Source organism: Streptomyces sp. NPDC004031, from assembly GCF_053604375.1.
The window spans coordinates 1-48555 of the sequence record NZ_JBSGHL010000067.1; the positions used below are offsets into that span (position 1 = coordinate 1).

Genomic DNA, 48555 nt, shown 5'->3' on the forward strand with positions numbered 1-48555 from the left:
GTGGTGGGTTGGGGGGTGATGCCGTCGAGGGTGGTGAGGATGTGGTCGTGGAGTTGGTCGATCTGGGGGCCGTGGGAGGCGTAGTCCACGTCGATCGTGCGGGTGCGCGCGCCGCGTTCGTCCGCTGCGGTCAGCACGGTGGCGACCTGGTCGGGCGGGCCCGAGATTACGGTGGAGCGCGGGCCGTTGTGGGCGGCGACCACCACGTCCACCACGGCGGTGCCCAACTCGTCGAGCAGGTCCTGCACTTCCTGTGCGCTGAAGGTGATCGAGGCCATGGCGCCTTGTCCGGACAGGGCGCGTAGGGCTTGGGAGCGGAGGGCGACGACGCGGGCGGCGTCGTTGAGGGTGAGGGCTCCGGCGACGGTGGCGGCGGCGATCTCGCCTTGTGAGTGGCCGATGACGGCGGCGGGGTGGATGCCGTGGGCCTGCCATTCGGCGGCCAGCGCCACCATGACGGCCCAGAGAGTGGGTTGGATGACGTCGACGCGGTCGGGGTCGGCGGGTGAGGTGCCCCGCAGGACCTCGGTGAGCGACCAGTCGACGTAAGGGGCGAGGGCCTGCTCGCACTCGGTGATGCGGGCGGCGAAGACGGGTGAGCCGTCCAGGAGGTCCACGCCCATGCCGGGCCACTGCGAGCCCTGGCCCGGGAAGACGAACACCGGACCCGCGCCGAGCGGCACCACCTTCCCGGTGACGACCGCGGGGTCAGGCTCGTCCGCGGCCAGCTTCTCCAGGCCCGCCAGCAGCGCCGCGGGGTCCTCGGCGACGACGACCGCGCGGTGGTCGAACGCCGTACGCGTCGTCGCCAGCGACCGGCCCACCCGCGCCACGTCGTCCACGGGGAAGCGGGCGGCGAGGTTCGCGGCCTGGGCGCGCAGGGCCTCCGGGGTGCGGGCGGACAACACCCAGGGAATCGTCCCCTCGCTCGCGGCGGGCGCGGACTCCGGTTCCCCGTCGCCCTGTTCGAGGACGATGTGCGCGTTGGTGCCGGAGATGCCGAAGGAGGAGACGGCGGCGCGGCGGGGGCGTCCGGTGTCGGGCCAGTCGACGGCCTCGGCGAGGAGTTCGACGCCGCCGGACCACTCGACGTGCGGGGTCGGCGCGTCGATGTGCAGGCTCGCGGGGAGCCGCCCGTGTCGCATGGCCATGACCATCTTGATGACCCCGGCGACACCCGCGGCGGCCTGCGTGTGGCCGATGTTGGACTTGATCGACCCGAGCAGCAGCGGCCGTTCGCGCTCCTGCCCGTAGGTGGCGTGCAGCGCCTCCGCCTCGATCGGGTCGCCGAGCTTCGTGCCCGTGCCGTGCGCCTCAACCGCGTCCACCTCGGACGGGGAGAGCCCCGCGTTCGCCAGCGCCTGGCGGATGACGCGCTGCTGGGAAGGGCCGTTGGGGGCGGTCAGGCCGTTGCTGGCGCCGTCCTGGTTGACCGCCGAGCCGCGCAGCACCGCCAGCACGCGGTGGCCGTTGCGGCGGGCGTCCGACAGCCGCTCCAGGACCAGCAGACCCGCGCCCTCGCCCCAGCCCGTCCCGTCGGCCGCGGCGGCGAAGGGCTTGCAGCGGCCGTCGGGGGCGAGGCCGCGCTGCCGGGAGAACTCCACGAAGGTGTTCGGTGTCGCCATCACCGTCGCCCCGCCCGCGAGCGCGAGGTCGCACTCGCCCTCGCGCAGCGCCTGCGCGGCCAGGTGCATCGCCACCAGCGACGACGAGCACGCCGTGTCGACGGTGAGGGTCGGCCCTTCCAGGCCGAAGGTGTAGGCGAGCCGCCCCGAGGCCACGCTCGGCGTGCTGCCGGTCATGATCTGGCCCTCGTAGCCCGCCGGGATGCGGCCGAGGAAGCGCGCCCCGTAGTCGTCGTACATGATCCCGGTGACGACGGCGGTACGGCTGCCGCGCAGCGTCGAGGGGTCGATGCGGGCGTGCTCGAACGCCTGCCACGCCGTCTCCAGCAGCAGTCGCTGCTGCGGGTCAGTGGCGAGCGCCTCGCGCGGGCTGATGCCGAAGAACTCCGCGTCGAACAGCGCGGCTTCGCGCAGGAACCCGCCCTCGCGGGTGTAACTGCGGCCCGGCTGCTCGGGATCCGGGTCGTACAGCCCCGCCAGGTCCCAGCCGCGGTCGGTCGGGAAGGGGCCGGCCGCGTCCACCCCGTCGGCGACCAACTGCCACAGCGCGTCGGGGGAGTGGACGTCCCCGGGGTAGTGGCAGGCCATGCCGACGATGACGACGGGGTCGGTGTGCGTGCGGGTCGCGGGCGGGGCGGGAGCGGGCGCCGCCGACTCCGCGTCCGCGTCCGGGAGTTGGGCGAGCAGGTGGCGTACCAGGGCCTCGGGGGTCGGGTAGTCGAAGACGGCCGTCGCGGGCAGCCGCACGCCGGTCACGGCGGTCACCGCGTTGCGCAGCTCCAGCGCGGTCAGCGAGTCCAGGCCGAGGTGCTGGAAGGTCCGGCCCAACTCGACCGAGGCGGGGTCGGGATGGGCCAGGACGGTGGCGACCTGGTCGCGGACCAGCTCCGTCAGGATCCGCTCGCGCTCCGCCGCGGGCAGCCCCGTCAGCCGCTGCGCGGGAGCGGTCGGCGCCGCACCCGCGGTGGCGGCGGGCCCGGGGGTGCGGACGAGGCGGCGCAGCAGCGGCGGCAGCGGCCCCGCGGCGGCCTGTCCGCGCAGCACCGCGAGGTCGAAACGGGCCGGGACGAGCACGGGGTGCGGCTGCCCGAGCGCCGCGTCGAAGAGGGCGAGGCCCTGCTCCCGCGACATCGCGGCGGTGCCCGAGCGGGACATCCGGGCGAGGTCGGCGGTGCCCAGGTGCCCGGTCATGCCCGTCCCGTCCCCCCACAGGCCCCAGGCCAGGGCGGTCGCGGTGCCGCCTTCGGCGCGGACGTTCTCGGCGAGCGCGTTCAGGAAGGCGTTCGCCGCCCCGTAGTTGCCCTGCCCCGGACTGCCCAGGACCGACGCGGCGGAGGAGAAGAGGACGAAGGCCGCGAGGCCCGCGTCGCGGGTGAGCCGGAGGAGGTGCCAGGCCGCCTCCGCCTTGGGCGCCATGACGGCGTCCAGCCGCGCGGGCGTCAGCGCGCCCGCCACCCCGTCGTCGAGGACGCCCGCGGCGTGCACCACGGCGGTGAGCGGGTGCGCGTCCGGTACGCGCGCGAGCAGGGCGGCCAGCGCGGCGGGGTCGGTGACGTCGCACCGCTCCACCCGGACGTCGGCGGCCAGCCCGGCCGCGAAGTCGGCGATGCCCTCGGCGTCCGGCCCGCTCCGGCCCGCCAGCAGCAGGTGCCGGACGCCGTGGGTCTCGACCAGGTGCCGGGCGACCAGCCGCCCGAGCGCGCCCGTGCCGCCGGTGATCAGCACGGTGCCGTCGGGATCGGGCGCCGCGGGCGGCGCGTCCGCGTCGGACGGTGCGAGGACCAGCCGCGGGACGAGCAACCGGTCGCCGCGCACGGCGAGTTGGTTCTCGTCCCCTGCGGTCGCGGCCCTGAGCGCGTCCCAGGTCGCCTCGGTGCCGCCGTCCACGTCCGCGAGGACGATGCGCCCGGGGTGCTCGGCCTGCGCGGCCCGCAGCAGCCCCCAGACCGCGGCCCCCGCCGGGTCGGACGGCGCGTCCTGCGGCCCCGTACAGACCGCACCCGCGGTGAGGACCACCAGCCGGGACCCCGCGAACACGTCCTGCTCCAGCCACTCCTGGAGCACCGCGAGCACGCCGAGCACGGCCGCCCGCGCCCGCGCGGGCGCCTCCCCGCCGGGCTCCCCCGCGACGGAGAGCACGAGTATGTCGGGGGCCGCCTCCCCGGCGGCGAGCGCGGCCCGCAGGGCACCGAGACCGTGGTGCCGTGCGGGCGCCTCACCCGTGAGCCGGTCGGCGGGGTCCGTGCGGGGGCCGGCGGCGGGCAGGCCGTCGACCGGGCCGCCGGTGCGGGTGCGGGTGGAAGGGGGGCCGGCTTGCGCCGGGCTCGTGTCGGGCCCGCGCCCGGTTCCGGTCGGGCCCGTGTGCACCAGGCCGGTGGGGTCGGCCTGTGCCGGGTCCGCACCAGCTGGCGTGCGGTCGGGGCCCGTACCGTCCTCGGCGGGCGCCGTGGTGACCACCGCCCAGCGTGCGGCCGGGAGCGGTCCGGCGGCGGGGAGCGGCAGGGGCTCCCACTCCACGCGGTGCAGGGAGCGTTCCGCGGCCCCCGTCGCGGCGCGCCAGCGGTCGGCGGCCACGGTGCGCAGCGTCAGCGTGCCGACGGCGGCGACCTCCGCGCCGCTGTCGTCGCGCAGCCGCAGCGCCACGGTGTCCGGGCCCGTCGGGGTGATCCGGGCCAGGAGCCGGGAGCGGCCGCGGGCGGTGAGCCGGACGCCGTCGAAGGCGAAGGGCAGCCGGACGGTGCCGGGCGCGCCGCCCGCCTGGTGTGCGGCGGTGAACAGGTCGCCGATCGGGTGCAGGGCGGCGTCCAGCAGCGCGGGGTGCAGCGCGTAGCCCGCGGCCTCGGCGTGCTGCCCTTCGCCGAGGGCCAGCTCGGCGAAGATCTCGTCGCCCGCCCGCCAGGCCGCGCGCAGCCCGGTGAAGGCGGGACCGTAGCGGTAGCCCTCACCGGCGAGCCGCTCGTACAGCGCGGCGACGTCGAGGGCCTGCGCGTCCGGCGGCGGCCACTGTCCGGGCCACTCGGCGGCGGGCGGCGCGTCGCCCGCCGGGGCGAGGGTCGCCGTCGCGTGCTGCTGCCAGGGGCGGGCCGCCTCCGGGCTGCCGTCCTCGGGGGCGTCGTCCTCGGCGGGCCGGGAGTGGACGGTGAGCGCGCGCCGCCCGGACGTGTCCCCGGCGGCCACCGCCACCTGCACCTCCACCCCGCCCGTCGCGGGCATCAGCAGCGGTGCCTCCAGCGTCAGGTCCTCGACCTGCGGGCAGTCGGCCAGGGCGCCCGCGTGCAGGGCGAGTTCGACGAAGAGCGTGCCGGGCAGCGGCACATGGCCGACGATGGCGTGGTCGGCGAGCCAGGGCCGGTCGCGCAGCGCCAGCCGGCCCGTCAGCAGCAGTCCGCCGCCCGCCGGTTCGACGACGGCGCCGAGCAGCGGGTGTCCGCTGCGCTCCAGTCCCGCCGACCGCACATCGGCCTCCCGGCCCGTGGCGGACGGCCAGTAGCGGCGGCGGTCGAAGCGGTACGTCGGCAGGTCGGCGACCGCGCTCCCGGCGGGGAAGGCGGCGGAGAAGTCCACGCTCTCGCCGTCCGTGTGCAGCCTGGCCAGCGCGGTGAGCAGCGTCCGCGGCTCGTCGCGGCCCTCACGGAGCGCGCAGGCCAGCACCGCGGGCTCGCCCGGCGGCTCCTCCGCCGCCAGGCAGCCGCGGGCCATGGCGCCCAGCACCGGGTCGGGGCCCAGCTCCAGGAAGCGCGACACGCCCTCCGCGCGCAGCGCCCCGACCGCGTCCCGGAAGCGCACCGGCTGCCGCGCGTGCCGCACCCAGTAGTCCGGGTCGGACAGCTGCGCGGCGTCCGCGAGGGCGCCCGTGACGTCGGAGACGACGGCGATGCGCGGCGGCGCGTACGTCAACGAGGCCGCGATCTCCCGGAATTCGGCGAGCACGGGCTCGACGCGGGGCGAGTGGAACGCGTGCCCGACCCGCAGCCGCCGGGTGCGCGCCCCGCGTCCGCGCATCGTCTCCGCGATGTCCGTGACGGCCTCCTCGTCACCGGAGACCACCACCGCCCGGGGCCCGTTGACGGCCGCCAGCGACACCTCGTCCTCGCGCCCGGCCAGCAGTTCCGCGACATCCTCCTCGGCGGCCTCGACGGCGACCATCGCCCCGCCCGGGGGCAGCGCCTGCATCAGCCGCCCGCGGGCCGCGACCAGCCGCGCCGCGTCCGGCAGCGACAGCACACCCGCGACGTGCGCGGCCACCAGCCCGCCCACCGAATGCCCCACGACGTATCCGGGCACCACCCCGAAGGACTCCACCAGCCGGTGCAGCGCGACCTCGACCGCGAACAGTGCGGCCTGCGTGAACTCCGTACGGTCCAGGGTGGCGGCCTGCGCACCGCCGGGCGGCGCGAAGACCACCTCGCGCAGCGACCGCCCGAGCACCGGGTCCAGCACGGCGCAGGCCTCGTCGAAGGCCGTGGCGAACACCGGGTAGGCGGCGTGCAGTTCACGCCCCATGCCCGGACGCTGGCTGCCCTGCCCGGTGAAGAGGAACGCGCTGCCCGCCCGGCGGACCGCGCTCCCCGGCACGCACACCGCCGGATGCGCCCGGCCCTCGGCGAGATCCGCGAGCCGCGCCGCCAACTCGCCGCGGTCCGCGCCCAGGACGACCGCGCGGTGCTCCAGCAGCGACCTGCTGACGGCCAGCGCCCGCCCGATCGCGTCCACCGGCGCCTGCGGACGCGCCGCGGTGTACGCGCCGAGCGCCGCCGCCTGCGCCCGCAGGCTGCCCGCACTGCGCGCGGAGACCACCCACGGCACGGCGGGGCCCGTACCAGGGTTCGCCGCGTGCTCCGCGCCGGTGGAGGCGGCTGAGGTGCGGTGACCGGCACCCGCGGCCGTTCCGGCGGCGTCCGCGTCGGCGGCGGTCGAACCGGCCGCGTCCGTAAGGGAGTCGGCGGGCCCGGACCTGGCAGCTGCCTGCGCGGCGGCGCCGCCCGGTTGCCCCGCGTCGCTCGTGGCGGCGCCGACGGCGGAGCCGGTGTTCCCGCCGTCCGTCTCGGTCGGCGGCGTCGTGGGGGCGGAACCGGTCGTGCCCGTGACGGCTGCGGTCGTGACCCCGACGGGCGTCCCGGCGGACGGGCCGGGGGCCGCCCCCGGCCCGTCCGCCGGGACGGTCGGCTCCGCGGGCATGTCCTCCAGGATCAGGTGGGCGTTCGTGCCGCTGATGCCGAAGGACGACACCCCGGCCCTGCGGCGGCGGTCGCCCGCGGGCCAGGGGAGGGGCTCGGCCAGCAGCCGTACCGCGCCCGTGGTCCAGTCGACGACCGGGGTGGGGCGGTCGGCGTGGAGCAGCGCGGGCAGGGTCGCGTGCCGCATCGCCATGACCATCTTGATGACGCCCGCGACACCCGCCGCGCCCTGCGTGTGGCCGATGTTGGGCTTGATCGCGCCCAGCCGCAGCGGCCGGTCGGCGGGCCGGTCCTGCCCGTACGCCGCGAGCAGCGCCTGCGCCTCGATGGGGTCGCCGAGGGCGGTGCCGGTACCGTGCGCCTCGACCACGTCGACGTCGGCGGGCGTCAGCCGGGCGTTGTCCAGCGCCTGCCGGATGACGCGCTGCTGCGCGAGACCGTTGGGGGCGGTCAGGCCGTTGCTGGCGCCGTCCTGGTTGACGGCCGAGCCGCGCAGCACCGCGAGCACCCGGTGGCCGTTGCGCCGCGCGTCCGCCAGCCGCTCCAGGACCAGCAGGCCCGCGCCCTCGGCGAAGGCCGTGCCGTCGGCGCCCTCCGCGAAGGCCTTGCAGCGGCTGTCGGCGGCCAGGCCGCGCTGCCGCGCGAACTCGGTGAAGACGTACGGCGTCGTCATCACCGTCACGCCGCCCGCGAGGGCGAGGTCGCACTCCCCGCCGCGCAGCGCCTGCGCGGCCAGGTGCAGCGCCACCAGCGACGACGAGCACGCCGTGTCGATCGTGACGGCGGGCCCCTCCAGGCCGAGGGTGTACGCGATCCGGCCGGACAGCACGCTGGGCGCGTTGCCGGTCACGAGGTGGCCCTCGGCGGCGGGGTCCACGTGCGGGGTGCCGAAGCCCGGCAGGGCCGTGCCCGCGTACACACCGACGGGCGCGCCGCGCAGCGACACCGCGGGGATGCCCGCCCGCTCCAGCGCCTCCCAGGCGACCTCCAGCAGCAGCCGCTGCTGCGGGTCGATCGCCGCGGCCTCGCGCGGGCTGATGCCGAAGAACTCCGGGTCGAAGAGGGCCGCGTCGTGCAGGAAGCCGCCCTCGCGGGCGTAACTGGTGCCGGGGTGGGCGGGGTCGGGGTGGAAGAGCCGGTCGAGGTCCCAGCCGCGGTCGGCGGGGAAGGACGTCATCGCGTGCCGCCCGGAGGCGACCAACTCCCACAGGTCCTCGGGCGACTCGACGCCGCCGGGGTAGCGGCAGGCCATGGCGACGACGGCGACCGGCTCGTGCCGGGCGTCCTCCACCTCGCGCAGCCGTGCCCGGGTGTCGTGCAGATCGGCGGCGACCCGCTTGAGGTAGTCGACCAGTCGCTCGTGCGTGGCCTCAGTGGTCACGTCGTGTCACCGCACCTTCCGATGCCGGGAGTTGCCGGAGTTGCTGTGGTTGCCGGGAATGGCCGAGGTCGAGCCGGGGGCCGTGGTGCGGGGGTACGTCGCGGGCTGCGGCCCGTCGCCGCGCCGGACCCCGGGTGACCTCGGGTACGGGCACCGCGCGGCGGCCGTACCGGGGCGGCGTCCGGTGCGGGGCTTCGGGCAGCGGGGAATCGGGGCGCGGTGAATCCGGGCTCATGACAGGCCGAGTTCCTTGTCGATGAAGTCGAAGACCTGGTCGGTCGTCGCGTCGTGCAGCCGTTCCGCGGCCCGTGCGCCGTTCGCGCCCGCGCCGTTCGGGGCCGCCGCGTGCGCGGCCTTCCACCGCGCGAGCAGGGCCTCCAGCCGCCGGGTGACCTTGTCCGGGCCGCCGCCCTCCGTACCCGTTCCCGTACCGCTCGCCGGATCGCCGTCAGCGACCGCCTCCAGTGCCCTTTCGAGGTCGGTGAGGCTGCCGAGTACGGGCGCGTACGCGTCCCGCGGCCCGCCGGCGGGGGTGTCGTCCGGGGCGAGGAGGGTGCGCAGGTGCTCGGCGAGCGCCTCGGCGGCCGGGTGGTCGAAGACGACGGTCGCGGGCAGGCGCGCCCCGGTCGCGGCGGTGACGCGGTTGCGCAGTTCGACGGCGGTGAGCGAGTCGAAGCCCAGTTCCTTGAACGCCGCTTCCGCGGGCACCGCCGCCGGGTCGGAGTGCCCCAGCACCGTGGCCGCGTGCTGCCGCACGAGGTCGGTGAGCAGCCGCCGCTGCTCGCCCGCGGCGAGTCCGGCCAGCCGGGCGGGCCAGTCCACCGTCGCCTGCCCGGCCGAGGCGGCGGGCCGGGCGGCGGCGGCACCGGTACCGGCACCCGCCCGCGCGGTCGCGGCCAGCGCCCGCAGCGGCGGGGACAGCGCGGCGGCGGGCTGGGCGGCGAGCGCGGCGGTGTCGAGGCCGAGGGCCAGCAGGGCCGGGCCGCCGTGCGCGAGCGCGGCGTCGAAGAGGGCGTGGCCCTGCTCGGTGCTGTTGGGCGCGATGCCCTGCCGGGCGATGCGCGCCACGTCGGAGTCGGTGAGCCGCCCGGTGAGCCCGCTCGCGGTGGCCCACAGGCCCCACCCGACCGACACCGCGGGCAGGCCCGCGGCCTGCCGCCGTTCGGCGAGCGCGTCGCAGAAGGCGTTGGCGGCCGCGTAGTTGGCCTGTCCCGGGGTGCCGAGCACCGAGGCGAAGGAGGAGAAGAGGACGAACATGCCCAGCGGCAGCCCCTCGGTGAGCGCGTGCAGATGCGCCGCGCCCGCGGCCTTCGCGGCCCACACCTCGGCGAGCCGCGCCGGGTCCTGCGAGGCCAGCATCGCGTCGGACACCACGCCCGCCGCGTGCACGACCCCGGTGAGCGGGTGCGCCGGGCCGATGCCCGCGACGGCCTCCCGCAGCGCCGCCGGGTCGCCCGCGTCCGCCGCGGCCACCCGGACCCGGGCGCCGAGCGCGGTCAGCCGCTCCGTCAGCCCGGCGGCGCCGGGGGCCGCGGGCCCGGACCTGCCGAGCAGCAGCAAGTGCCGTACGCCGTGGGCCCGCACCAGGTGCTCGGCCACCAGGCCGCCCAGCGTGCCGGTGCCGCCGGTGACCAGCACGGTGCCGTCCGGGTCGAGCGGGGGCGGCACGTCCAGGACGAGCTTGCCGGTGTGCCGGGCCTCGGTCAGCTCGCGCAGCGCCTGCCGGATCCGGCCGAGCCGGTGCGCGGTGACGGGCGGCGGCGCGAGCGTGCCGGCCGCGAACAGCTCGCCCAGGTCGGCGAGCATGGCCGCGACGCACTCCGGACCGGCGTCCGCGACGAGGTCGAAGGCGCGGTATTCCACGCTGTGCTGGAGCGCGACCAGTTCCGGGTCGCGCAGGTCCGTCTTGCCCATCTCGACGAGCCGCCCGCCGGGCGAGAGCAGCCGCAGCGACGCGTCGGTCAGCTCGCCCGCGAGGCTGTTGAGCACGAGATCGACGCCCCGCCCGCCGGTCGCGGAGCCGAACGCCTCCTCGAAGCCCGCGTCCCGCGACGACGCCCGGTGCGCGGCGTCGATGCCCATCGCGTCGAGCACCCCGTGCTTGGCGGGGCTCGCCGTCGCGAAGACCTCCGCGCCCAGGTGCCGGGCGATACGGACGGCGGCCGTGCCGACGCCGCCGGTCGCGCTGTGGATCAGCACCCGCTCGCCCGCACCGAGCCCGCCCAGCTCCACCAGGCCGTACCACGCCGTGAGGTACGCCACCGGGCTCGCGGCCGCGGCACGGAAGTCCCATGTGGCGGGCACGGGCGCGAGCATCCGGGCGTCCGCGACGGCGACCGGGCCGAAAGCGTCGTCGAACAGCCCCATCACCCGGTCGCCCGGTGCCGCCGTCGTCACGTCCGGCGCGGTCTCCAGCACCACGCCCGCGCCCTCGATGCCCAGCGTCGCCGCGGGGTCGGGGTACATCCCGAGGGCGATCAGCGCGTCACGGAAGTTGAGGCCCGCGGCCCGTACCGCGACCCGCACCTGCCCCGCCGCGAGCGGCGCGGACGCGCGCGGGCTCGGCGCGGTCGTCACATCGTCGGGCCCGGTCCGGCCCGCCACCACCCGCCACCCGGGCACCCCGGCGGGAGCCGCCAACTCGGCGTCCGCAGCCGCCGGTTCGAGCCGCGGTACGAGGACGCGCCCGGCCCGTACGGCGATCTGCGGCTCACCCTCCCGCACCGCGGCGGCCAGCGCGTCCGGCAGCGGGGCACCGGAATCCGCCCCCGGCAGGTCGACGAGCAGGAAGCGGCCCGGGTGCTCCGTCTGCGCACTGCGCACGAGCCCCCACACGGCGGCTGCCGCCGGGTCCACCGGCTCGCCCCCGCCCTCCGCCGCGACGGCGCACCGCGTCACCCACCCCAGCCGGATCCCCTCGAACGCCTCACCCGCGAGCCACTCCTGAGCGAGCGCCAACGCGTCACCGGCGGCCCCCAGCCCCCGCCCGGCGTCGAAGGCGCCATCCCCTTCCACCCCGGCACGGACGACCTCGGGGACGGTCGCCCCCCGGCCCACCGCCAAAGCGCCGGGCCCGGCTTCCGCGGGTACCTCGGCACCGACGTGAGGGTCGGCCTCTCCCGAGTCCGTCGTCCGGAGCAGGGCGCCGCGCCCGGCGACGCGTTCGGCTCCCGAGGACGCCTCGGTCGCGGCGGTCCCGGCGTGTGGCCCTGCTTCCCCGGGTACCTCGGCCACATGGGCATGAGGGTCGGCCTCTCCCGAGTCCGTCGTCCGGAGCAAGGCGCCGGGCTCGGCGGCGCGTTCGGCTTCCGAGGACGCCTCGGGCGCGGCCTCTCCCGAGCCCGTCGCCTGGGTGCGGGCGGCGGGTTCGGCGTGGCGCCCGATGGCTCCTGCCGGGCCCGTCGCCTCGGCCTGGGCGGCGGAACCGGGGGGCCGTTCGGCCCCCGTGTCCACCCCCGCAAGGACGACGTCCGGGGTCGCCGCTCCTGAGCTGATCGCGCGGGCCAGGGCGGCGAGGTCGGTGTGGCGGTCGGCTCCGGGCAGGGTGGGGAGGGCGTCGCCCAGTACCGCGAGTCGCAGGGGGGCGGGGGGCGTGGTGGTGGGCAGCGGCGCCCACCGTAGGGCGAGCAGGCCGTCCGTGCCCGGTGTGCGGCTCGCGGCGCGCAGGTGCCCGGCGGCGGTCTCGCGCAGGGCGACCGCGTCCGCGCTCAGGACGGGCGCACCGGCGGCGTCGGCGATCAGCACCCGCAGCCCCTCCGGTCGCGGGGACAACCGCACTCGTACGCGCGTCGCGCCGTCCGCCCACAGCCGTACCCCGCTCCAGGCGAAGGGCAGCAGCACCGTGCCGTCGTCCACGGTGGAGCCGAGCAGTACCGGCTGCATCGCCGCGTCCAGCAGGGCGGGGTGGACGCCGAAGCCGCCCGCCTGCTCGGCCGCGCTCTCCGGCAGCGTCACTTCCGCGAGGGTGTCCGCCCCGTCGCGCCATGCCGCCCGCAGCCCGCGGAAGGCCTCGCCGTAGCCGTAACCGGCGGCGGCCGCCCGCTCGTAGAAATCCTCGGTCGCGACCGTTTCCGCGCCCGGCGGCGGCCAGGCTCCGTCCAGGCCCGGCGGCGCGGGTGTGTCCGCACGCGCCGCGAGCGTGCCTGTCACATGGCACGTCCAGTCCGCGGCGGTGCCAGGTCCGGCGCCGTCCGGCCGCGAGCAGACGCGTACGGACCGGCGTCCGTCGTCGTCCGGGCCGTCGACGAGGACCTGCACCAGCAGCCCGCCCGATTCGGGGAGCGCGACCGGCACCTGGAGCGCCAGCTCCTCGACGCCGCCGCAGCCCGCCTCGTCGGCGGCCCGCAGCAGCCACTCGACGAGCACCGCGCCCGGCACCAGGGGCAGGCCCGCGACCACGTGTCCGGCGAGCCACCCGGCGTGCGCGGCGGGTGCGAGGCGCCCGGCGAGCAGCAGCCCGCCGTCCGCGGTGGGCACGGACACCGGCAGCAGCGCGTGCCCGCCGCCGCCCCCGGCCGGGCCCGCTGCCGTGGTGGCGGGTGCGGCCGACGGCAGCCAGTAGCGCTCCCGCTGGAAGGCGTACGCGGGCAGCGGCACCGGGCGCGGGGCGCGTCCGGCGGAGGCGTACCAGGGTGCCCAGTCGACGGCGGCGCCCGCGGTGTGCGCCTCGGCCAGCGCCCGGCACAGCCGCTCGGGTCCGCCCTCGTCGCGGCGCAGCGTGCCGGTCGCGACGGCGGGGACGCCCGCCGCCTCGAAGCACTCCTGGAGGCCCGGCAGCAGTACGGGGTGCGGGCTGGCCTCGACGAACACCCGGTAGCCGTCCGCGAGCAGCGCTTGCAGGGTGTCCGCGAGGCGTACCGGCCGGCGCAGGTTGGTGAACCAGTAGTCCGCGTCGAGGCGGGAGCCGTCGGTGCGCGACGCGGTGACCGTCGAGTAGAAGGCGACGTCGCAGCCGACCCCGGCGACCCCGGCGAGGGCGTCCGCCAGCTCCTCCGCGATGCCGTCCACCTGCGGGCCGTGCGAGGCGTAGTCGACGTCGATCGCCCGCGCCCGCAGGCCTGCCGCGGTGGCCGCCGCGACCAGGTCGGCGACCTGCTGGGGCGGGCCCGACACCACCGTGGACGAGGGGCCGTTCTCCGCCGCCACGGCCACCTGCGGCGCGTGCTCGGCGGCCAGCTTCGCGGCTTCGAGCGCCCCGCAGCCCAGCGCGGCCATGGCGCCCTGTCCGGCGAGGGACCGCAGCGCCCGCGCGCGCAGCGCCACCACCCGCGCGCCGTCCTCCAGCGTCAGCGCGCCCGCGACGCAGGCCGCGGCGATCTCGCCCTGCGAATGGCCCACCACGGCGGCGGGCACCACGCCGTGCTCCGCCCAGACCGCCGCGAGCGACACCATCACCGCCCACAGCACGGGCTGGACCACGTCCACCCGCGACAGGTCCGCCGCGTCGTCCTCCCCGCGCAGCACCCCGGTCAGCGACCAGTCGACGTACGGGGCGAGGGCCCGCTCGCACGCGGCCACGCGGGCGGCGAACACCGGTGAGGCGGCGAGGAGTTCGACGCCCATGCCGAGCCACTGCGATCCCTGGCCGGGGAAGACCAGCACCGGGCCGGGGCCCGTGCTCCCGGCCGTGCCGCGGACGACCGCCGGGTCCGGGGCGCCCGCCGCGAGCGCGTCCAGGCCCGCGAGCAGCGCCGCGCGGTCGCCGCCCACGACGACCGCCCGGTGCTCGAACGCCGTGCGGCGCGTCGCGAGCGACCACCCGGTGTCGGCGGCGCCGTTCGCCGCGCCCTCGCCGTCCAGGAACGCCCGCAGCCGTGCGGCCTGCGCCCGCAGCGCCGCCTCCGTCCGGCCGGAGACCGGCCAGGGGACCACACCGGGCTCCGTCCCCGCCTCGGGCGTCCCCGCCTCGGGCTCCGAAGCGTCGTCCGGGCCCTGTTCGAGGATGAGGTGCGCGTTGGTGCCGGACACGCCGAACGCCGACACCGCCGCCCTGCGCGGCCGCCCCGTGTCGGGCCACGCGCGCGGGCCGGTCAGCAGCCGGACCGTGCCGCCGCTCCAGTCGACGTGGTCGGTGGGCTCGTCGAGATGCAGCGTGGGCGCCAGGGCGCCGTCACGCAGCGCCATGACGGTGTTGATGGTGCCCGCGACACCCGCGGAGGCGTGCGTGTGGCCGATGTTGGACTTGATCGAGCCGAGCCACAGCGGATGCCGCGCGGGCCGGTCCGCACCGTAGGTGGCGATGAGCGCCTCGGCCTCGATCGGGTCGCCCAGCCGGGTGCCCGTGCCGTGCGCCTCGACCATGTCCACGTCCGCGCCCGACAGGCCCGCGCTCTCCAGCGCCCGCCGGATCACGTCCTCCTGCGCCAGGCCGTTGGGGGCGGTGAGGCCGTTGCTCGCGCCGTCCTGGTTGACCGCGGAGCCGCGCAGCAGCGCCAGCACCTCGTGCCCGTTGCGCCGCGCGTCCGACAGCTGCTCCAGCACGAGCAGACCCGAGCCCTCGGAGAAGCCCGTGCCGTCCGCCGAGGCGGCGAAGGGCTTGCAGCGGGCGTCCGGCGACAGCGCGCGCTGGCGGCAGAACTCGGTGAACATCAGCGGCGTCGACAGCACCGTCACCCCGCCCGCCAGCGCGAGCGAGCACTCGCCCTGCCGCAGCGCCTGCCCGGCCAGGTGGATCGCCACCATCGACGACGAGCACGCGGTGTCCACGGTCACCGCCGGGCCCTCGAAACCGAAGGTGTAGGCGACGCGCCCGGAGATCACGCTCGTCAGGCTGCCCGTCGTGGCGAAGCCCTCGAAGCCCTCCGGGATCCGCGGCAGCCCCGAGACGTAGTCCTCGCTCGACACCCCCACGTACACCCCGGTACGGCCGCCGCGCAGCGTCGCCGGCACGATCCCGGCGTGCTCCAGCGCCTCCCACGCCAGCTCCAGGACGACCCGCTGCTGCGGGTCCATCGCCAGCGCCTCGCGCGGGCTGATGCCGAAGAAGCCCGCGTCGAAGCGGTCGACGTCGTCCAGGAAGCCGCCCTGCGAGACGTAACTCGTCGCGAAGTGGGCCGGGTCCGGGTGATAGAGGCCCTCCAGCTGCCAGCCCCGGTCGGTGGGGAAGTCGCCGATCGCGTCGCCGCCGGAGCGCACGAAGCGCCGCAGCTCCTCCGGCGAGCGCACCCCGCCGGGGAAGCGGCACGCCATGCCGACGACGGCCACCGGCTCGTGCCGGCCCCGCTCCAGCTCCTGGAGCCGGGTCCGGGCGTCGTGCAGCTCGGTCGTCACCCGGCGCAGGTACTCGACCAGTTGCGCTTCGCTGACCACGCGTCACCTGCCTTCAGCGGGAGGAGTGCGGACGGGAGTGCGGGTCGGCGACGGCGCCGAGCTCGTTGTCGATGAAGGCCAGCAGCTCGTCGGCGGTCGCCGACGCCAGCCGGTCCGCCGCGTCGGGCGGCGCGGGCTTGTCCTGCGGGGATTTCTCCTGGGGGGACTGCGCCTGCGTGGCCTTCTCCGGCGCGGGTGGCCGCGGGGCCAGCCGGTCCTCCAGCAGCCGCGCCAGCCGCTCCGGCGTCGGGTGCCGGAAGACGACCGCGGCCGGCAGCCGCAGCCCGCTGTCCGCCACCAGGCGGTCGCGCAGTTCGACGGAGGTCATCGAGTCGAACCCCAGCTCCTTGAAGGACACGTCGGCACGGATCGCCCCGGCGTCGGCCCGCCCGAGGACGGCCGCGGCATGCCCGCGCACCAGCCCCAGCACGGTGTGGTGCCGCTCCGCGGGCGCCAGCCCCGCGAGCCGCCCCGCCCAGCCGCTGCCGCCGTCCGGCTCCGGCGCCGCGGCGACCCGCCGCACCGGTACCGCCCCCGGCGTCCCCGCGGCCGGTGCCCGCAGTTCGGCCACCGCCTCCCGCAGGCTCCGCGCCGTACGCGGGCGGAGCAGCACCGAGGCGGCGTCGAGCAGCGGGGCGCCCGCCGGATCGGTCAGGGTGAGCCGGAACTCGCGCTCTTCGGGGCCGCTTTCGGCGCCGCCGAGCGGTGTGAGCCGGACCCGGGCGGCGCGGGCGCCCGTCGCGTGCAGCCGGACCGGCCCCCACGCGAAGGGCAGCCACAGCCGGTCGGCGGCCTCCGGCCCGTCCGCGAGGAACAGGCACTGCAACGCGGCGTCCAGCAGCACCGGGTGGAAGGCGAAGTCGTCGCCCTCGGCGGCGGCGACCGGTTCGGGCAGCACGACGTCCGCCGCGAGCCCGTCGCCGTCCCGCCACAGTGACCGGACCGCGCGCAGCGCGGACCCGTACCCGTACCCGCGCTCCTCGGCCCGCTCGTACCCGGCCCCGACGTCCACGGCCCGCGCACCGCGGGGCGGCCAGGGCACGGGGTGCTCCGTGGGGGCGGTCCGCGGGTCGTCGGCGGTGCCCGCGCCGGTCTGCGTCCCCAACCCGGCGGACGGCTCCTCCGCCGGGGGCGTCAGAGTGCCCTCGGCGTGGAGGGTCCAGCCGCCACCGCCGGTCCGGGCGGCGGGGCGGGAGGAGACGCGCAGTGTGCGGCGGCCCCCCGGATCGGGGGCCGTCACGGCGACCTGCGCGAGAACCTCGCCCTCCGGTCCCGCGGGCGCGAGGGGCGCGCGCAGCAGCAGCTCGTCCAGGGTGGCGGCGCCGCACCGGTCGGCGGCCAGCAGCGCCCACTCCACCAGGGCCGCGCCCGGTACGAGGGCGACGCCCGCGACCGTGTGACCCTCCAGCCACCCGGCGCCGCCGGGAGCGGCGGGCAGCAGGCCGCTCAGGACGAGCCCGCCGTCGGCGAGTTCGACCGCGGAGGTCAGCAGGGGGTGCCCGGCGGGCCGGCTGCCGGCTCCGGACCCGGGCGGGGTGCGGCGCCCCTCGTCCGGCGCGAGCCAGTACCGCTGCCGCTGGAAGGGGTACGTCGGCAGCCCGACCGTCCGCGCGGGGCGGCCCTCGCCGTCGCCGCCCCCGAACCAGCGGGTCCAGTCGACCGCGAGCCCCGCCGCGTAGGCGTCGCCGAGGGCGCGCGCCACCTGCCGCGGGCCGCCCTGCTCGCGGCGCAGCGTCGGGACGGTGGCGGCCGCCACGTCCGCCTCCTCGACGCAGTCGCGCAGCGCAGGCAGCAGCACCGGGTGCGGGCTGACCTCGATGAACACCCGGTGCCCCGCGGCCAGCAGGGATGCGACGGCCGCGGTGAAGCGCACCGGGCGGCGGAGGTTGGTGAACCAGTAGTCCGCGTCCAGCGCGTCCGTCGGCTGCGCCGCGCCGGTGACGGACGAGTAGAAGGCCGGCCCCGACGCGCCGGGGCGGAGCCCGGCGAGGTCGGCGCGGATCGTGTCCGCGAGCGCCTCGACCTGGGGGCCGTGCGAGGCGTAGTCGACGTCGATGGCGCGCGCCCGGCCGTCCGCCGCCTCGCACGCCGCCACGACGGCCGCGACCTGCTCCGGCGGCCCGGAGACGACCGTGGACGCGGGCCCGTTGTAGGCGGCCACGGTCACCCGGTCGGCGGTGGGCCCCAGGCCGGTGAGGAAGCGCTCGGCCTCCGTACCGCTCAGGGCCAGCGAGGCCATCGCGCCCTGCCCGGCGAGCGCGCGCAGCGCCCGCGACCGCAGCGCCACGACCCGGGCGCCGTCCCGCAGCGACAGGCCCCCGGCGACGCAGGCAGCGGCGATCTCGCCCTGCGAATGGCCGACGACGGCCGCGGGCCGTACCCCGTGGTGGGCCCACACGGCGGCGAGCGACACCATCACCGCCCACAGCACGGGCTGGATCACGTCCACCCGGGAGATGTCGGCCGCGCCCGGCGCCCCGCGCAGCACATCCGCGAGCGACCAGTCGGTGAAGTCGCCGAGCGCCCGCGCGCATTCGGCGACGCGGGCGGCGAACACGGGCGAGGTGTCGAGGAGTTCGACGGCCATGCCGAGCCACTGCGAGCCCTGGCCGGGGAAGACCATGACCGCGCCCTCCGCCGCGGACACCGGCTCGGCGTGGAGGCCTTCCGCCACCGCCCGCAGCCCCGCGAGCAGTTCCGCGTGGTCGGTGCCGCAGACCACCGCCCGGCAGCGGTCCGCCGAACGGGTCGCGACGAGCGACCAGCCGATGTCGGCGGGGGAGGGGGCCCTGTACCCGGGTGCGGTCAGGTGCGCGGCGAGGTTCGCGGCCTGCGCGCGCAGGGCCTCCGGGGTGCGGGCGGACAGCACCCAGGGGACGACCTCGCCCGCGTCGGCTTCGGGTGCGGACTCCGGTTCCGCGTCGCCCTGTTCGAGGACGAGGTGGGCGTTGGTGCCGGAGATGCCGAACGAGGAGACGGCGGCACGGCGCGGGCGGCCGGTGTCGGGCCACTCGACGGCCTCGGTGAGCAGCTCGACGCCCCCGGACCACTCGACGTGCGGAGTCGGTTCATCGACATGGAGACTGGCGGGCAGCCGTCCGTGCTCCATGGCCATGACCATCTTGATGACACCTGCTACGCCCGCGGCGGCCTGCGTGTGGCCGATGTTGGACTTGATCGAGCCCAGCAGCAGGGGCCGTTCCCGTTCCCGCCCGTAGGCGGCGTGCAGGGCCTCCGCCTCGATCGGGTCGCCGAGCGTCGTGCCCGTGCCGTGCGCCTCGACGGCGTCCACGTCCTCCGGACCGAGCCCCGCGTTCGCCAGCGCCTGGCGGATGACCCGCTGCTGGGAAGGGCCGTTGGGGGCGGCGATGCCGTTGCTGGCGCCGTCCTGGTTGACCGCGGAGCCGCGGACGAGGGCGAGGACGCGGTGGCCGTTGCGCCGCGCGTCCGACAGCCGCTCCAGCAGGACGAGGCCGACACCCTCGCTCCACCCCGTTCCGTCGGCCGCGGCGGCGAAGGGCTTGCAGCGGCCGTCCGGGGCGAGGCCGCCCTGCCGGGAGAACTCCAGGAACATCCCCGGCGTGGCCATCACCGTCGCGCCGCCCGCGAGCGCGAGGTCGCACTCGCCCTCACGCAGCGCCCGCGCGGCCAGATGGATGGCCACCAGCGACGACGAGCACGCGGTGTCGACGGTGAGGGCGGGGCCCTGGAGACCCAGCGCGTACGCCACCCGGCCCGACACGACGCTCGGCGTGCTGCCCGTGAGCAGGTGCCCGCCGAGGTCGGACGCGGCCTCGTACAGCCGCGGGCCGTAGTCGGCGGTGGTGGCGCCGACGAAGACACCCGTCGCGCTGCCCTTGAGCGAGCCCGGCGCGATACCGGCCCGCTCCAGCAGGCCCCACGACACCTCCAGCAGGACGCGCTGCTGCGGGTCCATGGCCAGCGCCTCGCGCGGGCTGATGCCGAAGAAGTCCGCGTCGAAGTCGCCCGCGTCCGCGAGGAAGCCGCCCCGGTTTGTGGCGCTGTCGCCGTCCGCGACGTCCCAGCCCCGGTCGGCGGGGAAGTCGCCCACCGCGTCGCCGGCCCCGTCCACCAGCCGCCACAGCGCCTCACCGGAGTCCGCGCCGCCCGGATAGCGGCAGTGCACGGCAACGATGGCGACGGCCTCCCCGGCCGCCGGGCGGCGCCCCGCGGGCTCCGCGTCCCGCAGACCGGCACGTCCGGAGTGCAGCCAGGCCGCCAGGGCGCGGGGCGTGGGGTGGTCGAAGGTCGCGGTGGCGGCGACCGTGCCGCCCGTGGCGGCGGTGAGCCGCTCGGCGAGCTCGGTCGCCGCGAGCGAGTCGAAACCCAGCTCGCGGAAGGTCAGTTCGGGGTCCACCCGCCCGGCCCCGTCGTACCCCAGCACGAGCGCGGCCTGCGCCCGCACGAGCTCCAGCACGTCACCGGCATTCCTGTCGTCCCCGCCGCCCTGCTCCGTCGGCGCGGGGAGCGTCCGGCCGGTCGAGCCCTCGCCGGCGCCGCCGCCGGGCGCGGAGGCGCTGCGGCCCGGCAGTCCGGCGTCCGCCGAAGGGGCCGTCCCGTCCGGACGGCTCGCCCCGCGCTCTTCGGACGCGCTCCCGGTCCGCGGGGCGCCCTGCGTGCGACTCGCGGCCGCGTCGTGCGCGCGCTCTCGGGACGCGTCTCCAGCCGGCGTTCCGTCCGGCGGCTTTCGGGCCGGGACGTGGTCGTCCGCGTGGCTCGTGCCCGCGTCGTGCGCGCGTTCTTCGGGCGTGTCCCCGGTCCGCGGGTTGTCCGGTGTGCGGCTTGTGCCCGTGGCGTCCGCGCGTTCTTCGGACGTGCCTCCGGTCCGCGGGGCGCCCTGCGTGCGACTCGCGCCCGCGTCGTGCGCGCGCTCTTCGGACGTGCCCCAGGTCCGCGGGCCGCCCGGCGCGCCGCCGTTCGCGTGGGCTTCGGCGGCGCCTGCGTCCGGTGCCGTGCCGTGGGCGTCAGCGTCCGTGCCCGCCCGGGGGGCGTCCCCGGGCGCCGAACGGCCGCCCGCCGTACGGCCCGTGCCCTCAACCGGTTCACCGGGTGGGGATGTGGTCGGTGCTGGCCCCGGCAGGCCGTCGGGCCAGTGGCGTTCGCGGTGGAACGCGTACGTCGGCAGGCTCGCCCGGCGGGGGGTGTGGGCGGCGAAGCAGGCCTGCCAGTCGATGTCGGCGCCGCGCACGTGGGCCTGGGCCATCGCCGTGGCGAACGTCTCCGTCTCGGGGCGGCCGCGGCGCTGGACCGCGAGGGCCGCGGGGGCGGGACCGTCGCCCGCGTGCGCGGCGGCGACCTCGCGCGCCATGCCGGTGAGGGAGGCGTCGGGGCCGAGTTCGAGGAAGGTGCTCACGCCCGCGTCGCACAGGTGCCGGACGCCGTCCGCGAAGAGGACGGTCCGGCGGGCGTGGTCGGCCCAGTAGTCGGGGGAGCGCAGCTGCTCGGCGGTGGCGAGCGTGCCCGTCACGTTGGAGACGACGGGGATCGCGGGCGGCGCGAAGTCCAGCCCGGCGGCGACCTCGCGCAACTCGTCGAGCACACCGTCCAGATGGGCGGAGTGGAAGGCGTGGCTGACCTTGAGCAGCGTGGCCTTGCGGCCGCGACCCCGCCAGGCGGCGGTGGCCTCGGCCACCGCGTCGCGGTCGCCGGAGACGACCACCGACGAGGGCGCGTTGACGGCCGCGAGGCCCACGCGCCCGCCGTGGCCGGTGAGGGCGTCGAGGGCCTCCTCGGGGGTGGCCTGCCACGCGGCCATCGCACCGTCCGCGGTGACGGACTGCATGAGCCGTCCGCGCGCGGCGACCAGCGCGCACGCGTCCGGCAGCGACAGCACCCCGGCGACGTGCGCCGCGGTGATCTCGCCGACCGAGTGGCCCAGCAGGTGGCCGGGCCGCAGGCCCCAGGACTCGACGAGGCGGAAGAGCGCGGTCTCGAAGGCGAAGAGCGCGGGCTGCGTGAATTCCGTCCGGTCCAGCAGGGTGCCGCCCGCGGGGTCCGCCGCGGCGGACGAGGCCATGACGTCCAGCAGCCGGACCCCGAGCAGCGGGTCCAGGGCGGCGCACACCTCGCGCAGCGCGTCGCCGAAGACGGGGTGGGCGGCGGACAGTTCGGTGCCCATGCCGGCGCGCTGGCTGCCCTGGCCGCTGAAGAGGAAGGCGACGCCGCCCGGGTGCGTACGGCCCGTCACGAGGCCCGTCGTCTCCTGCCCGGCGGCCAGCGCGTCCAGCCTGCCGAGGAGCGCGGCCTCGTCCGGGCCGAGCAGGACGGCCCGGTGCGGGAAGGCCGTCCGGATGGTGGCGAGCGCGTGGCCGACGTCCACCGGGTGCGTGCCGGGGTGGGCCGCGAGGTGCCGGCGCAGGGCGGCGGCCTGGCCGGGCAGCGCCTGCGGGGTGGCCGCCGACACGGCCCACGCGGTGACCGGCGGCATGCCGCGGACCTCCTTCGCGGGAGGCTCCGGGCGGGCGGGGGGCTCGGTGAGGACGACATGGCAGTTCGTGCCGCCCATCCCGAAGGAGCTGACCCCCGCCGTGAGGGGGCGCGCCTCGTCGGGCCAGGGCTCGTACCCGGTCTGCACCCGCAGGCCCAGCGCGTCCAGCGGGATCGCGGGGTTGGGCGCGGTGAAGTGCAGGCTCGGCGCCAGGTGGCGGTGACGGATGCTCAGTGCGGTCTTGAGCAGGCCCGCGATCCCCGCGGCGGCCTCCAGATGGCCCAGGTTGGTCTTCGCCGAGCCGACCCGCAGCGGCGCGTCGGCCGGGCGCCCGCCGAGCGCGGCGCCGAGCGCGGCGGCCTCGACGGGGTCGCCGACGGGTGTGCCGGTGCCGTGCAGTTCGACGTACTGCAGGTCGGCGGGCCGGACGGCGGCCCGCCGCCACGCCTCCCGCAGCACCTCCTGCTGCGCGCCGGGGTCGGGCCGGGTGAGACCGACGGTCGCGCCGTCGTTGTTGACGGCGCTGCCCGCGATGACGCAGATCACCGGGTCGCCGTCGGCGAGCGCGGCGGCCAGCGGTTTGAGCAGCACCATGCCGCCGCCCTCGCCGCGGACGAAACCGTCCGCGCGGGCGTCGAACGTCCGGCAGCGTCCGCCGGGCGCGAAGCCGCGGAACTGCCCCTCGGCCGCCCGCATGCTCTCCGGCGCGAGGATGAGGTTGACGCCGCCCGCGAGGGCGAGGTCGGCCTCCCCGCCGCGCAGGCTCTCGCACGCCAGGTGCACCGCGACCAGCCCCGAGGACTGCGCGGTGTCCACCGTCATGCTCGGGCCGCGCAGCCCCAGCCGGTGCGAGACGCGGTTGGCGATGATGCCGCGCTGGAGGCCCGCCATGGTGTGCCGGCCGCTGCCGCCGGGACCGCGCGTGCCACCGGGCCCGTCCGCGTCCCGGCCGCGCAGCAGCGCCGCGTAGTCGTCCCAGATCGCGCCGGTGTAGACGGCGGTGCGGCTGCCCGCGAGCGCGGCGGGGTCGAGGCCCGCGTCCTCCGCGGCCTCCCAGGCGAGTTCGAGCATCAGCCGCTGCTGCGGGTCCATCGCGACGGCCTCGCGCGGCGCTATGCCGAAGAAGGCGGCGTCGAAGGTGTCGACGCGGTCCAGCAGCCCCGCGGTCCAGGGCGCCGCCCCCGGCGGTACCGGCAGCCGGTGCTCCGGCACGGGCCCGACGGCGTCCCGGCCGTCGCGCAGCAGCGCCCAGAAGGCCTCGGGACCGGACGCGCCGGGCAGCCGGCAGGACATCCCCACGATCGCGACGGGCATCACGGGGGACGCCGTGGGAGGCGCGGCGGCGGGGAAGGCGGTGGATGTGGTGGAAGCGGTGGATGCGGTGGAAGCGGAAGGCGTCGGCGGTGCGAGGGCTGGGCGTGGACCGGCCATGAAACCCCCATACGCGAATCGCGGATTCACCTGTCATGCACGCAGGACATGCCCGGAACGCCATTCATTCTCGGAGCGGTCCCTAAAGATGATCTAACCGTCGCCGGGCGTCCGCGATTCGGACGTTTACCCGCCCCCGGTCAGGCAAAATGGACATCACTCGTGCAAGCCGGGCAACCGGGCATGAGATGTGCCGATCCCGCCGGCCGCCGGGGAGTGGCGGAAAGCTGCCGGTACGCACTCGCGCAGGTCCGCCCGTGCACCGCCGGTCCATGGCGCGGGCACGGAACTGCGCTCGTGGCGGGGGTGCCGGATGCCGGATAGGCCGGGGTGCGGCCTATTGGCTGTCGGTTGACCGACCCTCACACCGCCCCGCAAAGTGTAGCTATGATGCGGTGATGCTCCTTGCCACAAGCGAATGAATGGCCCTTCTCCCGCCCCGACCGGCGCGTGAGAGCTACCGCCAGGCGAAGTCCCGGCCGACTGGCCGGACTTGTGTCACCGGCTGGCGGATTCCCCTACGCTCGACAACAGGGTGATTCTCGGGTGTTAAAAAAACATATGGAAAACAGTATGTGTCCTTGCCCGGCCGGTGTATGTCCGCCGGCGGAAAGCGCGGTGCGATGAGGTACGAGATTCTCGGCCCGCTCCGTCTGGCCGAAGGGACGTCGACCCGGCTGGTCGGCGCCCGCAAGGTCGAGGTCCTGCTGGCGGCGCTGCTGGTGCGGGCCGGTGAGCCGGTGGGCGGCGACGACCTGGCGAAGGAGATCTGGGGCGCCCGCGCGCCCCGCCAGACCCAGGCCGCCCTGCACGTCTACGTGTCCCAGCTGCGCAAGGCGCTGCGGCCGCCCGGCGGCGGCGAGAGCCCCGTCGTGACCGCCCGTGGCGGCTACACGCTGCGGCTGGGCGGCGACGAACTGGACTTCGTCCTCTTCCAGGACCTGGTGCGCACCGGCCGCGCCGCCCAGCAGGACGGCCGGCTGCACGAGGCGTGCGAGGCGTACGAGGAGGGCCTCGGCCTGTGGCGCGGACCGGCCCTGGAGGAGCTGCGGGACGGCGCCATCGTCAACGGATTCGCGTGCTGGGCCGAGCAGGCCCGGCTGGAGTGCATGGAGCGCTACGTCGAGACCGGCCTGGAGCTGGGCCGGCACCGGGAATTCATCGGCTACCTCTACGCGCGGATAGAGGAACTTCCGCTGCACGAGTCCTTCTACCGTCGGCTCATGCTCGCGCTGTACCGTTCCGGGTGCAGAGCCGACGCCCTGGACGTCTACCGTTCGGCACGGACGGTACTCGTCGAGGAACTCGGACTCGAACCGTCCGCCGCACTCCAGCAATTGCACCACGCCGTGCTCGTCGACGCCCCGGAACTCGCGGCGCCCCGGTGAGTGCCCGCACGTACTGAACGTCCGTCAGGTAAAACGGTCCGGACTTTACGGGGGTAACATGCGGTACGAGATACTGGGTCCGCTCCGGGTGGACGACGAGCGGGGGAGTTCCCCGCTCGGCGCTCAGCGACTCGCGACCCTGCTGGCCGTCCTGCTCATCCGATCCGATCAGGTCGTCTCGGCGGAACAGATTTCCCGCGAACTGTGGGGCGAAACACCGCCGCACCGCACCACGGCCACGCTCTACGTCTGCATTTCCCGGCTCCGCAAGTTCCTGGACCGGCCGGGCCGGCGCAATCCCATCCTCACCCGGCCGGGCGGATACATGCTGTGCCGGGCCGCGAGCGAATGCGACGCCGACGTCTTCGAACGGCTGATGGCGGTGGGCCGCAAGGACGCCAGGTCCGGGCAACCGGAAGCCGCGGCGACGAGTTTCGACAGCGCCATGGAGCTGTGGCGCGGCGCCCCGCTCGCCAACGTACGGTCCGGGCCGCTCGTCACGGGTTTCCGCCGGCGGCTGGACGAGATGCGGATCGAGTGCTCCGAGATGTTCGCGCAGGCCCGGCTCGACCTCGGGCGCCACGAGGAGGTCATCGCCCCGCTGCGGTCGCTCGTCACCGAATTCCCGCTGCGGGAGACCTTCTACCGGCAGCTGATGCTCGCGCTCTACCGGTCCGACCGGAAGTCCGAGGCGCTGGGCATCTACGACTCGGCGTGCCGCGTCCTGGACCGGGAGACGGGACTGGAACCGGGCCGGGACCTGCGGCAGCTCCGGCACGCCGTGCTGGCCTCGCTCTGATGCCGGCCGCTTCCGCGTCGTCCCGTCGATTGGGTAGGTGAACGTGGTGCCAGCGGTTCCGGTCAGTGTCGTACTCGTCGACCACCATCCCGTCGTCCGCGCGGGCCTCTCGACCTGGTGCGCGGCCGCCGAGGGGCCCATCGAGGTCGTCGCCGAGGGCCCGGACGTGTCCGTCGCGCTGTACGGTCCGGGCCGTACGGCGGACGTCGTCGTCCTCGAACTCCTCCCGCGCGACGGCCGTCTCACCTGCGCCGAGCTGCACGAACTCGTCGCACAGCAGCGCCGGATCGTCGGTTACACCATGCGCAGCGGCCCGGAGGACGCGCTCGCCCGGATGGATCTGGGCTCCACCGCCGTGATCACGAGGGCGGCCGAGCAGCGGCACCTGGTGACCGCGATCCGGGCGGCCGCCGCCGGGGTCCGCTACGCCCCGCCGCGGCCCGTCCCCTCCCACGACCGCCCGACCGCGCGTCCCCTGCTGTCGGCGCGGGAACTGGAGGTGCTCGTGTCGTGGTTCCGCGCGGAGTCCAAGGGCGTGGTGGCCAAGGGCCTGGGCATCTCCGAACGCACCGTCAACACCTATCTGGACCGGGTGCGGATCAAGTACGCCAACGCGGGCCGCCCCGCGAGCACCAAGGCGAAACTCATGGCACGGGCCGTGCAGGACGGCCTGATCTCGCTCGACGAGTTGTGAGATCCGCACGATGCCCCGGTGCCCGGCCGCACCGGAGACTGTCAGGGAGCGACACCGCCGGGCGGTCCGGGCCCGGACGACACCGCAGGTCAGCACGAACGTGAAGGGAGCACCACTGTCATGACGTCAGCACCCCCGCCCAACGTCATCCTCCGCGGCGGCCCCGAGCAGTTCGCCCCGCCCTCGCACACCCGCTACGTGGACGACACGGACACGAAGCTGAAGCTCTTCGTCGGCAACGCCTGGGAGCACTACGAGCCCACCGAGGAGTTCATGGAGCACGACGGCAACAATCTGCGGGTCTTCGAATGGAGCCGCCGCACGTACGTCGCCGAGTGAACGACCGGCGCGGGCGAGGCCGCCGGGCGGACGGATCCCACGTGGAACCGTCGCCCGCCGGCTCGTAGCCGGGAGCGTCCTGGACCCGGCGCCAGGGCGCTGACCTGGCGGTTCTCATCCTCGCGCGGCCCGGCTGCCGCAGCTGTGGCGACCCTCATGCGATACCCCGAGGGGTATCCGTGTACCGTGGGATATACCCCGGGGGGTACATGCGCGGAAGGAAGCCTCTCTTGTTCTTCATCGAGACCATCGAACTCAAGGGCCTCGGCAACCGGCACTACCTGGCCGGCGGCCGCACGGCCGCCGTCGCGGTGGACCCGCCGCGCGACATCGACCAGGTGCTCGCGGCCGCCGCCCGGCGCGGCGTGCGCATCACGCACGTGGTCGAGACCCACCTGCACAACGACTACGTCACCGGGGGCCTGGAACTGGCACGTGTGACGGGCGCCACCTACCACGTGCCCGAGGGCGCGCGGGTCGCCTTCCACCGGGTCCCGGTGGCCGACGGCGACGCGATACCCGTCGACGCCGGGCTCGACCTGCGGGCCGTCGCCACCCCCGGGCACACCCCGCACCACACCGCGTACGTCCTGCACGAGGACGGCGCCCCGGTGGCCGCCTTCACCGGCGGCTCGCTGCTCATCGGCACGGTCGGCCGCCCCGACCTGGTGGAGCCGCGGCTCACCGAGGGCCTGGCCCGCGCCCAGCACGCGTCCGTACGGCGGCTCGCCGACGAACTGCCCGACGAGGCGTCCGTACTGCCCACCCACGGCTTCGGCAGCTTCTGCTCCTCCGCCCAGGCGGGCGGCGACGCGACCACCATCGGCCGCGAGAAGAGCGTCAACCCGGCGCTGACGACCGACGTGGAGTCCTTCGTCGCCGGGCTGCTCGCCGGACTGGACGACACCCCCGCCTACTACGTCCACATGGCCCCGGTGAACGCCGCCGGGCCCGCCCCCGTGGACCTGACCCCGCCCGGCGTGGCCGACGCGGGCGAGATCGCCGCCCGGCTCGCGGCGGGGGAGTGGGTCGTCGACCTGCGCAACCGCGTCGCCTTCGCCGCGGGCCACGTCGCCGGAACGTTCAACGTCGAGGCCGACGGCAAGCTCGCCACGTATCTCGCGTGGCTGATCCCGTGGGGCCGCCCGGTCACGCTGCTCGCCGAATCCCCCGGGCAGCTCGCGGACGCCCAGCGCGAACTGGTCCGGGTCGGCATCGACCGTCCCGCGGCCGCCGCGACCGGCACCCCGCAGGACTGGACCGAGGGCGCCCCCCTCGCCTCCTTCCCCCGCGCCACCTTCGCCGACCTGGCCGCACGCGGCACCGACGCAGTCGTCGTCCTCGACGTGCGGCGCGCCGCCGAGCGGGCGGCCGGCCACATCGCGGACTCCGTCCACATCCCGCTGCACGAGCTGCACGGACGGCTCGCCGAGATCCCCGCGGGCCCGGTGTGGGTCCACTGCGCGGGCGGCATGCGCGCCGCCATCGCCGCCTCCCTGCTGGACGCCGCGGGCCGCGCCGTGGTGGCCGTGGACGACACCTTCGACGCCGCGGTCGGCACGGGCCTGACCCTCACCGCGGGCTGACCGCGGGACGCCGCCCGACCGCGGCCGGGTCCCCGCACGCGGGGGAGTCCGGTCGGTCGTTCCGCGGGACCTGCGCGTCGCGACTCCGGCCGGGCCCCGGGGCCGACCCCGCCGCCGCGCCGCACACGCGGGGCGTCCGGGCCGGTGCGCCCGTCCCCCGCTGCTCTCCTCCCCCCACCCCCGATCCGCGAGGCTTGTGATGTTTTCCTTCCGCGGCGCCCCGCGCCGTGTCACCGCCGACGAGGCCCGCCGCCTCACCCTCGGCCCCGCCGCGAACGCCGTCCTGCTGGACGTGCGGGAGCAGGAGGAGTGGGAGGCCGGGCACGCGCCCGGTGCCGTCCACGCGGCGCTGTCCCGGCTGACGGCCGGGGCGGCCCTGCCGGGCGCCGCGCACGGGCGGCCGGTGGTCGTGATCTGCCGCAGCGGCCACCGCTCGCAGCAGGCCGCCCGGCTGCTCGCCGACCGCGGGGTGGACGCGGTGGACGTCAGAGGCGGCATGAAGGCGTGGGCCGCCGCCGGGTACGAGATCGCGGGTCCGCACGGGACGATCGGCACCGTCGCATGACGGACCTGGTGCTCGCGCTCACCTCCGGCGCGGTCGTCGGCCTGGCCCTCGGCGGGCTGGGCGGCGGCGGCAGTGTGCTGGCGGTGCCCGCCCTCATCTACCTGCTCGGCTTCAGTCCCGCCGACGCGACGACGGCGGCGCTCGTCATCGTCGCGCTCACGTCCGTCACGTCGCTCGCCGGGCACGCCCGGGAGGGCGACGTCGCCTGGCGGACCGGGCTGCTCTTCGCTGCCGCGGGCATCGTGCCCGCGGCGCTTGCCGGGGCGGCCGCGGGCCACCTGCCGCAGGCGGTGCTGACGGCGGCCTTCGCCGCCGTCGCGGTGGTCGCGGCACTGCGCATGCTGCGCCCCGCGCCGCCCGCGCGCCCCGGGCCCGTGCATCCCGCGCGGGCGGGCGCCGCGGGCGCCGGGCTCGGCGCGGTGACCGGCTTCCTCGGTGTCGGCGGGGGCTTCCTCGCCGTGCCGGTGCTGGTCGGCGTGCTGAAGGTGCCGATGCGGCGGGCGGTCGGCACCAGCCTGCTGGTGATCACCGTCAACTCGGTCGCCGCGCTCGCCGCCCGCTCCGGCAGCGGCTCGTCCCTGGACTGGACGGCCGTCGCCCCCTTCACCGCCGCCGCGGTGCTGGGCGCGTGGGACGGCAGGCGGCTCGCGCGCCGGGCGACCGGCGGCACGCTCCAGCGGCTCTTCGCCTGGGCGCTGCTCGCGGTCGCCGCGCTGATGCTCGTCGATGCCCTCGTGTGACCCGCGGCGCGACCACCACGGTGTCCCGGCCCGGCGACAGAAAGCTACCGACCGGTAGAAGGCTTCACATTCCCGTATGACTCCCGCAACAGAACCCGTTTTCGGGGCACTCTTGACCCTTTAGGATGCATGCACTATGGCTACGACCACCTCCCTCGACGCCCGCCAGGCCCGTACCCGGCTGGACGACCTCACGGTCATCGACGTGCGGACCGCCGGTGAATACGCCGGCGGCCACATACCCGGCGCGCTCAACGTTCCGCTGGACCGGCTGGACGAGGCGCTCCCCGACATCCGGGAGGCCGCCGGGCGCGGCCCCGTCCTGGTCGTGTGCGCCTCCGGCACGCGCTCCGAGAACGCCTGCCGCACCCTCGCCCGGCACGGCGTCGAGGCCGCCACCCTCACCGGCGGCACCAGCGCCTGGGCGGCCGAGGGCCACGACCTGGCCCGCCCGGAGGGCAGGCCGCGCGCGGTGTGGGCGATGGAGCGGCAGGTCCGCTTCACCGCGAGCGTGATCATCCTGCTCGGCCTCGCACTGGGCTTCTTCGTCCACCCGGCCTTCCTGCTGCTGTCCGTCGGCATCTGCGGCGGGCTGATCTTCTCCGCCCTGACCGACACCTGCGGCATGGCCGTCGTCCTCGGCAAGCTCCCGCACAACCGCCCGCGCGCCGCCGACCTCGACGCCACGCTGGCCCGGCTGCGCACCCGCTGACCCGCTGACCCGCTGCGCGGCGGAGGCCCGTACGGGCCGGGGCGGCGGAACACGCCGGAAACACGTCTGACGTACCATCACCGGCCTACCAGCGGCCCGGACACCCACCGGGTCCCCGGCGGGGAGGTACCGAACGATGAACGACGCAGGCAGGAGCGGCGTGCCGGGCGGTCCTCCGCCCCGCATGGACCGCGACGACGTCACGGCCGCGATCGTCGCCGCCAGGCTGGCCAAGGGCCTGAGCTGGCAGAAGCTGGCCGACGAGATCGGGCGGCCGGTCGTCTGGAGCACCGCGGCGTTGCTCGGGCAGCACCCGCTCCCGCCCGAGGGCGCCCGCCGGATCGCCGAGCTGCTCGACCTGCCCGAGGAGGCCGTACCCGTGCTCGCCGCCGTGCCGCACCGCGGCGGGCAGATCGGCGCGGTGCCCACCGATCCGACGATCTACCGCCTGCACGAGGCGGTGCAGGTCTACGGGCCCGCCCTGAAGGAGCTGATCCACGAGCAGTTCGGCGACGGGATCATGAGCGCGATCAACTTCAAGGTGGACATCGGCACCGCGACGCACGACGGCGCCGAGCACGTCGTCATCACCTTCGACGGGAAGTTCCTGCCCTACAGCTGGCCCAGCGACTGAGCCCGCCGCGGCGCCCGGCGGGGCGGAGATCGGCGTGCCCCGGGCCCAGTGGACCTCGAACAGCTCGGTCAGGGTGTCACTGAGCCCGGAGCGCCGCACCAGCACCGCCGCCGTGCGCGTTCCCTCGTCGCTGCCGGTCAGCGGCACCAGCGCCTCCCGCCCGTCCACCACGATCAGCTTCGTCGGCACCCGGGGCAGCACCCGGGCCTGCTCGCCCAGCGCCACCAGGCCGCGCAGCCGCTCGGCGTACTCCGGCACGGCCGGCACCTCGCGTTCGGCGCCCGCCGGCAGCTCATCCACCCGCCGGGTGATCGGGGCCGGGCCCTCGATCACCTCCACCGTCAGCCGCGGGTCCGCCCGCGTACTGCGCGGGACGGCCCGCTCGGCGTACCGGTCGAGACGAATCGCCTCCAGCGCCCCGCCGCCCCCCCCGTTCTTCCGTCGGGTTTGGTCGGATTGGGCCCGGCCCCGGTGTGGTCACGTGTGGCCAGTGGCCATAAGTGGCCAGCCGAATCACTCCCTTGTCACCCCTGTGAGCTGCGACTCTACGACCTCCCCCGTCCGAGGTGACAAGGAGTTACGAGCCCTCGATGAACATCAGAGCGAAAGCCCTGCGCGGCGGTGCGCTGGCCGCGGTCCTGGCCACGGCTGCCGCCGTGCTGGCGGCCCCCGCGGCGCACGCCGAACCGTCCGGCCACGTGATACGCCTGAACGCCGCCCAGTTGGCGAAGCTGAGCGCCGAGTACACCCCGATGAGCGACGGTACGCCCGGCCTGGTGGCGGCGGCCGCGAGGTCCGGCGCCTCGCGCGGCGACGCGGCCGGGACGGCCGATCCGGCGGCGCCGCAGAACGCCGCGTCGCCGTCCGTCGACGAGCAGACGAACTGGCAGACCGCGCGCGGCGCCGCGTCCACGCTGGCGCTGAACGGCACCGGCGACTGGGTCGCGCTGTTCGGCAGCGGTTCGGTCACCCGGTACGACGCCCACGGCGACCCGGTGTGGCAGCGCACCACGCACTCCCTGTACACCGACTGGCACGTGACACCGCAGAGCAGCCTCCAGCCGGAGGAGTACACGGCGTCCATGTACGAGGGCTACAACCCGTACAACCCCTCGTCCACCGGAAAACACCCCTACGCCCAGGCCGACTTCAACCACGACGGCGTCGCCGACGTCGCCGTGGCCTACTCCGTCGGCGACAACCCGGTGCGCAGCTTCACCAGCCCCGGCTCGACCCTGTCGACCGGCACCTTCGTCAGCGTCCTGGACGGCCGCACGGGCCGGATGCTGTGGCACCGACTCGTGCCCGGCTACGTCGGGTCGATGCTGGTGCAGGACGGCAAACTGGTCGTCGCCGAGCGCACCGGTCCCAACTGGGGCCTGGACCCGGTCGCCGAGCAGGGCGACAGCCGCAGCTCGCTCACCGCCTGGTCCTTCACCGCCGGGAAGGCGGGAAGCCTCACCGGGCGCACCGCGTGGACGTACAGCACCCGGGCGCCCTGGGCGTCCTGGTCGGACGTCGAGCCGATGAGCGGCGGGCGGATCACCGCCGGCTGGACCGACACCCCGTTCGGCCTGGGCAGCCCGCGCCCGCCGGCCGGCCACGTGGTGGTCCTCGACGCGGCCACCGGCCACGTCGGCGTGGACACCAGGACCCCCGGCTACCCGCGCATCGTGCACCAGGACCCCGGCACGGACCGGGTGCTGGTGGCCGAGCAGAACGACCCCTACGACGCCGTGCGCTGGGACCTGACCGCGTACGACGCCCGTACCGGATCCCGCTCGGTGCTCGCCTCGCGCGAGGGCACCATCCCCGAGGCCTTCGTCGTCAACGGGCAGGCCCACGGCGGGCAGGCGCGCTACGCCGTCGCCGAGCTGGGCATCGACCCGGTGACGCTGGCCGACGGCCAGAGCACCGTGTCCGGCTGGGACGGGCACGGGCGGACGGTGTGGCACCACCGGACCGCGAGCACCGTCGGCGGCGCCAACGCCCCGACGCTGTCCCTGGCGTTCGACCCGCACGGGCAGGGCGAGGTCCTCGCCACCGTCGCCGACGCCACCGCGGTCACGGCCGCGACGCCCGAGGGCCTCTCCCACATGCAGCTGCTCGCGTTCGACGCCCGCGACGGCGGGGTCATGTGGCGGCGCGAGGGCGACGTCACCGGCGACCAGGTGACGCCCTACCAGGGCCGCCTGCTCACCGTCGGCTACGACGCCACCGCCTGGTCGATCGACCCGCGGCGCGGTGACGCCACCGCCCTGCCGCTGCTGGGCGACCTCTACTCGGCGGTCTCCACCGACGTGAACGGCGACGGCGTCAAGGACCTCGTCGCGGGCGGCCAGAGCCACGGCCTCTTTGCCCTCGACGGCCGCTCGCTGAAGAGCAGCACACCGCGCATCCTGTGGCACACGGCCGTCAGCGGCGCCGTCCACCAGGTCCAGCTGGCCCAGGTCGCCGACCGCCGGGGCGGCAGGGCGACGCGCCTGGTCGCGGCCACCTCCGGCGGCTTCGCGGTGCTCGACCCGCGCAGCGGCCGTGTCACGGCCGACGTGACCACGGGCGCCTTCCAGTACGGCGTGACCGTGACCGGCGGCGCGATCGTCGCCACCGGTACCAAGGGCGTCAGCGCCTACACCGCCGACGGCGCCGTCCGCTGGACCTACCGCCCCGCGGGCGCCGACGGCAAGAAGGTCCTCTACTCCACGCCTGCCACCGACGGCCAGGGCCGCCTGTTCCTGGAGTACGGCGGCGCCCTGTCCGGCTTCGGCACCGGCGCCAGCGACCCCGCCCCGACCGCCGTCGCGCTGGACGCCGCCGCCGGCACCCAGCTGTGGAGCGAGCGGCCCACCGGTCTGTCGGCCACCTGGATCGAGCAGCAGGCCGGTGCCTTCGCCAGTCCGGCCATCCCGTCCGCCGGGGGCCACGGCGTCGCCTTCGCCTTCGGCGGCGACAAGCCCGGCGCCCCGCACCAGGTCCAGATCGTGGACGGCCGGACGGGCACGGTGATCTCGGCCCGCGACACGATCGGGTCGAACACCTTCCAGGGCTTCGCCGCCTCGCGCAGGTACGGCCTGGTCGAACTGCACGCCTTCGAGGTGACGGTCTACCCGGCCGACGGCGGCGCCGCCTACGACGTCCGCCTGAACGTCAACCCGCAGCAGGGCGCGTTCGTCACGACGACCGGCGGCACGGAGACCTTCGTCATGGGCGTCGGCGGGATCGAGCAGTTCGACCAGCCCTTCCCCCGGCCCGAGGACACGCTGGCCGCCACCAGCGCTGCGTTCTCGCAGTTCGCCGGGTCGGTCACCCCGGTGTCCCTGACCGGCGCCGGACCCGGCACCGAACTGGTCGGCCTGCCCTACGACTACGCCGCGTACGCGCTCAACCAGGAAGTCGGCTCCTACGGCGCCGACATGGCGGCGCCCGACGCCTTCCCGCACGGCGTGACGGTCCAGCAGATCGACGACACGGCGAAGGCGGCCGAGCCCGCGCCCAGGTCGCTGCTGAAGGCGCCCGCCACCGGCAGCGCCGCGGCCGCCCCCGTCAAGGACCCGGCCCTGCCGAGCGGCACGGCCGCCCCGGCACTCAAGGTCCAGGCGTCGGTCCAGGTGGGCCCGCACGACACGACGGAGACGACCCGCGGCTACACCCCGCAGCAGATCCGGGCCCGGCTCGGCCTGACCGGCGACGGCACCGGCCAGACCGTCGCCGTCGTGGACGCCTACGACTACCCGAACGCCACCTCCGACCTCGACCACTTCGCCGAGCACTTCGGCCTGCCGCAGACCTGCGGCAGCGTCCCGGCCGGTACGGACTGCTTCGACTTCCGGCAGGTCTACGCCGACGGCACCCGGCCCGAGGCGAACCCCGGCTGGGAGGAGGAGGAAGCCCTCGACATCGAGTGGGCCCACGCCGTCGCACCGCACGCGACGATCGTGCTGGTCGAGGCCGCCGACGCCTCCGCGGCCGGTCTCTACCGGGCGGTCGACAAGGCCGCGGCCCTGCACCCGGCCGTGGTGAGCAACAGCTGGGGCATGGCGGAATTCTCCGAGGAGTCCTTCTACGACGGCCACTGCGCACTCGCCGACTCCGTCTGCACCCAGTCCACGGGCGACGCGGGCTACCCGGCCGGATACTCCAGCACCAACCCGAACGCCCTGGCCATCGGCGGCACCAGCCTCCAGCTGGACGCCGACGGCGCCACCCTCGGCGAGACGGCGTGGCGCTCCACCGGCGGCGGCCTGAGCTACTTCGAGAAGCGCCCCGCCTACCAGGACGGCGTGCAGGGCTCGGCGTACCGGGCCACCCCGGACGTCAGCTTCGTCGCCGACCCGCAGACCGGCGTGGCCGTCTACACCACCGCCACCGGCGACCCGCTGTGGCTGGAGGTCGGCGGCACCAGCCTGTCGGCCCCGGTGTGGGGCGCCCTGCTGACCGACGCCGACCAGCTGCGCGCCACCGCGGGCAAGCACCCGCTGGCCGTGGCAGGACCGGACGGCGACACCGCCCACGGTGACGTCTACGGGCTGGGGAGCAGGCTCAGCGACATCACCGCCGGCTCCAACGGGGCGTGCGGCGCGGAGTGCACCGCGGGGCCCGGCTACGACACCGTGACCGGCCTCGGCTCCCCGCTCGCGGGCGTCGACACGGCCCTGGCCGCGATGAAGTGACGGTCCTCCGGGGGTGGCCGGGCCACGGTCCGGCCACCCCCGGACGGGGCGCCCGCGGAGGGGAGCGCCCCACGGCCTGAGGGGCCGGCGCCGCCGCTCAGGCGGTGAGCCAGCCCCTCAGCGTCGCCTGGACGCCGGCCTGGAAACGGGTCTCGACGTTCAGCATCTGCATCAGCCGGGTGATGCGGCGCCGGACGGTGTGGACGTGCACCCCGAGCCGCCGCGCTATCGCCTCGTCCTTGAGCCCGGCCGCCAGCATCGTCAGCAGCTCGCGGTCCTCGGCCGTGGCCTCGCCGTGCGTCGCCGCCCCGATCGGCAGCGCGCGCTCCCACACCGCCTCGAACAGCGGCGTCAGCGTGTGGCCCAGCAGCGAGTCGCTCACCACCAGCGCGCGCGCCGTCGGGTCCGCGGCCTCCGTCGGCGGCAGCAGCGTCACCCGCCGGTCGACGGTGATGAGCTTCGTCGGCAGGTCGGCGCCCACCCTGATCTGCACGCCCTGCGCGGCCAGTTCGGCGAGCCCCTCGGCCCGGCCGGGAAAGCGCAGGCCCTCGCGGTCGACGACCACCCGCACCTGGACCCCGCGCCGGGCCGGGCCCGCGACGTCCAGCGGGGCGGGCATGCCGTCGGGCGCGCTCCCCGCGTACGGCGGGCGGTCGAGGAGGGCCACCTCGATCTGTGCGGAGGCCAGCAGCCCGGCCGCGCGCTGCGCGATCGCCTCCCGGCCGCCGACGGCCTCGATGCCGGTGGCGTGCGCGTGGTGGGTGTCGCCGAGCAGTTGCTCGCTCGCCTGGTCGACCGAGCCGGTCAGCTCCTCCAGCGCCGCCGAGCGCAGCAGCAGTTGGGCCTGGTGGTGGTGCAGCAGACCGCGCAGCGCGGTCGCCGGGGCGGCGGCCCGGGGCAGCGCGCCCTTTCCGGCGCCGGGGACGGTGAAGCCCCGCTCGGCCAGCCATCCGAGGGCCGCGCCGACCCGCCGCGGCGGCAGGCCCAGCTGCCGGGCGAGCGCCGCACGCGAGGCCGCGGGCCCGCTCAGCAGCGCCGCGTACACGCGCAGCTCGTCCTCGCCCAGGCCGAGCGCCCGCCAGCGCGCCCGTTCCTTCTCCCGCATCACACCTGCGATCTTGCTGCGTGCATCCGGCACACACAAGTGTCCATGGCCACAAGTACGCACCCCGGAAGCGTTGTTCGCGGCCCCCGCCCGGCCTTTCGATGTCGGCGTTCGTATCTGTCCCGCGCTCCGAAGGGAACACCATGGGGATCCCCGCACGCAGCAGAACGACGGCGGACACCAGAGCCGGCACCGCCCGCCGCCGCGGTGCCCGGGTCACGGCCCAGGGCCTGGCGGCCGCGCTGCTCGCCACCGCGGGCCTGGTCGCGGTCACCGGACCCGCCGCGCACGCCGACGCCGCCGCGCAGCCCGCCCCCGCGGCCGGGACCCGCACCCCGTCCCTGGTCACCGGCCTGGACGAGGCCGCCACGGCGAGCGGCAGCGGGGCCGACGCCGCGGTGCGGCACCTCGCGACGAAGAAGAGCCGCTACCACATCGACAACCCGGAGCGGGACCTCACCGCGGTCGCCGACGACCACCAGGGCAAGGACGAGACGGTCCGCCTCCAGCAGAGGTACCGCGGTGTGCCCGTCCTCGGCGGGCAGTACGTCGTACGGATGCGCGCCGCGGGCGGCAAGCGGACCGTCACCGGCACCTCCGGCAGCTTCTACACCCAGCTCGACCTGCCCTCCACCACCCCCGATGTCTCCTCCGCGGTCGCCGTCGGCCGCGCGGTCGGCGCGGTCGCGGCGCAACTGGGGCAGGGCCCGCTGACCCGGGCGGACGCGGCGCGGACCGCGGCCCCCCTCACCGGCAGCGACGAGGGCCTGACCGTGCTGCCGCAGGGCAAGGGCCTGCTCACCCGGCACATCACCGTCTCCGGCACCGACCCGCGCACCGGCGAGCCGGTGAAGCAGGAGGTCTACGTCGAGGGCCACTCGGGCTACCCCGTCCTCCAGTACAGCGGCATCCAGTCCTTCGCCCCGGCGGGCACCACCACGGCGGCATCCGCGGCAGGGAGCGGCGGCGCCGCCCCGGCCCTCCCCGCGGCCGCCCAGCAGCTCGTCGTCAAGGGCACCGGCGTGCGCTACAACGGCGAGACGACCGAGCTGAACCTCTACCAGGGCACCGACGGCGCCTACCAGATGATCGACTACGGCCCCCGCGCCGCCGGGCTCAGCAGCACCCTGCTCGCCACCTACGACGCCCGCGGCCGCGAGGTCTCCACCGCCTCGGGCGCCTGGCCCAGCGGCATCAAGACCTTCAGTTCGTCCACCACCGATCTCGGCCCGGAGTACACCGACTCCGGCGCGGTGGACGCCCACTGGGGCGCCGCCCAGGTCTACGACTACTACCGCACGCACTTCGGGCGGGACGGCCTGGACGGCAAGGGCGGCTTCATCTACTCCCTCGTCGGCGTCGTCCAGAACGGGCAGCCGTACGACAACGCCTTCTGGGACGGCTCCAAGATGGTCTACGGCCAGGGCGGCGGCGACTACCGCACGTTCTCCGCGGACACCGACGTCGTCGGCCACGAGATGACCCACGGCGTCATCCAGAACACCGCGAACCTCGTCTACGCCGGGCAGTCCGGCGCGATGAACGAGGCGCTCGCCGACTACTTCGGCAACGCCATCGACGACGAGGCCAACCACATCCCCATGACCGACCCGGACGCCTCGCTGCTCGGCGAGAACCTGTGCGTCGACGCCTCCCCGCGCGACTGCGCACTGCGCGACCTCGACAACGGCGCGACCACGTCCAAGGACTTCGTCGGCGTCACCTACCGCGGTGACGACGGCGGCGTGCATCTGAACTCGACGATCTTCTCCGGCGCCCTGTGGAACATCCGCCAGGACCTCGACCGGGACTTCGCCGACCAGATCGTCTACCGCGCGCTCACCGCGTACATGACCCCGCTGGACGGCTTCACCCAGGGACGCGCCGCGGTCATCGCCGCCGCGCAGGAGCTGGGGGCCACCAAGGCCCAGCTCAAGAGCGTCAAGCAGGCGTTCGCCGCGCACGGCATTGTGCCCAACTGGGAGACGGCGCTCGGGATCGACGCGAGCACCCTGATCAGCAAGGTGAACATCTCCGGCACGGGCGTCGGCGCGGGCGGCGGCAAGTACGCCGTCTCGCTCAGCAACGACGACGGCAGCGAGCCGTACGCGGTGTGGGCCGGCAACACCAGCGGGAAGGGCGGCCGCACCCTGATCAGCGGGAACAACGGCGACTACAACGTCTACGCCGACACCGACGGCAAGACCGTCGCCTGGGCCGACTTCGCCCCCGACTCCATCCTGATCAAGGTCCGCCCGCTGGCCGGCGGACCCGAGAAGACCGTGTACTCCTCCTTCACCGGCATCTCCTCGGTCGCGGTCGACGGCGACTACGTGGTCTTCACCGAGACCGACCCGTTCGGCAACCAGCACGTCGGCTACCGGAACATCAGGACCGGCGCGGGCACCTGGGTGGACGGCGGGCGGTACGAGCTGGCCACCGCGCTGCCGTCGGTCAGCGGCGGCACGGTCGCCTACGCCAAGCTGTGGCCCGAGGCCGACGGCTACAAGCTCGGCGTGGAGACCACCGACCTGGCGACCGGGAAGACCACGCTGATGCCCGTCGACAAGAACGCCACCCTCGCCGTCGGCCAGACCGCCGTCACCGCCGGCAGCGTCTACTGGATGGCCGACACCGACCTGTCCGACGGCGGCCGGGTCTCCCTGGACCGCGCGGACCTCGACGGCTCGGACCCCGCCGTCCTCGTCCCCGAGACCCGCGGCACGGCCCTGTACGGCTACAGCCTGACCGCCTCCGACGACGCGGTCACCGTCCTGTCCGTCCCCCCGGCCACCACCTGGGCCAACGACACCCTGCCGAAGCTCTACCAGATCGCCCCCGACAGCACCGGCGGCCTCCAGCGCGTCTCCTGCGACCGGGGCGACCAGATCTTCCCCGCCGCCGACACCGGACAGCGCGTGCTCTGGCTCGACGGCACCACCGGCTGGACCGACCTGGTCGTACGCGACCGCCCGGCGGGCCGGTGCTGACCTGACCTGACCCGACCGCGCCCGCACACGCCGCCGGGCTCCCGGACCGCTGCCCGGGAGCCCGGCGGTCACCACGCCTCGCTCTCCTCCGCCGCCCGCGGCACCGCCCGCGCCCCGCCGCGGCCGCGCAGCCGCCCGGCCAGCAGCGGCAGCACGAGGACGGACACCATCGCCGCACCCACCAGCGAGGCCGCCGTGCCCGAGCCGATCACCTTCTGGTCCAGCCCGATCGTGGTGATCGCCGCGACCAGCGGCAGGCAGGTGGCCGTGTAGAGCGCGAGGGCCCGCCGGTCCGGTGCGCCCAGCCCGGCGGGCGCCAGCAGATGGACCGGGCCGCCGCGCAGCACCACGAACAGCAGCAGGAAGCCCGGCACCATCAGCAGCGCGCCGCCGCCGTGCAGCAGCGCGTCCAGGTCGAAGCCGACGCCGGTGTCGACGTAGAACAGCGGGACGAGGAAGCCGAAGCCCATCCCCTCGACCTTGCCCAGCACCTCCTCGCGGCTCTCCGCGGCGGCGCCCGACAGCACCAGCCGGGTCAGCACGCCCGCGGCGAAGGCGCCGAGCAGCACGTCGAGCCCGAAGGACGACGCGAGCGCCAGCATCCCGGCGAGCAGCAGCATCACGAAGCGCACCGCGAACTGCCCGCTGGTGTGCAGCGTCCGGTCGACGAGCCGGGAGAACCACGGCCGCCGCGGGCGCAGCGCCCACAGCACCGCGAGCGCGGTGATCACCCCGAAGACGGCCAGCAGCGCGGCCGACTGCCCCGGCTTGCGGCCGCTCAGCAGCAGTGCGACGGCGACGATCGGCCCGAACTCGCCCACCGCCCCGAAGGCCGACACCACCGTGCCGAAGCGGGTGCCCAGCTTCCCGCCGTCCTTGAGGATCGGCAGCACCGTGCCCAGCGAGGTGCTGACCAGCGCCGTACCGATGACGAACGCCTCGTACGGCTTCCCGCCGCTGATCCCGAACGCCACCGTGACGGCCGCCGCCAGCGACAGCACCCACGCGGCCCCGGCCCTGCGCAGGGTCGGGCCGCGCACGGCGGCGAAGTCGATCTCGTACCCGGCCAGGAAGATCAGCATCGACAGGCCCAGGTCCGACAGCGTGTCGATGACCTGGTCGCGGTGCGCCCAGCCGAGCACCTGCGGGCCCAGCAGGATGCCCAGCGCGATCTCGAAGACCACCTGCGGGACGCGCACCCTGCGCCGCGCCCGGTCGGCCAGCAGCGGGGCGAGCACGGCCGCGGCCATGATCAGGACCAGGGTGCCCGGGTGCGCCACGCCGTCCAGCCCTCCCTCGCTCGCCGGGCGGCCGGACACGTCCGGCGCCCCCGTCCAGCCTGCGCCGCCGGCCGCCCGGGGACGAGCCGGGTGGCCCGTCCGGAGGAGTGCGGGCGCGGCCCCGGGCGGCCGCCGACGTGTGGCCGGGGCGCCGCCGCAGCACAATGGGGGGAGCAGGGAGGACGGCGGACGCGGCAGCGGTCCCGCAACGGCTGCCGGGGCGTCCGCGGACTCGTGGTGCGCGAGCGGAATGGGTGCGGCGAGGAGCGATGCGGTTCCCTTGGTCCCGGTCCCGTGAGGGCGACGGCACCGGCTGGTCCTGGCAGGCGAACCGGGGACTGGTCGCGGTCCCGATCGTCCTGATCGTCGTGATCACCATCGCCGACGTGCTCGCGCCGCAGGAGATCCACCTCGGGCCGCTGCTGGTGGTGGCGCCCGCGCTCACCGCGTCCTTCGGCAGCTCACGGCTCACCGCGCTGGTCGGCTTCCTGGCCACCGCGGCCCTGTTCACGATATCCGCGGTGCGCAACAGCATCTTCACCTCCAACCACGAGAGCCAGATCATCGCGCTCATCGTGATCTCCGCCTTCACGGTCTTCTTCTGCCGGCTGCGCGAGCGGCACAGCGCCGAGCTGAGACAGGTGCGCTCGGTCGCGGAGGCCGCTCAGCAGGTGGTCCTCCAGCCGCTGCCGGACCGGATCGGCCCGCTGTCGGTCGCGGTGCGCTACGAGGCCGCGGCCGACCAGGCGCGGATCGGCGGCGACCTCTACGCCGCGGTGCGCACCCACGACGGCACCCGGCTGCTCATCGGCGACGTGCGCGGCAAGGGCCTGGCGGCCGTGGACGACGCCGACCTGCTGCTGGGCGCCTTCCGCAGCGCCGCCCACCGCGAGCTGCCGCTCGCGGCGCTGCACCTGGAACTGGAGGCCATCGTCGCCTGGGGGCTCACCCAGCCCAACCGGCACGGCGAGGACCCGGGGGAGTCCTTCATCACCGCCGCGCTCATCGACATCCCCGACCGCGAGCCGCACATCAGGATCCTCAACAGCGGCCACCCCGCCCCCTTGCGTCTGCACGGCGGCCTCGTCACCCCGCTCGTGCCGCGCCGCTTCTCACCGCCGATCGGCATCCTGCCGCCCGAGGACGCGGACGCGGCCGCCGACGTCTTCGCCTTCGAGCCCGGCGACACGCTGCTGCTCTACACCGACGGCGTCACCGAGGCCCGCGACGTCGCCGGCACCTTCTACCCGCTCACCGACCGCCTCCCGGGCCTGGCGCCCGGCGGGGCCCATCCCGTCGACCTGCTGACCGCCCTGCGCGCGGACCTGCTGCGGCACACCTCCGGCACCCTCGACGACGACGCGGCCGTGGTCGCCGTCCGGCACGACGGCGCCGCGGGCCCGCTCACCGTCCGCGGGGTGAGACCGTAAGGAGACCGGAGTGTTGCCGCAATGCCGGTGGTGCGCCGGGAGCATGGCGGCATGGGGGAACCGGCGGGGGAGACGGGCAGGGGCCAACGGGTGGCACGCGGATGCGCGTTCACCGTCATCGGCGCGGTCGGAGTGGTGTTCGCGCTGCTGCTGTGCGGGCTGTGGTACGTGCACGAGCGGCTGAAACCCGTTCCGCCGCCGGACGTGGCCGCCTTCGCGCACTCCGCGCCCGCCCGAGCCGCGCGCGCCGCGGACGCCCGTACCGCCGCCGCCGACCAGGCGGCGCTCGCCGCGGCACTGCCGGGGGCCGAGCCGCTCGGCACCTCCGTGTCGGACATCTGCCGGAGCCTGGGGAACGGCGCGATGTTCGGCGGCCGGGAGAGCTGGGGCCCCGTCCAGTGCACGCGCGCCACCGTCGCCTACGTCGCGTTCGACGGCGACATCGCGGCGCGCCTGCGGGCGCTCGACGCGGCCCTGGCCGCGCGCGGCTGGAAGGGCGGCACGCTCACCGCGGCCGCCGCCTCGCCGCAGCGGACCGCGCTGCCGCCCTCCCCGACCGAGGCCTTCTCCTCGCCGGGCGCGGCGCCCCCCGGTTGGGGGGTGGTCTCCGGGGAGTACGGGCGTTCCCCGCTCCCGGGCGCCGGGTACGACACCGCGCGGAACCTCCAGGTCTCCGTGGCCGGCACGCCGTACGACCCGCAGACGGGCGCCGGATACCTCCAGGTGGGGGACGAGCCCCTGCGCGACGCCGGCACCGGGACCGTCTACGTCACCTGGCAGCCCCTGTCCACGCACGCGGTGGCGCGGTCCGGCTACGCCGCCCACCGCTATGTCGCCGCCTTCTCCGTCGTCTCGCGCTACCTCGTGCAGTCACCGTCCGCGACGACGCCCGCGCCGGGCCCGACGGCGACGACGTACGACCCCGGGCCGTGCCTCAGCGGCAGCCGCAGGTGCTCCTGAGCGGGAACCGCACCGCGCGGGGTGAGGCTCCGGGCGCCCTGCCGTGCGTTGGAACATGTTTCTTTGGTGGGGTACTTGACGCTCATTCGAACACGACCCCACACTGTCGCACACCCCCACCGCAGGCTCTCGGGGCGCCGCCCCGCGCCGCCCCGCCGAAGGAGCGACGCCCATGCCGATCACCGTCCGCCGGTTATCCCGCGGCCCACGCACCCCCCGCACCCCCCGCCCCCCGCGTTCCCGCCTCCTCGCCGCGCTGACCGCCCTCGGGCTCGCCGCCGTGACGGCCCCGGCACTGGCGCTGCTGGCCCCGGTCCCGGAGGCCGCCGCGCTGTCCAACGGGCTGGCCCTGACCCCGCCGATGGGGTGGAACGACTGGAACTCCTTCGGCTGCAACGTCACCGAGCAGAAGGTCAAGTCCGTCGCGGACTACATCGTCTCCTCGGGACTTGCCGCCGCCGGCTACTCCTACGTCGACATCGACGACTGCTGGATGTCCGGCAGCCGCGACTCCGGCGGCCACCTGGTGCCCGACCCGGCCAAGTTCCCCGACGGCATCAGCGGCACCGCCGCCTACGTGCACGGCAAGGGCCTGAAGCTGGGCATCTACGAGAGCGCGGGCAGCAAGACCTGCGCGGGCTACCCCGGCAGCCTCGGCCACGAGCAGACCGACGCGAACAGCTTCGCCTCCTGGGGCGTCGACCTGCTCAAGTACGACAACTGCAACGGCGACGGCTCCTCGCCGCAGTCGCGCCAGACCACCATGCGCAACGCCCTGGCGCAGACCGGCCGCCCCATCCTGTTCAGCCTCTGCGAGTGGGGCCAGGACAGCGTGTGGACGTGGGGCGCGGGCGTCGGCAACATGTGGCGCACCACCGGGGACATCAACGACAGCTTCGGCTCACTGCTGTCCAACTTCCACGTCAACGTCGGGCTCGCGCAGTACGCCGGACCCGGCGGCTGGAACGACCCCGACATGCTGGAGGTCGGCAACGGCGGCATGTCCTTCACCGAGGACCGCAGCGAGTTCAGCCTGTGGGCCGAGATGGCCGCCCCGCTCATCGCCGGCAACGACCTGCCCGCCTCGTCCGCCGCGACGCTGTCGATCCTCGGCAACCGGGACGTCGTCGCCGTCGACCAGGACTCGCTGGGCAAGCAGGGCAAGGAGATCTCCTCCTCCGGCGGCCTGGACGTGCTCACCAAGCCGCTCGCCAACGGCGACGTGTCGGTCGTGCTGTTCAACGAGAACTCCGGCGCCGCCACGATCTCCACCACCGCGGCCGCGGCCGGGATCTCCGGGGCGTCCACGTACACCCTGGACAACCTGTGGTCGCACGTGAAGACCACGACGAGCGGCGCCATCTCCGCCACCGTGCCCGGCCACGGCGCCGTGATGTACCGCGTGTCGAAGGGCTCCTCGACGACGACCGGCACCACGCACCCGCTGGTCGGCGCGTCCTCGAACCGCTGCCTGGACGCCTTCGACAACCAGACCGCGCCCGGCACGAAGGTCGAGATCTGGGACTGCAACGGCGGCGCCAACCAGCAGGTCACCCTCACCGCGGCGAACGAGCTGCGGCTGTACAACGGCACCCTGTGCCTGGACGCGACCGGCGGCGGCACCGCCACGGGCACTGCGGTCGAGCTGTGGACCTGCAACGGCGGCGCCAACCAGCAGTGGCGCGCCAACCCGGACGGCACGGTCACCGGTGTGCAGTCCGGCCTGTGCCTGGACGTGACGGGCGGCGACAAGGCCGCGGGCAACGTCAACGGCACGGCGCTGGAGCTGTGGACGTGCAACGGCGGCGCGAACCAGCAGTGGCGCCTGGGCTGATCCCGGCCCCCGGCCCCGGCCGCGCGGGGAGGAACGCCGCACCCGGCGTCCCTCCCCGCGCGGCACGCCGTCAGAAGGCGCCGAGCCCGTCCGGGGTGCCGTTGCCGGTCGGGCTGTCGTAGCCCGGCCCGGCCGTGCACTGGTAGTCGCCGCCGCAGTCCATGCCCTGGACGTTGCTGCCGGTGGTGACGTCCGTGAGGCCCGCTGTCGCGGTGTACAGCGCGGAGGCGTCCGGGAATCTCCCGGGACGCCCGGCCAGCGCGATCACCGCGGCGATCAGCGGAGCCGAGGCGCTCGTTCCGCCGACCACGGACCACCCCGCCTCCGTGCCCCCGGTCCCGTCCGTGGTGTAGACGGCCAGCCCGGTGTCGGGATCGGCGACCATCGAGACGTCGGCGACCGTCCGGCCGGGGCAGTTGGGGTCGTGCTGCCACGCGGGCTTGTCCACCCACGCCGAGCAGCCGCTGCCCGCGCCCTGCCACGCGCTCTGCGACCACCCGCGGGCGGCGCCCGGATCGCGCGTGAGCGTGGTGCCGCCGACGGCGATCACACTGCTGTACGCCGCCGGGACGCCCGGGATGCCGTAGCCCGCGTCCCCCGAGGAGGCCACCACCGCCACGCCCGGGTGGGTGTAGTGGGCGGCGTAGGAGGCGTTCGGGCCGCTCTCGGACGCGGTGTAGCTGTTGGAGATCTCGGTGGCGCCGAGCGCGGCCGCCGTGTCCACGGACGCGGCGAGCGTGTCCCCGGCCGCCATGTCGGCCTCCACCAGCAGCAGGTGGCAGGACGGGCACAGCGCCGAGGCCGCGTCCAGGTCGAGCGCGGTCTCCGTCGCCCAGCCCTGGTCGGGCGGCAGCGGGGCGGTGTCCCCGCGCTGGCCGACCTTGCGGAAGCAGCCGTTGGCCGTGGTGCACGCGGGCAGGCCGAACGTCGTGCGGTAGACCGCCAGATCGGCCTCGGCGCGCGGGGCGTCGCCCGCCTCGACGACGGCGATCGTCTGCCCGGCGCCCCCGGTCGCGGGCAGCCCGTAGGCCGCCCGCAGCTCCGCAGGTCCGTAGCCGGGCGGCAGCGCGGCCCGCGCCGCGCCGGCCGCGTGCGGGCCGCGCACCCCCGTCCCGCCGTGCACGTCGGTGCGCACCTGGGCCAGGCAGCGGGCGAAGCCCGGCTGCGCGGTCCCGCACACGTCGCGGACCGGCGGGGCGGCGGCGCCCGCCGCCGGGACCGGGACCACGGCCGGCGCCGCGGCGAGGACGAGCGCGGTGAGATACGCGTACGGGCGTGTCGGCGCGGGCTTCATCGCGGGCTCCCCGGGGCGATGCCGTAGGCGGCGGTGACGGTCTGGGCGATCGACCCGCCCGCGGCGTCCGCCGCGGTGACCCGCAGCGAAGGGGCGGTGGTGCCGGTGTTCCGTCAGCCGGCGTGGTAGCTCCCGGCGCCGCCGGTGAGCGTGACGGGCTGCCAGGTCGCGCCGCCGTCGAAGGACACCGACACGGCGGCGGACGTGACGGCGGCGTGCGAGCCGCGGCCGTCGTAGGACAGGTGCCCCACGGTGAGGTCCAGGCCCTGGGCGGTGTCCGGGGCCCCGGTGTTGGACGGGCCGGTGTCGAGGCGGTAGTTCAGGGTGAGCGCGGGCATGATGCGGCACCCGGCCGCCGCGCAGGGCACGTCGGCGGGCAGGACGAGATCCGGGTCGGCGCCGCGGCCCGGGTCGTGGAAGGCGATCTCGGTGCGGGTGCGCACCGACTGCCCGGCGCCCGCGGCGGTGCGGTCGGTGTCGAGGACGGCGCGGTAGTCCGCGGGCCCGTCGTCCGCGGGTACCTGGGCGCCGATCACGTCCGGCTCGTCCACGAGCCGCGTGCCGTTCCGGGAGAGTGTGAAAGCGGTGTCGGCGGCGACCGCGCCCGCGTGGTCCGGTTCGCTGTCGCCGGTCGGCAGGTAGAGGGTGAACTGCCCGCCGCCCGCGCACGCGGTGCACGCGCCGGTCTGCTGGTCGTGGTGGGTGCCCAGGCCCGGGGCGAGCGGCCCGTGGGCCCAGTCGACGGTGCGTGTGGCGCCCGGCGCGAGGGTCACGATGTCGGAGTCGAGGGTGTCGAGCCGCGCCGACACGGTGCCGAAGGACCACCCGCCGCCGTCCGCGGTGCCCACGTACTCGGTCCGGTTGCCCGGCATGGCCTGGCGGCCCTGGTCGGCCGGCGGCGGCAGGACGGTCTCGCCGGCCGCCTCCACCGCCCGGGTGAAGCCGTCGACGGGCAGCACGTAGAGGGCGCCGGGCGCGCCGCCCGCCGCCGGGTCGGCGGAGAAGCGGTGCTCCACCGTGGCCACTTGGCCGGGTTCCACCCGGAAGGCCTGCTGCCCGGGTACGTCGGCGGAGCCGAACGCCACGTCGTAGCGGTACGCCCCGCCGTCCGGCGCGGCGCCGCCCCACTGGACGACGTAGTGCGAACCGGCCGCCGCGGGCCGGGCGTTGACGTAGACGGGTACCGTCGCCGGGCTGCCGACCTGGACGCTGTCGAAGGTGACGTTGCCGGACGGGCCGGTGCGGAACCAGGTGAGCTTGAGGATGTCCGCGACGGCGGGCCGCGGGGTGGCGACGGTGACCTGCCGGTCGGCGGAGGCCTCCTCGACGGCCACGGTGGTGTCCGGACCGTCCTCGGCGACCGTCGCGTCCTCGGCCACCTCGCGCCAGGCGGTCTCGGTGCCGTCCGCGGTGCGGTCGACGAACAGCGTGTAGACGGCGTAGTGCCCGGCGGGCACCTGGACGTCGCCCTCGCCGTTCTCGACCGGGACGACCGTGCCGAAGCGGCTGACGTCGTCGGTGTTGAGCACGATGCTGCCGAGCGGGGTGTTCCCCGGCTCCCCGGACAGGCCGCGTGCGCTGATCCGCAGGGTGTGCAGCGGGAAGTCCGGGCGGACCGCGGGTCCGGTTCCGGCCGGCTGTACCGACTCCAGTGCCGCGGGCAGCCGCCCTTCGGTGAGCGCCCGGCCGAAGTCGGCCGCCGAGCCCGGGTCGAGGACGCCGGTGGCCGAGCTGCCGGACACGGACGTGAGCCGCACCCCGGGCGGGGCGGCGGGCGCGCTGCCCGGGGCGAAGGACAGCTCCAGCGGCGTGCCGCCGCCGGGGGCGCTCCGCCGGGCGAGCGCGGTGACGTCGAAGAGCGAGAGGTCGAGCCGGCGGCCCACCTCGGGCAGCGCGTCGGCGGGGACGGCGTAGGTGTCGCCGCCCGCGCCGCCGAAGGTCACCAGCGTGGCGGCGGGGCCGTCCTGCGGCAGCGTCCGGTAGCCGCCCGCCGGACCGGCCAGCAGCCGCTGCCAGGTCACCAGCGTGACCGTTCGCGCGGCGGGTGCCGCGACCGTCCGGACGGATCCGGCGGGGGCCGCGTCCCGGGCCGCGGCGCCGTTTCCCAGATCTGCGACCAGTACGGGTCGACGACCGCGGGCAAGTACGTCGTGCAGAACAACCGC

21 protein-coding genes are annotated in these 48555 nt (G+C 76.0%); 14 read left to right on the forward strand and 7 right to left on the reverse strand.

The genetic code is table 11. The features are described from left to right. The 3 genes from ACWERV_RS31110 to ACWERV_RS31120 form a co-directional block, all read right to left on the reverse strand. Nucleotides 1–8183 (reverse strand): type I polyketide synthase (locus ACWERV_RS31110; protein ID WP_452939416.1); only part of this gene is annotated, 8183 nt, incomplete at its 3' end. Nucleotides 8184–8414: 231 nt separating this feature from the next. After that, nucleotides 8415–15491 (reverse strand): SDR family NAD(P)-dependent oxidoreductase, encoded by a 7077-nt coding sequence (locus tag ACWERV_RS31115; protein WP_452939419.1) that lies wholly within the window; start codon nt 15489–15491, stop codon nt 8415–8417. 13 nt (nt 15492–15504) lie between these two features. Further along, nucleotides 15505–23253 carry a type I polyketide synthase gene (locus tag ACWERV_RS31120; protein WP_452939421.1) on the reverse strand — a complete coding sequence of 2583 codons (7749 nt, stop codon included), beginning with the start codon at nt 23251–23253 and terminating at the stop codon, nt 15505–15507. Between the two features lie 740 nt (nt 23254–23993). Between ACWERV_RS31120 and ACWERV_RS31125 the strand changes: the two genes are divergently transcribed. The 10 genes from ACWERV_RS31125 (at nt 23994) to ACWERV_RS31170 (ending at nt 35497) form a co-directional block, all read left to right on the forward strand. Next, nucleotides 23994–24758: an AfsR/SARP family transcriptional regulator gene (locus ACWERV_RS31125; protein WP_398189163.1), complete on the forward strand. Its 765-nt coding sequence runs from the start codon at nt 23994–23996 to the stop codon at nt 24756–24758. A gap of 58 nt (nt 24759–24816) precedes the next feature. Then, nucleotides 24817–25557: an AfsR/SARP family transcriptional regulator gene (locus ACWERV_RS31130; RefSeq protein ID WP_452939424.1), complete on the forward strand. Its 741-nt coding sequence runs from the start codon at nt 24817–24819 to the stop codon at nt 25555–25557. A 46-nt stretch (nt 25558–25603) separates the two neighbouring features. Further along, the gene (locus ACWERV_RS31135) at nt 25604–26251 is read left to right on the forward strand and encodes a LuxR C-terminal-related transcriptional regulator (protein WP_398189168.1); all 648 of its coding nucleotides are present in this window, start codon (nt 25604–25606) and stop codon (nt 26249–26251) included. Between the two features lie 120 nt (nt 26252–26371). Beyond that, nucleotides 26372–26590, forward strand: coding sequence for a DUF5988 family protein (locus tag ACWERV_RS31140; RefSeq protein WP_398189171.1), 219 nt, complete (start codon nt 26372–26374; stop codon nt 26588–26590). A 230-nt stretch (nt 26591–26820) separates the two neighbouring features. Continuing rightward, entirely contained in the window at nt 26821–28176 is a 1356-nt protein-coding gene (locus ACWERV_RS31145; RefSeq protein WP_452939427.1) for a rhodanese-like domain-containing protein, read from the forward strand. Between the two features lie 199 nt (nt 28177–28375). Further along, a complete protein-coding gene (locus tag ACWERV_RS31150; protein WP_452939430.1) occupies nt 28376–28741 on the forward strand; it encodes a rhodanese-like domain-containing protein in 366 nt (121 codons plus the stop codon). Beyond that, nucleotides 28738–29481 carry a sulfite exporter TauE/SafE family protein gene (locus ACWERV_RS31155; RefSeq protein WP_452939431.1) on the forward strand — a complete coding sequence of 248 codons (744 nt, stop codon included), beginning with the start codon at nt 28738–28740 and terminating at the stop codon, nt 29479–29481. Before ACWERV_RS31150 ends, ACWERV_RS31155 begins: the two co-directional genes overlap by 4 nt. 136 nt (nt 29482–29617) lie before the next feature. Then, complete coding sequence (locus ACWERV_RS31160; protein ID WP_452939434.1) at nt 29618–30193, forward strand: rhodanese-like domain-containing protein; 576 nt, start codon at nt 29618–29620, stop codon at nt 30191–30193. Nucleotides 30194–30329: 136 nt separating this feature from the next. Next, nucleotides 30330–30827: a cyanase gene (gene cynS / locus ACWERV_RS31165; protein WP_452939437.1), complete on the forward strand. Its 498-nt coding sequence runs from the start codon at nt 30330–30332 to the stop codon at nt 30825–30827. Between the two features lie 590 nt (nt 30828–31417). Then, complete coding sequence (locus ACWERV_RS31170) at nt 31418–35497, forward strand: hypothetical protein (protein ID WP_452939440.1); 4080 nt, start codon at nt 31418–31420, stop codon at nt 35495–35497. Nucleotides 35498–35594: 97 nt separating this feature from the next. Here the strand turns inward: ACWERV_RS31170 and ACWERV_RS31175 are convergent, their stop codons facing one another. After that, entirely contained in the window at nt 35595–36602 is a 1008-nt protein-coding gene (locus ACWERV_RS31175) for a helix-turn-helix domain-containing protein (protein ID WP_452939463.1), read from the reverse strand. A 143-nt stretch (nt 36603–36745) separates the two neighbouring features. Between ACWERV_RS31175 and ACWERV_RS31180 the strand changes: the two genes are divergently transcribed. Beyond that, nucleotides 36746–39592 carry a M4 family metallopeptidase gene (locus tag ACWERV_RS31180; RefSeq protein WP_452939443.1) on the forward strand — a complete coding sequence of 949 codons (2847 nt, stop codon included), beginning with the start codon at nt 36746–36748 and terminating at the stop codon, nt 39590–39592. 68 nt (nt 39593–39660) lie between these two features. On the opposite strand, the gene ACWERV_RS31185 is transcribed toward ACWERV_RS31180, so the two are convergent. Then, a complete protein-coding gene (locus tag ACWERV_RS31185; protein WP_452939446.1) occupies nt 39661–40872 on the reverse strand; it encodes a cation:proton antiporter in 1212 nt (403 codons plus the stop codon). Between the two features lie 269 nt (nt 40873–41141). Between ACWERV_RS31185 and ACWERV_RS31190 the strand changes: the two genes are divergently transcribed. The 3 genes from ACWERV_RS31190 to ACWERV_RS31200 all read left to right on the forward strand — a co-directional run bounded on the left by ACWERV_RS31190 (nt 41142) and on the right by ACWERV_RS31200 (nt 45096). Then, nucleotides 41142–42302, forward strand: coding sequence for a PP2C family protein-serine/threonine phosphatase (locus ACWERV_RS31190; RefSeq protein ID WP_452939449.1), 1161 nt, complete (start codon nt 41142–41144; stop codon nt 42300–42302). Between the two features lie 90 nt (nt 42303–42392). Next, nucleotides 42393–43262 (forward strand): hypothetical protein, encoded by an 870-nt coding sequence (locus ACWERV_RS31195; RefSeq protein WP_452939452.1) that lies wholly within the window; start codon nt 42393–42395, stop codon nt 43260–43262. 172 nt (nt 43263–43434) lie between these two features. Next, nucleotides 43435–45096 (forward strand): glycoside hydrolase family 27 protein, encoded by a 1662-nt coding sequence (locus ACWERV_RS31200; RefSeq protein ID WP_452939455.1) that lies wholly within the window; start codon nt 43435–43437, stop codon nt 45094–45096. Nucleotides 45097–45166: 70 nt separating this feature from the next. On the opposite strand, the gene ACWERV_RS31205 is transcribed toward ACWERV_RS31200, so the two are convergent. Together ACWERV_RS31205 and ACWERV_RS31210 are read right to left on the reverse strand one after the other, a co-directional pair. Further along, on the reverse strand, nt 45167–46390 hold the full coding sequence (locus ACWERV_RS31205; protein WP_452939458.1) for a S53 family peptidase: 1224 nt from the start codon (nt 46388–46390) through the stop codon (nt 45167–45169). 113 nt (nt 46391–46503) lie between these two features. Continuing rightward, nucleotides 46504–48555, reverse strand: a 2052-nt coding sequence (locus ACWERV_RS31210) for a hypothetical protein (RefSeq protein WP_452939460.1), incomplete at its 5' end; no start/stop codon positions are given.

Bases quoted from the DNA above. Each gene is read 5' to 3' on its own strand.
- ACWERV_RS31205 (WP_452939458.1), bottom strand. From the start codon at position 46,390: ATGAAGCCCGCGCCGACACGCCCGTACGCGTATCTCACCGCGCTCGTC.
- ACWERV_RS31180 (WP_452939443.1), top strand. From the start codon at position 36,746: ATGGGGATCCCCGCACGCAGCAGAACGACGGCGGACACCAGAGCCGGC.
- ACWERV_RS31170 (WP_452939440.1), top strand. From the start codon at position 31,418: ATGAACATCAGAGCGAAAGCCCTGCGCGGCGGTGCGCTGGCCGCGGTC.
- ACWERV_RS31125 (WP_398189163.1), top strand. From the start codon at position 23,994: ATGAGGTACGAGATTCTCGGCCCGCTCCGTCTGGCCGAAGGGACGTCG.
- ACWERV_RS31150 (WP_452939430.1), top strand. From the start codon at position 28,376: ATGTTTTCCTTCCGCGGCGCCCCGCGCCGTGTCACCGCCGACGAGGCC.
- ACWERV_RS31175 (WP_452939463.1), bottom strand. From the start codon at position 36,602: ATGCGGGAGAAGGAACGGGCGCGCTGGCGGGCGCTCGGCCTGGGCGAG.
- ACWERV_RS31200 (WP_452939455.1), top strand. From the start codon at position 43,435: ATGCCGATCACCGTCCGCCGGTTATCCCGCGGCCCACGCACCCCCCGC.
- ACWERV_RS31130 (WP_452939424.1), top strand. From the start codon at position 24,817: ATGCGGTACGAGATACTGGGTCCGCTCCGGGTGGACGACGAGCGGGGG.
- ACWERV_RS31120 (WP_452939421.1), bottom strand. From the start codon at position 23,253: ATGCCCGTCGCGATCGTGGGGATGTCCTGCCGGCTGCCCGGCGCGTCC.
- ACWERV_RS31190 (WP_452939449.1), top strand. From the start codon at position 41,142: ATGCGGTTCCCTTGGTCCCGGTCCCGTGAGGGCGACGGCACCGGCTGG.
- cynS (WP_452939437.1), top strand. From the start codon at position 30,330: ATGAACGACGCAGGCAGGAGCGGCGTGCCGGGCGGTCCTCCGCCCCGC.
- ACWERV_RS31155 (WP_452939431.1), top strand. From the start codon at position 28,738: ATGACGGACCTGGTGCTCGCGCTCACCTCCGGCGCGGTCGTCGGCCTG.
- ACWERV_RS31140 (WP_398189171.1), top strand. From the start codon at position 26,372: ATGACGTCAGCACCCCCGCCCAACGTCATCCTCCGCGGCGGCCCCGAG.
- ACWERV_RS31160 (WP_452939434.1), top strand. From the start codon at position 29,618: ATGGCTACGACCACCTCCCTCGACGCCCGCCAGGCCCGTACCCGGCTG.